This window comes from Sporosarcina newyorkensis, assembly GCF_900167515.1.
Taxonomy (GTDB): Bacteria; Bacillota; Bacilli; order Bacillales_A; family Planococcaceae; genus Sporosarcina; species Sporosarcina newyorkensis.
Map to the genome: position 1 here is coordinate 115344 of NZ_FUYJ01000002.1, position 57671 is coordinate 173014.

At 41.4% G+C, this 57671-nt stretch carries 52 protein-coding genes (1 of these 52 only partly in view); 43 read left to right on the forward strand and 9 right to left on the reverse strand.

The window, feature by feature from the left end; all coding sequences use genetic code 11:
- From B5D59_RS04905 to deoC, 11 genes are all read left to right on the forward strand, one after another.
- Positions 1 to 115, forward strand: partial view of a glycerol dehydratase reactivase beta/small subunit family protein gene (locus B5D59_RS04905; protein ID WP_078817102.1) — the end only. The gene continues 239 nt to the left of window position 1, outside the view; only the last 115 of its 354 coding nucleotides appear in the window; its start codon lies off the left edge, out of view; its stop codon occupies positions 113 to 115.
- Positions 75 to 470: a GlcG/HbpS family heme-binding protein gene (locus B5D59_RS04910; RefSeq protein ID WP_078817103.1), complete on the forward strand. Its 396-nt coding sequence runs from the start codon at positions 75 to 77 to the stop codon at positions 468 to 470. The genes B5D59_RS04905 and B5D59_RS04910 overlap by 41 nt, the downstream gene beginning before the upstream one ends.
- 133 nt (positions 471 to 603) lie before the next feature.
- Positions 604 to 1362, forward strand: coding sequence for a response regulator transcription factor (locus B5D59_RS04915; RefSeq protein WP_281250653.1), 759 nt, complete (start codon positions 604 to 606; stop codon positions 1360 to 1362).
- Positions 1363 to 1396: 34 nt separating this feature from the next.
- On the forward strand, positions 1397 to 2647 hold the full coding sequence (locus B5D59_RS04920) for a sensor histidine kinase (protein ID WP_078817105.1): 1251 nt from the start codon (positions 1397 to 1399) through the stop codon (positions 2645 to 2647).
- A 627-nt stretch (positions 2648 to 3274) separates the two neighbouring features.
- Positions 3275 to 4318, forward strand: a complete 1044-nt coding sequence (locus B5D59_RS04925) for a LacI family DNA-binding transcriptional regulator (RefSeq protein WP_078817106.1) — start codon at positions 3275 to 3277, stop codon at positions 4316 to 4318.
- A 5-nt stretch (positions 4319 to 4323) separates the two neighbouring features.
- Entirely contained in the window at positions 4324 to 4722 is a 399-nt protein-coding gene (gene rbsD / locus B5D59_RS04930; RefSeq protein WP_078817107.1) for a D-ribose pyranase, read from the forward strand.
- Positions 4723 to 4741: 19 nt separating this feature from the next.
- Entirely contained in the window at positions 4742 to 6238 is a 1497-nt protein-coding gene (locus B5D59_RS04935) for a sugar ABC transporter ATP-binding protein (protein WP_078817108.1), read from the forward strand.
- Positions 6231 to 7223, forward strand: coding sequence for an ABC transporter permease (locus B5D59_RS04940; protein ID WP_078817109.1), 993 nt, complete (start codon positions 6231 to 6233; stop codon positions 7221 to 7223). Before B5D59_RS04935 ends, B5D59_RS04940 begins: the two co-directional genes overlap by 8 nt.
- 12 nt (positions 7224 to 7235) lie before the next feature.
- The gene (locus B5D59_RS04945) at positions 7236 to 8195 is read left to right on the forward strand and encodes a substrate-binding domain-containing protein (RefSeq protein WP_078817110.1); all 960 of its coding nucleotides are present in this window, start codon (positions 7236 to 7238) and stop codon (positions 8193 to 8195) included.
- A 15-nt stretch (positions 8196 to 8210) separates the two neighbouring features.
- Positions 8211 to 9158 carry a ribokinase gene (gene rbsK, locus B5D59_RS04950; RefSeq protein ID WP_078817111.1) on the forward strand — a complete coding sequence of 316 codons (948 nt, stop codon included), beginning with the start codon at positions 8211 to 8213 and terminating at the stop codon, positions 9156 to 9158.
- Positions 9142 to 9816 carry a deoxyribose-phosphate aldolase gene (gene deoC, locus B5D59_RS04955; protein ID WP_176132505.1) on the forward strand — a complete coding sequence of 225 codons (675 nt, stop codon included), beginning with the start codon at positions 9142 to 9144 and terminating at the stop codon, positions 9814 to 9816. The genes rbsK (B5D59_RS04950) and deoC overlap by 17 nt, the downstream gene beginning before the upstream one ends.
- 427 nt (positions 9817 to 10243) lie before the next feature.
- Here the strand turns inward: deoC and B5D59_RS04960 are convergent, their stop codons facing one another.
- A complete protein-coding gene (locus B5D59_RS04960) occupies positions 10244 to 10909 on the reverse strand; it encodes a Crp/Fnr family transcriptional regulator (protein WP_078817112.1) in 666 nt (221 codons plus the stop codon).
- Positions 10910 to 11493: 584 nt separating this feature from the next.
- Here B5D59_RS04960 and B5D59_RS04970 point away from each other — a divergent pair.
- The 23 genes from B5D59_RS04970 to B5D59_RS05080 all read left to right on the forward strand — a co-directional run bounded on the left by B5D59_RS04970 (position 11494) and on the right by B5D59_RS05080 (position 36784).
- A complete protein-coding gene (locus B5D59_RS04970; protein WP_078817114.1) occupies positions 11494 to 12972 on the forward strand; it encodes a sulfatase family protein in 1479 nt (492 codons plus the stop codon).
- Positions 12973 to 13076: 104 nt separating this feature from the next.
- On the forward strand, positions 13077 to 14048 hold the full coding sequence (locus tag B5D59_RS04975; RefSeq protein WP_078817115.1) for a formylglycine-generating enzyme family protein: 972 nt from the start codon (positions 13077 to 13079) through the stop codon (positions 14046 to 14048).
- A 117-nt stretch (positions 14049 to 14165) separates the two neighbouring features.
- Positions 14166 to 14948 (forward strand): GntR family transcriptional regulator, encoded by a 783-nt coding sequence (locus tag B5D59_RS04980; protein WP_078817116.1) that lies wholly within the window; start codon positions 14166 to 14168, stop codon positions 14946 to 14948.
- A 436-nt stretch (positions 14949 to 15384) separates the two neighbouring features.
- Complete coding sequence (locus B5D59_RS04985; RefSeq protein WP_078817117.1) at positions 15385 to 16620, forward strand: aconitase X; 1236 nt, start codon at positions 15385 to 15387, stop codon at positions 16618 to 16620.
- A 2-nt stretch (positions 16621 to 16622) separates the two neighbouring features.
- Positions 16623 to 17051 carry an aconitase X swivel domain-containing protein gene (locus B5D59_RS04990; protein WP_078817118.1) on the forward strand — a complete coding sequence of 143 codons (429 nt, stop codon included), beginning with the start codon at positions 16623 to 16625 and terminating at the stop codon, positions 17049 to 17051.
- Positions 17052 to 17147: 96 nt separating this feature from the next.
- On the forward strand, positions 17148 to 17927 hold the full coding sequence (locus B5D59_RS04995; RefSeq protein WP_078817119.1) for an SDR family NAD(P)-dependent oxidoreductase: 780 nt from the start codon (positions 17148 to 17150) through the stop codon (positions 17925 to 17927).
- Positions 17928 to 18007: 80 nt separating this feature from the next.
- Positions 18008 to 18694: a 3-oxoacid CoA-transferase subunit A gene (locus tag B5D59_RS05000; RefSeq protein ID WP_078817359.1), complete on the forward strand. Its 687-nt coding sequence runs from the start codon at positions 18008 to 18010 to the stop codon at positions 18692 to 18694.
- Between the two features lie 16 nt (positions 18695 to 18710).
- Positions 18711 to 19346, forward strand: a complete 636-nt coding sequence (locus tag B5D59_RS05005; RefSeq protein WP_078817360.1) for a 3-oxoacid CoA-transferase subunit B — start codon at positions 18711 to 18713, stop codon at positions 19344 to 19346.
- A gap of 34 nt (positions 19347 to 19380) precedes the next feature.
- Positions 19381 to 19923, forward strand: a complete 543-nt coding sequence (gene accB / locus B5D59_RS05010; protein ID WP_078817120.1) for an acetyl-CoA carboxylase biotin carboxyl carrier protein — start codon at positions 19381 to 19383, stop codon at positions 19921 to 19923.
- Between the two features lie 18 nt (positions 19924 to 19941).
- The gene (locus tag B5D59_RS05015) at positions 19942 to 21399 is read left to right on the forward strand and encodes a pyruvate carboxylase subunit B (RefSeq protein ID WP_176132506.1); all 1458 of its coding nucleotides are present in this window, start codon (positions 19942 to 19944) and stop codon (positions 21397 to 21399) included.
- Positions 21396 to 22766, forward strand: coding sequence for an acetyl-CoA carboxylase biotin carboxylase subunit (gene accC / locus B5D59_RS05020; protein WP_078817122.1), 1371 nt, complete (start codon positions 21396 to 21398; stop codon positions 22764 to 22766). The genes B5D59_RS05015 and accC overlap by 4 nt, the downstream gene beginning before the upstream one ends.
- Positions 22767 to 22855: 89 nt before the next feature.
- Positions 22856 to 24025 carry an acetyl-CoA acetyltransferase gene (locus tag B5D59_RS05025; RefSeq protein WP_078817123.1) on the forward strand — a complete coding sequence of 390 codons (1170 nt, stop codon included), beginning with the start codon at positions 22856 to 22858 and terminating at the stop codon, positions 24023 to 24025.
- Between the two features lies 1 nt (position 24026).
- Positions 24027 to 24437, forward strand: a complete 411-nt coding sequence (locus tag B5D59_RS05030; protein WP_078817124.1) for a Zn-ribbon domain-containing OB-fold protein — start codon at positions 24027 to 24029, stop codon at positions 24435 to 24437.
- A gap of 316 nt (positions 24438 to 24753) precedes the next feature.
- Positions 24754 to 25800 (forward strand): TRAP transporter substrate-binding protein DctP, encoded by a 1047-nt coding sequence (dctP, locus tag B5D59_RS05035; protein ID WP_176132507.1) that lies wholly within the window; start codon positions 24754 to 24756, stop codon positions 25798 to 25800.
- A gap of 85 nt (positions 25801 to 25885) precedes the next feature.
- The gene (locus B5D59_RS05040; RefSeq protein WP_078817126.1) at positions 25886 to 26437 is read left to right on the forward strand and encodes a TRAP transporter small permease; all 552 of its coding nucleotides are present in this window, start codon (positions 25886 to 25888) and stop codon (positions 26435 to 26437) included.
- Entirely contained in the window at positions 26434 to 27711 is a 1278-nt protein-coding gene (locus B5D59_RS05045) for a TRAP transporter large permease (protein WP_078817127.1), read from the forward strand. The genes B5D59_RS05040 and B5D59_RS05045 overlap by 4 nt, the downstream gene beginning before the upstream one ends.
- A gap of 257 nt (positions 27712 to 27968) precedes the next feature.
- Positions 27969 to 29435, forward strand: coding sequence for a pyruvate carboxylase subunit B (locus tag B5D59_RS05050; RefSeq protein ID WP_176132508.1), 1467 nt, complete (start codon positions 27969 to 27971; stop codon positions 29433 to 29435).
- A gap of 82 nt (positions 29436 to 29517) precedes the next feature.
- The gene (locus tag B5D59_RS05055; protein ID WP_078817129.1) at positions 29518 to 30585 is read left to right on the forward strand and encodes a TRAP transporter substrate-binding protein; all 1068 of its coding nucleotides are present in this window, start codon (positions 29518 to 29520) and stop codon (positions 30583 to 30585) included.
- A 35-nt stretch (positions 30586 to 30620) separates the two neighbouring features.
- A complete protein-coding gene (locus B5D59_RS05060; protein ID WP_078817130.1) occupies positions 30621 to 31118 on the forward strand; it encodes a TRAP transporter small permease in 498 nt (165 codons plus the stop codon).
- 22 nt (positions 31119 to 31140) lie between these two features.
- Positions 31141 to 32409: a TRAP transporter large permease gene (locus tag B5D59_RS05065; RefSeq protein ID WP_078817131.1), complete on the forward strand. Its 1269-nt coding sequence runs from the start codon at positions 31141 to 31143 to the stop codon at positions 32407 to 32409.
- Positions 32410 to 32837: 428 nt separating this feature from the next.
- Positions 32838 to 33950 carry a CdaR family transcriptional regulator gene (locus tag B5D59_RS05070; RefSeq protein ID WP_078817132.1) on the forward strand — a complete coding sequence of 371 codons (1113 nt, stop codon included), beginning with the start codon at positions 32838 to 32840 and terminating at the stop codon, positions 33948 to 33950.
- Between the two features lie 110 nt (positions 33951 to 34060).
- Positions 34061 to 35446, forward strand: a complete 1386-nt coding sequence (gene glcD / locus B5D59_RS05075) for a glycolate oxidase subunit GlcD (protein ID WP_078817133.1) — start codon at positions 34061 to 34063, stop codon at positions 35444 to 35446.
- A 15-nt stretch (positions 35447 to 35461) separates the two neighbouring features.
- The gene (locus tag B5D59_RS05080; protein WP_078817134.1) at positions 35462 to 36784 is read left to right on the forward strand and encodes a (Fe-S)-binding protein; all 1323 of its coding nucleotides are present in this window, start codon (positions 35462 to 35464) and stop codon (positions 36782 to 36784) included.
- A 250-nt stretch (positions 36785 to 37034) separates the two neighbouring features.
- Here B5D59_RS05080 and B5D59_RS05085 read toward each other — a convergent pair whose 3' ends face one another.
- The 3 genes from B5D59_RS05085 to B5D59_RS05095 all read right to left on the reverse strand — a co-directional run bounded on the left by B5D59_RS05085 (position 37035) and on the right by B5D59_RS05095 (position 39753).
- Positions 37035 to 37571, reverse strand: coding sequence for a chromate transporter (locus B5D59_RS05085; RefSeq protein WP_078817135.1), 537 nt, complete (start codon positions 37569 to 37571; stop codon positions 37035 to 37037).
- Positions 37572 to 37596: 25 nt separating this feature from the next.
- Positions 37597 to 38160 carry a chromate transporter gene (locus B5D59_RS05090; RefSeq protein ID WP_245799457.1) on the reverse strand — a complete coding sequence of 188 codons (564 nt, stop codon included), beginning with the start codon at positions 38158 to 38160 and terminating at the stop codon, positions 37597 to 37599.
- A 612-nt stretch (positions 38161 to 38772) separates the two neighbouring features.
- The gene (locus B5D59_RS05095) at positions 38773 to 39753 is read right to left on the reverse strand and encodes a hypothetical protein (protein WP_078817137.1); all 981 of its coding nucleotides are present in this window, start codon (positions 39751 to 39753) and stop codon (positions 38773 to 38775) included.
- Positions 39754 to 40006: 253 nt separating this feature from the next.
- On the opposite strand from B5D59_RS05095, the gene B5D59_RS05100 reads away from it, so the two are divergent.
- The 3 genes from B5D59_RS05100 to B5D59_RS05110 are packed head-to-tail and all read left to right on the forward strand — an operon-like array spanning position 40007 to position 44221.
- Complete coding sequence (locus tag B5D59_RS05100; protein WP_078817138.1) at positions 40007 to 41149, forward strand: iron-containing alcohol dehydrogenase; 1143 nt, start codon at positions 40007 to 40009, stop codon at positions 41147 to 41149.
- Between the two features lie 5 nt (positions 41150 to 41154).
- Entirely contained in the window at positions 41155 to 42792 is a 1638-nt protein-coding gene (locus tag B5D59_RS05105) for an ATP-binding protein (protein WP_078817139.1), read from the forward strand.
- A gap of 4 nt (positions 42793 to 42796) precedes the next feature.
- Positions 42797 to 44221: a sigma-54-dependent transcriptional regulator gene (locus B5D59_RS05110; RefSeq protein ID WP_078817361.1), complete on the forward strand. Its 1425-nt coding sequence runs from the start codon at positions 42797 to 42799 to the stop codon at positions 44219 to 44221.
- A gap of 101 nt (positions 44222 to 44322) precedes the next feature.
- Here the strand turns inward: B5D59_RS05110 and adhP are convergent, their stop codons facing one another.
- The 5 genes from adhP to B5D59_RS05135 all read right to left on the reverse strand — a co-directional run bounded on the left by adhP (position 44323) and on the right by B5D59_RS05135 (position 51354).
- Positions 44323 to 45336: an alcohol dehydrogenase AdhP gene (adhP, locus tag B5D59_RS05115; RefSeq protein ID WP_078817362.1), complete on the reverse strand. Its 1014-nt coding sequence runs from the start codon at positions 45334 to 45336 to the stop codon at positions 44323 to 44325.
- A 305-nt stretch (positions 45337 to 45641) separates the two neighbouring features.
- Positions 45642 to 46796: an iron-containing alcohol dehydrogenase gene (locus B5D59_RS05120; protein WP_078817140.1), complete on the reverse strand. Its 1155-nt coding sequence runs from the start codon at positions 46794 to 46796 to the stop codon at positions 45642 to 45644.
- A gap of 41 nt (positions 46797 to 46837) precedes the next feature.
- Positions 46838 to 48298 carry a CoA-acylating methylmalonate-semialdehyde dehydrogenase gene (locus B5D59_RS05125; protein WP_078817141.1) on the reverse strand — a complete coding sequence of 487 codons (1461 nt, stop codon included), beginning with the start codon at positions 48296 to 48298 and terminating at the stop codon, positions 46838 to 46840.
- Between the two features lie 19 nt (positions 48299 to 48317).
- Positions 48318 to 49493, reverse strand: coding sequence for an iron-containing alcohol dehydrogenase (locus B5D59_RS05130; protein WP_078817142.1), 1176 nt, complete (start codon positions 49491 to 49493; stop codon positions 48318 to 48320).
- A 127-nt stretch (positions 49494 to 49620) separates the two neighbouring features.
- A complete protein-coding gene (locus tag B5D59_RS05135; RefSeq protein WP_078817143.1) occupies positions 49621 to 51354 on the reverse strand; it encodes a sigma-54-dependent Fis family transcriptional regulator in 1734 nt (577 codons plus the stop codon).
- Between the two features lie 487 nt (positions 51355 to 51841).
- Here B5D59_RS05135 and B5D59_RS05140 point away from each other — a divergent pair, with 487 nt between their 5' ends.
- Genes B5D59_RS05140 through rbsB form a run of 6 tightly spaced genes read left to right on the forward strand, consistent with a single transcriptional unit; the run spans position 51842 to position 57487 of the window.
- Positions 51842 to 52828, forward strand: a complete 987-nt coding sequence (locus tag B5D59_RS05140; protein WP_342746523.1) for a LacI family DNA-binding transcriptional regulator — start codon at positions 51842 to 51844, stop codon at positions 52826 to 52828.
- Positions 52828 to 53715 carry a ribokinase gene (rbsK, locus tag B5D59_RS05145; protein WP_078817145.1) on the forward strand — a complete coding sequence of 296 codons (888 nt, stop codon included), beginning with the start codon at positions 52828 to 52830 and terminating at the stop codon, positions 53713 to 53715. The genes B5D59_RS05140 and rbsK (B5D59_RS05145) overlap by 1 nt, the downstream gene beginning before the upstream one ends.
- Positions 53712 to 54101 carry a D-ribose pyranase gene (rbsD, locus tag B5D59_RS05150; RefSeq protein ID WP_078817146.1) on the forward strand — a complete coding sequence of 130 codons (390 nt, stop codon included), beginning with the start codon at positions 53712 to 53714 and terminating at the stop codon, positions 54099 to 54101. Before rbsK (B5D59_RS05145) ends, rbsD (B5D59_RS05150) begins: the two co-directional genes overlap by 4 nt.
- A 16-nt stretch (positions 54102 to 54117) precedes the next feature.
- Positions 54118 to 55614, forward strand: a complete 1497-nt coding sequence (locus B5D59_RS05155; RefSeq protein ID WP_078817147.1) for a sugar ABC transporter ATP-binding protein — start codon at positions 54118 to 54120, stop codon at positions 55612 to 55614.
- 1 nt (position 55615) lies between these two features.
- Positions 55616 to 56542 (forward strand): ribose ABC transporter permease, encoded by a 927-nt coding sequence (rbsC, locus tag B5D59_RS05160; RefSeq protein WP_078817363.1) that lies wholly within the window; start codon positions 55616 to 55618, stop codon positions 56540 to 56542.
- Between the two features lie 15 nt (positions 56543 to 56557).
- A complete protein-coding gene (gene rbsB, locus B5D59_RS05165) occupies positions 56558 to 57487 on the forward strand; it encodes a ribose ABC transporter substrate-binding protein RbsB (RefSeq protein ID WP_078817148.1) in 930 nt (309 codons plus the stop codon).
- The last annotated feature ends 184 nt before the right edge of the window (positions 57488 to 57671 follow it).

A 57671-nucleotide genomic window follows, 5' to 3' on the forward strand; every position in this document is an offset into this window, starting at 1 on the left:
AAACGGCAGAAGAGCAGGACAAAATGCTGCCCGATTAGTAAAAGGCCTGCCATTATTTCTTGAGGAGGAGTATGATGACAGAACTGAATTTAGAGACAGCAAAAAAAATGATTGAACAGGCTGAAGAAAAAGCTAAAGAAATTAAGGTTCCTATGGTGATTACCATTGTAGATGGCGGTGGGAATTTATTGGCATGTCATCGAATGGACCAATCCTTATTAGCTAGTATTGATATTTCACAAAATAAAGCATGGACTGCCGTTGCGTTACAAATGCCAACTTCCCAATTGTATGATGCAGTACAGCCTGGCGGAGAACTTTTTGGAATTAACACTACGAATAATGGAAAGATTGTAGTGTTTGGAGGTGGAATTCCTATAAAGAGTGGTGATCGAATTATCGGAGGCATAGGCGTCAGCGGAGGTTCAGTCGCTGAGGATACTGAGGTTGCAGAAGCTGGTCTTGTATAATCAACTTAATATATTTCCTTAACCCTCCTGTTGGTTTACATGAAATAGACTGGAGGGTTTCTTGAATTGTCTGAATTCATAATATAGTCTATAATGAAAGGAGCTAAATAGTTCGAGTAAGGAGGAGAGATCGATAAAATTATTAGTTGTCGACGATGAACCCCTTGAAAGAGAAGTTTTGCTCGATATTGTAAAAAAAAGTAATCTTGGTTTTATTGAATGTTTGGAAGCTAAGAATGGTTTACTGGCCGTAGATTTTGCAAGTACTACTCTTATTGATGTCATGTTAATAGATATCAAGATGCCTAAAATGGATGGTCTTACTGCCGCTAAGCTCATTAAGAAAATGAATCCGGAGATTAAAATCATATTTCTAACTGCATTTAATGAGTTCGACTATGCATTGCAAACCATTAAGATCGGTGTAGAAGACTATTTATTAAAACCAGTTCGTCCAGAGGAGTTGGTGGGGTCTTTGACAAAAGTTGTAGAAAGTACAGATATACAAGAAATAGAAACTCCATCTACTGAAGTTATTGAACAGTTGATCACTTATATAAAAGGTCATTTAGAGGATAAGCTGACACTGAATGAACTTTCACAGCTCGTTCATCTTCATCCACAATATCTTAGTCGCTTATTCAAACAAAAAATGGATCGATCGCTTACCGAATATATTACCTCTGCACGCCTTGAGAAGTCTAAGGAATTGTTGCTTGATTCTCAATATACGATCACGGAGATTAGCCGACTTTGCGGGTTTTCTGACTCAAATTATTTCACTAGAGTTTTTAGAAAACAAGAAGGGATGCCGCCCAGCCACTATCGGAAAAATGAGCAGTTACTGAAAAAAGAACGAGTGAAAAAGACATATATTCATAGCATTATATAGCGCGTCAGAACTGACTCAGAAAAAGGTGGTATATATGATAAAGAGCTTACGAGAATTTGTCGATATAGACCAATTGCAAAAACTGCAAGAGCAATTTGCTGAAGCGATGGGAGTGGCAGTATTAATTTGTGATGCACAAGGAGAGCCGGTGACCAAGCCGAGTCAGTTCACAGCCTTTTGTAAATATATTCGGTCATGTAGTGAAGGACAAAAGCGGTGTATACTGTCTGACGATAAAGTGGGCAAGTTGGCAGCAGAGAGCAAACGACCGGTTATTCACCGTTGCCATACGGGCCTTGTGGATTTTGCTGCGCCTATCATACTGCGCGACGAATATTTAGGTTCGATTCTTTGTGGACAAGTTCTTATAGAAGATGAGGAATTAGAGGAATTGCCAAAAATAGAGATGAACTTGGCGGATTTGCCATTAGATCAAGAGATGCTGCAGAAATTCTTCGATCAATTAGATCGAAAAAACAAAAGCCGAGTCCAGTCAATTGCTGAATTACTCTTTGTCACTGCTAACTACATAGTGAAGTTGGGCGATGCCCATTTAACAGCACAAGAATTATCGCTGAATAATATAAAGCTGTTGGAAGAGTTACAGTACCGCTCTGAATTGGAGAAAATGCTAAAGGATACTCAATTAAAAGTACTCCAATCTCAAGTTAATCCGCACTTTCTTTTTAATACATTGAATACGATTTCACGGTTAGCCTATATGGAAAACGCAAAACAAACCGAGGATGTAACGTATTCATTAGGGAAAATCTTACGTTACAGCCTGCGCAATATAGATCAGCTTATTCCGCTAAAGGAAGAAATTGAACACCTCGAATATTATCTTTCCATCCAACAAACACGCTACCGTGATCAAATTAAGATTGTAATAAACATAGAAGATCATCTGTTAGATTATAAAATTCCGATATTTACTTTGCAGCCAATCGTTGAAAACTCAATTGTCCATGGATTTGAAAGCACTGGTGATGCTATAACAATAATTGTAGAAGCTTACACAGAGAAAGAAAAAATCGTTATCAATGTAATAGATGACGGCGTGGGGATCGAAGAAAATTCCACGAGTATTCCACTATCCAAAGGAACAGGTCACACCACAAGGATCGGTTTAAATAATGTAGATAAAAGAATCAAACATGCCTTCGGTTCACAATGGGGGATTGCCAGACTGGAACAGCTTTCTCAAGTGGGGACTTTTGTTCAGTTGCATATGCCCTGGTTAGTGAGCTTTATTATCTTCTTTCTGTTATGGAAAGCTGAATAACTAAAAAATATCCGGTTGTTCACCACTCTTTTCGAGATCTTGTTGAGTAGGATAAAGCCCTCTATCGAACGATCGGTTAGGGGCTCCTCGCATATGCATGTCTTTCAACCACTTAAATTGTGTGATGTTTATATTTTCAAAATGTCAGAGAAGAGACTGTTTAAACTCTTAAGTAAGAGGATTGTGAGGAATTGAATACAATTATTTTCATAGAGACATCTTTCTTGGATACTGATATTAATTTGGACACTAATCATCGTATCAGAAAAGGTGTCCTTTTTTCTATGTTTATATCAATAATATTAGGATAATCAGCAATTGTAATTTAGTAATTACTTATTAAAGGTTCCGTGGGATAAAGTCTTAATAAGGCTTTCTTAAACTTAACTGTTAGATAAAATTAAGTATCCTATAGGAAAACTTTAAAATAATTACGGCGATTTTTTCAAAGTTATTTAAATTTAATATAGTATTGCGAATATTTTAAATGAATGTTAAGATATAAATCAATGAATCTAAACGTTTACATTTTAATATACTAAACGTTGAAAAATCATCGGAAATCTATAAAAAAATGTTTAAAAAAATCTAAACGTTTACATATAGAGTTTTTGGAGGTATTTGTTTATGCGTACTGAGTCAAAACCAACTATTCAAGATGTGGCAAAGCATGCGAGTGTGTCTATTGCAACAGTTTCTAGAGTTATCAATAATCAGGGCGGTGTACGGGCAGAAACAGAAAAAAGGATTGTACACGCGATCAAGGAGCTGGGCTATGTCCGAAACGCGGTTGCCCGAAGTATGAAAAAGAAAGAAACGAAAATGATTGGAATTATAATTCCTGATATTAATAACCCGTTTTTCCCTCTTGTTGTATCCGGGATTGAACAGCAAGCTAGAAAAAAAGGCTATTACACGATGTTGAGTAACACAAGTGAATCACCGATTGTTGAAAGTGAGATTATTAATATTTTAGTGGAGCGGGGAGTCGATGGGGTAGTCATCACAACAGCAGATGAATATGGAAAACAGTTTCAAATTTTACAAGAACAAGGTATTCCGGTTGTGGCACTAGATAGAAGGATCAATGAATATAATTTTGATTCTGTTCTAATTGACAATATTGATGGAGCCTATCAAGCTACCAAGCAATTAATCCTGCAAGGGCACCAAGATATTGCTATTATTTGCGGACCGCATAGCACGACACCGGGACGAGATCGCTTTGCAGGTTACTTGAAAGCGCTTTCGGATTATGAGATTCCACTCAATGATCAATTTGTCGTACAAGGTAGCTTTTCTGAAGAAGGGGGTTATTCTGCTACACGTACTCTAAATGAATTAGAAGTTAGGCCGACTGCCATTTTCTCTTCAAACAATTTAATGTCTATTGGTTGCATAAAAGCGTTACAAGATCTGGAATGGAGGCTTGGAGAAGAGGTAGCATTTATAGGTTTTGATGATATAGAAATTGCGACTTTTACTAAACCAAAACTATCTGTTGTTTCCAGACCTATGAATGCATTAGGGGAGTTGGCATTTCAATTGTTACATGAGCGAATTCTTGCAAATGAAGTCTTTTCGCCCCGGAATTACTTATTGTCACCAGAATTAAAAATTAGAGAATCTTGCCGTCTAGGAAATATACGGCTGAATCATAAAAGGAGCTGATCATCATGAGAAAAGGATCAATTTTACACCCAACTTTGAATCAATTGCTCACAGAGACAGGTCATACCGATACGATTGTTGTAACAGACGCCGGTCTGCCGATTCCGGTGGGTATTCCACATCGGATTGATTTGGCATTAAAAGAAGGAGTTCCAAGATTTCTTGATGTTCTTGACACAGTGGTAGGGGATTTATTAGTAGAAGGAATTATCTTAGCGGAGGAGATAAAAACTAGTAGTCCGGAGATGAATGAAGCGATTCTGAAGCGATTTCCTAACGTGCCGGTTGAATATGTTCCCCATATTACATTCAAAGAAAAAACGGCGCATGTTCGAGGTGCCATAAGGTCTGGAGAGTTTACATCTTACGCAAATATAATCTTGGTTGCAGGCGTTGCTTACTAAGGGCCAAGGAGGTGCGCATATGGAGCAGGCAGTTTTAGAAATGGTCGGAATTTCAAAAGAATTTCCTGGAGTGAAAGCATTAGACGGAGTATCTATTCATGTGAAGCGTTCGGAAATTTTAGCATTACTTGGTGAAAATGGAGCAGGTAAGTCGACGTTGATGAAAGTATTAGCCGGCGTTCATCAGCCGAGCAGCGGTCAAATTAAAATTAATGGAAAAGAAGTATCAATCCATGGACCAAAACACTCTCAGGAGCTGGGTATTAGTATCATCTATCAGGAGTTTAATTTAGTACCGCATATGAGTGTAGCCGAAAATATCTTTTTGGGAAGAGAACCCAGATTAATTACCGGGGTAATAGACAGAAGACGTTTGAGGGATGAGACGAGACAATGGCTGGAGAAGGTTGGGCTAACAGCATTATCTCCTGATACTCTGTTGGCTAATCTGTCCATTGCAGAGCAGCAGCTAGTGGAAATTGCCAAGGCACTTTCATTTGAATCGAATATTATTATTATGGACGAGCCGACGGCAACTTTGAATGAAGAAGAAACAGAGAAGTTACTAAATATTATGAGAGATTTAAAAAAGCAAGGGTTTGGTGTCATCTTTATTACCCACCGATTGGAGGAAGTGGAAGAAGTAGCGGATCGAATTTCTGTCCTGCGTGATGGTAAGTACATTGGAAGTGAATCCATTAAAAATATTACTAGGCATCAAATGGTCACAATGATGGTTGGTCGGGAATTAACGGACTTATTCCCTAAGCTTCAAGGACCGTACGAGGAGCCCGCGTTAACAGTAGAGCGCTTGTCTGTAAGGGAATACTTACATGATATCAATTTCACTATAAAAAAAGGAGAAATTCTTGGGATAGCCGGTTTAATGGGTTCTGGGAAAACTCCCCTATCGAAAGCACTGTTTGGTCTTTATCCTCACAAAGAGGGGACTATAAAGGTTGGTGGAAAGACAGTTAATACACCGCGCGAAGCAATCGATGCGGGAATTGCACTTGTTACCGATGATCGAAAAGATGAAGGCTTGGTCTTAGGAATGTCCGTTTATGAAAACTTGCTGCTCCCTTCTTATCGAAGAATTTCGTCCTTTGGTGTTTTGCATAAACGTAATAAAGAAAAAATTGTTGATCGATGGATTAAAGCCTTAAATATTAAAGTGCATCATTCCTCTGTAGAAGTTGGCACGCTTAGCGGCGGAAACCAGCAAAAGGTAGTGCTTGGAAAATGGCTGCAAATGGATCCTGACGTTTTAATTTTAAATGAACCGACAAGGGGTATTGATATTGGGGCAAAAGCAGAGATATATCAAATCATGAAAGAGCTTGCAGAACAAGGAATTGCGATTATTTTAATATCCTCTGATATGCCGGAGTTACTAGGGTTAAGCCATCGCATATTGGTTATGAGTGAAGGTACTATTACAGCTGAATTGGACAAGGAACATTTTGATCAGGAAACGATATTCCAATATGCAGCAGGAGGCGAATTACATGTCTAATGATGTAACAGTCAGTAAACAGGAAAAAAAACAAAGTTTAAATAAAATAGACTGGCTTAGTTTTCTGGAAAAGTATCGGGTTGTACTAATTTTTTTCCTTCTTTGTATTGTGGCAGGTTTTCTATCTGACGCATTTTTCACGACAAGCAATATTATGAACGTTTTAAGACAAGTGTCTATTATTGCAATTATTGCTACCGGAATGACGTTGGTTATTTTAATAGCAGGAATCGATTTATCAGTCGGTGCAGTGATGGCCTTTTCCGGAGCAATATTGGCCGGTGTATTAACTGCAGGATTGCCTTTATGGGTCGCTATCCTTGCTTCTACAGTTGTCGGCTTGTTGTTCGGTTTAGTTAACGGGGTCATTGTCTCGAATTTCGGGGTTCCATCTTTCATTGCAACGCTCGCTATTATGGTAATTGCTAGGGGAATGACCCTTGTCTATACAAAAGGTTATCCGCTTGTTGTTAGCAATGAAGCATTTCGCTTTATCGGAAGTGGACGAATTTTTGGAATCCCAGTGCCGATTATTATTATGTTTGTAATTATTGGCCTGATGTTTTGGATATTGAGATACACAAGTTTTGGCAGATATATTTACGCGATAGGGGGAAATGAAGAAGCAGCTATATTAGCTGGTATCCGGGTTCGATCCATAAAAGTTGCAGTGTTCGGTATCGCAGGTTTTCTATCAGCTATCTCTGCCATTATTTATACATCTAGACTTATGTCAGCTCAACCGACAGCCGGTACAGGAATAGAATTGGATGCCATCGCTGCCGTCATCATTGGAGGTACAAGTTTAGCAGGCGGGAAAGGAGGAGTCATTGGGACGTTGATTGGTGCCTTGATTATGGGGGTGCTTGATAACTTATTAAATCTAATGAACGTCTCGCCATTTTATCAGAATATCGCAAAGGGGCTTGTTATTTTGATTGCTGTTTTAATCGACAGTAGGTTTTCTAAATTAAAACGCTCATAAGGGGAGAAAAAGATGAAAAAATTAATGAGTATGTTTGCCGTTATATTGACACTGGTGTTGTTGGTTGGCTGTAGTATGGACGATGAGGCCTCAGGTAAAACGGAAAAAGAAAAAGGTACAAATGACAAGTTAAAAGTCGGTCTTTCTATGAATACGTTGAACAATCCATTTTTCGTAGCTGTAAAGGAAGGAGCAGAAGCGCAAGCGAAAGAACGAGATGTTGATATTGTCGTGACAGACGCACAAAACGATCCAGGAAAACAGCTTGCCGACGTGGAAAACTTGCTTCAACAAAATATTGATATTCTTATTATTGATCCAGCTGATAGTGATGCGATTGCACAGGCAGTTAAGAAAGCCAACGATTCAGATATCCCTGTATTTACAGTCGACCGCCAATCAAACGGTGGAGATGTAGCAACTCATATTGGATTCGATGCAATCAAGTCTGGAAATATAGCAGGCAATTATATGAGTGAGACATTGGGGGGCAAAGGTAATATTGTTGAGATTCAAGGGATCCTTGGGACAAACGTGGGCCAACTTCGGAGTGAAGGATTTAATCAGATCGTAGAAGAAACTCCTGACTTTAAAGTCATTGCTCGTCAATCAGCCAATTTTGACAGAGGAGAAGCGATGAAAGTGATGGAAGATATTTTACAAGCGAATAAAGAAATTGACGGAGTCTACGCTGCAAATGATGAAATGGCGTTAGGAGCATTAGCAGCAATTGAAGCAGCTGGCCGTGTAGATGAAATTGTATTAATTGGCTGTGACGCTATTGATCCATCAATGGATGCAATTCGCGCGGGCAAAATGAATGCAACCATTGCAGAACCGCCATTCTTCTTAGGAAAAGAAGCCGTTGATACGGCTATCAAAATTTCTGATGGAGAAGATGTAGAGAAGGAAGTAATCTTAGATTCCAACTTAGTAACAGCAGACAATGTAGATCAAATTAAAACTAAATAAAAATTAGGTGAGAATATGGCAAATGTAATCGTAATAGGAAGCTATGTTACAGATTTAATGACACTGACTCCGCATTTACCGAAGCCTGGTGAAACCGTATTAGGTGGACCGTTTCAAATGGGACCTGGCGGTAAAGGGGCAAACCAAGCGACCGCGGCGGCACGTAGCGGATCACACGTAACGTATATGACCAAATTGGGAACTGACATATTTGGAGAGCAGGCATTGCAATATTTTAAAAACGAAGGTATGAATGTTGATTACATTAAACAGGACCCAACTGAAATAACAGGGACTGCACAAATCATTGTAGATCAACACAGTGAGAACAGCATTGCGGTTGCACTAGGGGCTTGCGGAAAAATCACAAAAGAAGATGTATACGCAACAGAAGAGAAGTTTAAAGGATCAGATATTGCCTTAGTTCAATTCGAAACGAGTATGGAAGCAATTCAAACAACGATCGAGCTTGCTTCTAAGCACCATGTGCCGTTAATTTTAAATCCAGCGCCTTACAGAGATTTTCCGAAAGAACTATTGACCAAAGTTTCTTATATTACCCCTAATGAAATCGAAGCTTCTGAGCTCAGTGGGATTAAGGTGATAGATGAATTATCCGCTAGAAAAGCTGCAGAGAGAATATATGAAATGGGGATTCCTCATATTATTATTACAATGGGGAAACAAGGTGTCTATCTCTATACAGGTGAGGGAACAGGTGAATTAATTCCGGCTTTTTCAGTCCATGCCATAGACACAACAGGAGCCGGGGACGCCTTCAGTGGTGGCCTCGCTCATAGCTTGGCAGCAGGCAAGGAATTGAAAGAATCCATTCGTTATGCAAATGCCGTAGCAGCACTTTGCGTCACGAAATTAGGAACAGCACCTGCTATGCCGCATAAAGAACAAGTAGAACATTTTTTAAAAGAAAGCGGTGAGGTCAAGAGTGACAGCTATTCATGAATATATCGATCATACGTTATTGAAGGCAGAGGCAACGAAAGAACAAATTGAGCAATTATGCAAAGAAGCATCAGAACATCATTTTGCTACTGTTTGTGTGAATCCTTTCTATGTTCCTATCTGTGTCGATCTATTAAAAGACACTGGAGTCAAGGTATGTACAGTAGTAGGCTTTCCACTAGGTGCTAATAAGCTTTCGATTAAGCGGCTTGAAGCAGAGCAGGCAATAGAAGATGGTGCGGAAGAAATTGATTACGTCCTAAATATTAGTGCAGTCAAAAACAAAGACTTTCTTTTTGTAAAAGAGGAAATGGAAGCACTTGCGAGATTAAAAGAGGAAAGACCTGATGTGGTCGTTAAATGCATATTTGAAGTATGTTATTTAACACCTGCCGAGATTGAAGAGTTATCTATCCTTGCGAAGGAGGTAGGGCTGGATTTTATTAAAACCTCAACAGGTTTTGGCTCTGGTGGTGCCACCTTGGAAGCTGTGCAGCTCATGGTTGAAAATTCCGGCGAACATGTACGTGTAAAGGCTTCTGGGGGTATCCGGACGCGAGATCAGTTTCAGAAATATAAGGAACTTGGAGTCTCCAGAGTGGGCACGAGCAATGGTATTGCTATCATTTCAGGAACGCAAGGTTCGATAAATTATTAAATCACGCAAAAGGTTTTGTAGGGTGAGAAGCATTGTAGCACGAGTCTCTTAAATGGCTCGTGCTATTTTATGTATCAATTGCGTGATATATAGATACCTACTCAAAGTGATACTTGCAACAATTCAACTTCACTCAATAATTTCTACTTGTACATACGAAAGGAATATTAGATATCCTGCTTGAGATTCATAAGCATGCGAACCCTTTACAGTCCCATAAGTCGCAACAACATCTCCTTATTAGTGTCGCTTATGGTAAACGATTGATGAATTGATGAACACGATGGGTACGGAAATTTCGGACGGCATGAGAACAGATACGGTGATGATCATTCAAAATTATAACGATGACTTACCTGTATTAGATCATTTATGCTGTGCCTGAAAAAAAGGAGGCTTGACCATTGTCACCCCAAAAATATTTCTTTCAAAAAATACTATAGATGTCCTGGATAAAGATAGTTTTCCTATCGTAGCTTATTAAGCCTTGTTCTCTCCATTTGCTTAGTATTTCTGAAACAGTTTGTCGGCTGCAACCGATGATATTCGATAGTTCCGAATGGGTAAGAGTTGTTTCGATCAAGTAGCCGCCGGTTTGAGCTATGCTCATTTCTTTGAGCAACCATGCCAGCCGAATGGAAACAGGTTGGGAAATTAAGAGTTCGACCATCTGCTGCTGTTCCAGTAAGCGGCGATTTGTTATTTTTAAAATTTCTTGGTTCATTCTTTTATTGGCAATCACTTCTTTCAGGAAAATATCTGAGCTTAACGCTCGTATAGTACATTGGTCCAGACATTGGGCTAATCTGGAGCGGTTTTCTTCCAAGATCACTTCTGCATAACCGAATATCTCTCCTCTTTTCCTCAAGAAAAATGTCACGTCATCTCCTTCGGCTGTTGCTTGGCAAACTTTAAGGAGACCTTTTTCGATAAAATAGACAGAATTTGGCTTTTCACCGGAGAGAAATACAAATTCGTTCTTTTCGTAATGGTGCACCATTGCATGCTGGATAAATATATTGCGAAAATCGTTTTCTAATTCATTATTAGTTAAGGTGGCTAGGAATGCAGGCTTATTTTCTTTAACTTTCACTCAACTCTTCCTTCCTAAGAATATAATGTGGCAATAGAATTTACTGTTCGTATCCAGTTCCATAAGTGAAGAGATTCCGAGCGGTAAGCCCTTCACAGTTTACAAAGAACGAATTCTGTTATCCGTGTTGAAATACAGCTGTGTGCTGTATTTCTATGCTTCATTATTATTAATGAAACGCACTCTTTCCCTTTCCTGATATATTGTTAAATTTCAGCTGGTTTAACTGGATTGTTAACTAGTATAGTCTGTGACAACATTTGTCTCAATAGATACTTTGATATATGCTCGGAAAATTCCGTCAATACTTATCGTTCAAAAAAAGCATAGATTCATTCATTTTTGTCGCTGTAAGTACAAGCAACAACTGTCAGTCAACATCCTATTTACATACTAACCATCGACCTTCTGAGATTGTCGGGTACATGACAGAAGTTATTGGAAAAGACTTTATAATTAAAATTGGTGGCAAGGATGAAATAGTTGAAAGTCGGCTAGGCAAAATCCGTGCCCCCGAAGTTGTGCTAGTCGTCCCTGGCTTAGGAACTTTGAATACTTATAATTATTAGGAGGAGAGTTTGGATATGTCCACGAAACCTATGAATCTACTGTATATTTTTTCTGATGAACATAACAAAGATATGTTAGGCTGCTCAGGTCATCCGGTGGTGAAGACTCCAAATATAGACAAACTGGCTGAAGAAGGAGTGAGATTTACCCGTGCCTATTGTAATTCTCCTGTTTGCGTGCCTTCAAGGGCCAGTCTCGCCACAGGAAGATATATTCATGAAATAAAGAATTGGGATAATGCCAAGCCATACATCGGTGAACATCCAAGTTGGGGACACCGGCTGGTAGAGCAAGACCATAAAGTGACTACCATTGGGAAATTACACTACCGCAAACCAGAAGACAATGTGGGTTTTCCTGACCAGCGTATACCTCTACACGTTTATGAAGGCATTGGAGATACGTATTCTCTGATGCGGGATAACTTAACCCCTCGGGAAATCAATCGGCAAAAAATTTTGGAAGCCGGCTCTGGCGAAACATCTTATACTCGGTATGACCGTGGGATCACGGAGGAAGCTATCAAATTTCTAAAAGGAGAGGCACAAGAAGCGGAGAAGCCTTGGGCTCTTTTTTTAGGCTATGTCACACCGCATTTCCCTCTAATAGCACCGAAAGAATACTATGATCTTTATCCGCTTCAAGATGTACTATTGCCTAAACAATATGCTCTGGAAGAACGGCCAAAGCATCCTGCCCTGGAAATTTATCGGGAAATTTGGTCGGTTGCGGATGAATTTGATGAAATGACCCTCCGTAAAGCTGTTGCCGCCTATTATGGTCTTTGTACGTTCATGGATGATCAAATAGGCGCCGTATTACAGGCGTTGGAAGAAGAAGGGTTATTGGAAAATACGAGAATTATCTATACATCGGACCATGGTGATACTTTGGGAGACCATGGAGTATGGTTTAAGTCAACAATGTATGAAGGTTCAGTCGGCATCCCGTTCATCATGTCAGGACCTGATATTCCCAAAAATAAGGTAGTAGATACTCCTATTTCCTTACTTGATTCGTTTCCGACTATTTTGGCAGCGGTTGGAGCTGAATTGAACGAAGAAGATCAAAATTTACCGGGAACCGATCTCTTCCCGATCGCAAAAGGTGAAACGGATCCTGAGAGGGTTATCTTCAGTGAGTATCACGCGATGGGGTCAGTATCAGGAGTCTACATGATCAGAAAAGGGGACTACAAATATATCCACTATATTGGATTTGAACCACAATTATTCAACCTTGAAAACGATGCAGACGAACTGAATGATCTTGCTTCCGATCCGGAGTATGCCCTTATTTTACGAGAGTGCGAAATTGAGCTGCGTAAAATTATCAATCCAGAGGAAGTTGATAGGCAGGCCAAAGAGGAGCAGGCTGTGATGGTCGAGGGTTATGGTGGAAAAGAGAAGCTATTAGAAGATGGATTCAATATCCCTTTTTCACCTGTTCCCCCACAATTTTTAATCGACAAAGAGAAACCCGTAGTAAGATAAATCTGATAAAATGTTTACATGCTGAACGGCAGATTTTCTGTAATAGAGAAGTAATGAATATCTCTAAATCGTTCTAGCTGTTTGTCCTATAGGGAGGAGGATACATGAGTATGAAAAAAAGTTGCTGCAGTGCTAATCGTTCAGCTGTTACTGCAACTATTATCAATAAAGAGGATCAAAATTCAATCACCTTTCCAACGGAACAGGAGGGTAGTTCAGACGGAATGGTTCTCATTCCAAAAGGAGACTTTTTAATGGGAACTGAAGATAGTGACAGCATCAAAATTGACGGAGAAGGTCCGATTAGGCGTATAGAGATGGATTCTTTCTTGATGGATAAATATGCTGTTACGAATAAAGAGTTTAAAGAGTTTATAGACAATACAAAGTACGTAACGGATGCAGAAAAGTATGGTTGGTCATTTGTTTTTTATCAATTATTGCCTAAATTATCTCATGAGAAGAGTACCCAATTTTCGGCTGGCTCTCCCTGGTGGCGCGTCGTAGAAGGCGCAAGCTGGGATCATCCAGAAGGAACTGAGTCATCTATAAATGAGCGGATGGATCATCCAGTAATTCATGTGTCTTGGAACGATACAATGGCGTATTGCAAATGGGTAGGCAAGAGACTGCCGACGGAGTCTGAATGGGAATATGCCGCTAGAGGTGGTTTGGAGCAAAAAAGATTTCCTTGGGGAGATGAATTAACTCCTAAAGGTGAATATCGTTGCAATATTTGGCAAGGTGAATTTTCAATTTCCAACACGGTTGAAGACGGCTATTTAGGGACTGCTCCCGTGGATGCTTATGCGCCGAATGGCTATGGGCTCTATAATATGTCGGGAAATGTTTGGGAATGGTGTCAAGATTGGTTCAGTCCTTATCATGTGAAAGGACAAAATCGTAATCCAGCTGGCCCAGCGTCAGGAACGACAAAATCGATGAGAGGCGGATCGTATCTCTGTCATGAATCGTACTGTAATCGTTACCGTATTGCAGCCAGGACCTCTAACACTATGGACAGCTCGTCCGGTAACTTGGGATTTCGCTGCGTGAAGAGTATTGAAGATCAATAAGTGAACGAGAATTTTGGGGAAAATACAGATAGTTTAAAAATCTATGGAATTACTCTTCCATTTGTTATAATATTGAGTAAGATGTTACAATACATCATTCAGTAATGGAGGAGTAAAATGGAGATATCTATCGAGAGAAATAGTCCAGCGCCTTTATATATTCAAGTTTCCGATTTAATCAGAGAGAGAATTGTAAGTGGATATTATGGTCCCGGGGAACTGTTGCCTAAAGAGGCTCTTTTGGCTGAGAGCTTTGATGTTAGCAGGATAACGATAAGAAGCGCGTTGGAGGTTTTGTCCAATGAGGGGTTAGTCATTAAAAAGCAAGGAAAAGGGACGTTCATCACTGAAAATAAGAAAACCTTATCCATTAACTCTGTTCAGGGCTTCTATAGTTTGCTTGTCAAAAGCGGAGCTGACGTGGAAACAGAATTGATGAAAAGTGAGTCTGTTCCCCCGAATAGTTCGCTTGCTGCAGAGTTACAGATCAGTGAGACGGAACCTATCCGAAAAATCAAAAGGCTGTATTTAGTTAAACAAAAACCTATAGCCATCATAACTACCCATCTTTTTGAAGATGTTCAGTTAACGAGGAAAGAATCTGAGGAATTGACGGTGTATGGGGTCCTCTCGGAAAAACTTAATGAAGAACCCGTGCAGGCTCAATATCGGATTACAGCAGCAATTGCCATGGAAGAAGAGAGTGAGCATCTGACGGTTCCAGTCGGAGCTCCTTTGATGATTTTAAAAAGAACAAGTTTTAACAAAGATGGGAAACCGATTGAATATACAGATCACTTAATTGTTGCAGAAGACTGCAACTTAGAATTTGTATTGAAAAAAGAGCAGGTCCTAGAAGATTTACGTATTTTAAACAGCAAAAACAAAGAGTTTCATTGAAAAGTGGGAGCCGCTAATAAAAGTAGGGGCTCCTGTGTTTTATAATGACTGAATTTTCACTGTTAACAAAGTGTTTAATTAGCAGTTAAATTGTCTCGCTCCTTACAAATTCTCCTTCTCTAATAAATGTGATTGTTCTTATCCTTGTCCTGCTAACACTAAGACATTTAGAAGAATAGGTTGTTATTCACCCGACAAAGTGCCACAGTCATTGATCTATCAAAAAGCCTGAATTTTTCTTCTTGTTTAGTGTAGCAGACTGTTACCTGGGTGTCAGACAACTTAATCATAAATGTTTGCTATGGCATTTTATTTTCTATGCTACGTGTTAAAACTAGTTTTCTGAAAAATTTAAAAAATACTTGACATGTATTATAACATCTTATAATATCTTGTTAAGAATATTTTTTACTATTGAATTCTAGGAGGCAACATTATGGAGTTGACAGAACATGAACAGTCCATCCTTCAGGGAGATTTTGGAGAAGCTGTGAGCAAAGCATTAGCATACCAAATACAAGTGGGAGAATATTACGGTTCTGAAAGATTGATTCCCATTAAGCAAGCACATATTACTGCAGACATCGAAGTTATGGGAAATCCGGGATTATCTTTTTTAGAGATAGAAAATGCGGGAGCGAAATTTGCAGTCCCGACTACTACAAATGCAAGATGCGTCGATTTTAACCAATGCACCAAAATGGGTCAGCCGGAAGAGGGGGTCAATAAAGAACGTAGAGTCATGACAGCGGTTAAGGACATGGGGGCGATGACGATTGATTCCTGTATTAATTATCAGGTAGCGTATCAGCCCCGATTAGGTGAACATGTAGCTTGGGGTGATACAGGCACCGTCATTTATGCTAACTCGGTTTTTGGTGCCCGCACTAATTTCGAGAGCGGTCCTTCAGCGATGGCAGCAGCATTAACAGGCCGTGTGCCGGCTTATGGATTTCACTTGGATGAGAACCGAGCTGCAAACGTTGTGGTAGATATCGATACTCCTATTAAAGACGTGGCAGATTGGGGGATGATTGGGCGAATCATCGGATCCAAGGTATTCGATTACCGAGGTGTTCCTGTATTAACAAATGTAGAGCGATTCTCTCCAACATCAGACGATTTGAAACATCTTGGCGCCAGTATGGCTACCTGGTCTTTAGGGATGTATCACGCTGTCGGTATCACTCCGGAAGCTCGGACTCTTGAGGATGCTACAAAAGGAAGACGTGTAACAGATTCGTTCACTATTACAACACAAGATCTTGAAGATGCTTATCAGTCTTTTGAGTATGAGGATTCACAAGTTAGCCTGGTTGTTTTCTCAGGTCCTCAATTATCCCTATTAGAGGTGGAAAAGATTGCTGGTTTGCTAGAAGGCAAAAAAGTTCACCCAGGTACGACTTTAATTTTAACGGTTACCGCCTCGACACTTAAACAGGCGGAGTTAGCAGGATTTGTAGATATTATTCAGCGTGCAGGTGGAACTTTCCTCACTGGTGTTTGCTTCTACATTTTGGACGGGTTGTCTGATATTAGAAAGAAAAACGGCTGGAAGACAATGGTGACCAACTCTGTCAAGCTGGCGAATAATGTGAAGGCTCATCGATTTGTCCCTGTTGTGCGACGTACGGATGAATGTATCCAGGTGGCAATTAGGGGGTGCCTGTAAAGATGAAAGTTGTACCTTTACTCAACGCTTTTGGGGCTTCAGTAGAAGGTGAAGCAGTAGTCATTCGTGGCGGCTTCAGTCCCCGATATCATTTGAATAGAGAAACAGGAAGATTCTCACTTCCGGGCCATGAGCTGGACGGAGAAAAAATTAAAGGAAAAATACTGTTTTGTGATTATGCAAGAGGGGGTGTTGCTGCCGGCTGGGCATTAAACGCATTAAAGGAAATGGATATTGCACCGATTGCGATTATCTTCATTCGTTCAAATCCCGTCATGGTGCAAGGCTCGATCTTTGCGAATATTACCATCGCAGACGGAATCAGCTGGGAAGCTTTTGATTCGATACAAACGATGGATCTAGTGGAAATTGATCCTGAGAAGAACCAATTAATTATTAAGGACAAGAAAATATCTACAGTATTACTGTAAACACGAATTTGACTAGTGAAGGTATGTGTAGTTTTCGTAGGTTGTACAGCAAGTAATTCAATAGAGATTAGATCCTATAGAGGAGGAATTCATAATATGGAAGAAAAGGGAAAAGTGGTACTTATAACAGGTGCAGGCGGAGGTCTTGGCCGGGCTACAGCACTTCGGTTCGCAAGAGAAGAGAGTGGCCATAAGTTTGTGTTAGTGGATCTGAATGAAAAAACTATTAGCGAGACCATGGAAGAGTTGGGTGAATTTACGGACGAAATCCATTTTGTGGCGGCAAACGTTACGAAATCTGAAGACGTAAAAAGATATGTCGATGAAGCTGTAGAAAAGTTTGGTAGAATCGATGTGTTCTTTAATAACGCGGGAATCGACGCGGCAGTTACTCCTACTAGTGATTATGATGAAGATGAATTCGATAAAGTGATGAACGTAAACACCAAAGGTGCATTCCTTGGAATGAAATATGTCCTGCAAGTGATGAAAAAACAAGGTTCTGGAAGTATTGTTAATACCGCTTCTGTCCATGGAATAAGAGGAATGATTGATCGAAGTGCTTATGTCGCAAGTAAACATGCGGTAGTTGGGTTGACTAGAACGGCAGCGGGAGAAGTTGCTCAGTATAACGTCAGGGTCAATGCTGTTTGTCCAGCGCCGATTGTATCCGCTCTCACGAAAGAAGTGGCAATAAAACTGAATCCTGATAATCCTGAGCAGCACTTTGATATTATGAAAGCCAAAATTCCTGCCAAGCGTCTTGGTACGCCTGAAGATATTGCCAATATCGTACGGTTCCTTGGGTCAGATGAAGCAGAGTTTATTAACGGGGCCATCATTCCTGTTGATGGGGCCATGACAGCTGTTAATTAAAAAGCATGCTACTGATCTCTACCGCAAGGCTCTCCAAATAGAGAGCAAATCAGTTGAATGGGAAAGGAGAGGTACTTGAAGTGATTAACAAGGTTATTAATAACATAGATGAGGCCATTGAGGGCGTTCGCGATGGTTCCTCTATTTTAATAGGTGGTCAAACCAATGCAGGTGTTCCAGATCACTTGCTTAAAAAGCTGCTAGATATGAATGTAAAGAATTTGACGTTAATAACAAATCATACAGGACTCGGACATGACAAAATTGCCCAATTAATTGAAAACCGTCAAGTGCGTAAAGTGATTTGCTCGTTCCCTAAGACGAATAGAAGCGAGTCATTCCAAGAGATGTATAAAAAAGGTGAAATTGAATTAGAAGTTGTTCCTCAAGGCACTCTTTCTGAGCGAATCCGGGCTGGAGGAGCAGGTATTGGCGGATTCTATACCAAAACTGGAGTTGGAACCCTTTTAGCGGATGGAAAAGAGACAAAGACGATTGACGGGATGAACTATTTATTAGAGTTGCCTATTAAAGCAGACTTTGCTTTCATCCGTGGCCATCAAGCAGATCGATGGGGCAACATCGTGTACCGGAAGGCAGCGCGGAATTATAACCCTGGAATGGCGTTGGCTGGTGAAGTAACGATTGCAGAAGTAGAGGAATTAGTGGATTATCCACTTGATCCAGAAATCATCATTACTCCTGGAATTTATGTAAACAGAATTATTGAGTTAAAGAAAGGAGCGGTCCTTGTTGATAGCAACTAGATTGACGAAAGACCAAATGGCTAAACGTTGTGCTAGTGACATTCCAAACGGTGCCTATGTAAATCTCGGGATCGGCATACCTACATTAGTAGGAAACCATATTGGGGAAGGTAAAGAAGTGATGTTTCAGAATGAGAACGGTATTTTAGGCGTGGGACCTGCACCGACTGAAGGAGAAGAGGATTTGGATTTAGTCAATGTCAGTGCGGAGCCTGTCACGCTTGTACCAGGCGGATCCTATGTGAATCATTACGATTCTTTTGTCATGATTCGGGGAGGCCATATTGATTATTCGATTATTGGAGCCTTACAAGTTTCTGGAAATGGTGATCTTGCCAACTGGTTGACGGATCCAAAAGCGATTCCCGGGGTTGGCGGCGCGATGGATTTAGCGGTTGGGGCTAAAAATGTTTTTGTCATAACAACCCATACAACCAAAACAGGCGAATCAAAGATTAAGAAAAGTTGTACATTTCCTTTGACGGCTTCCAATGTGGTGAAAAGAATCTATACAGATCTGGCTGTAATTGATGTTGCCGAAGAAGGATTAGTAGTAAAGGAAATTGTTCCGGGAATGAGCGTTGATGATCTGCAAAAAGTAACAGAAGCCCCCCTGATTGTCAACGAAGAGCCGAAAGTGCTTAATGTGTAAATAAGCGACTAACCAAAAGAAGGGATTGTATAGGATGAATGAAAAGCAAATTATGGAGATATTGAAAATGGTAAGTGACTCTGATTATGGCTTTTTAAATTTGGTGGAGGGCGACTTTGAATTAACTCTATTGAAAAAAGACATGGATCCGGCACTCTTAAACAGTGGACTGCTGAATGGCAATTCCAGCGTGCAGGCACAGGAGAAACGGTCGGCTGACCCTTCTGTCCAAGCAGCTTTGGAGGAAGCTAAACCACTCAGCACACAAGAAGCAGCAGTAACAGTAGAAAAGGAAACGGCGCTCGCCAAGCCAGCTGCCAAGGATTACTCAGATAATCATATTAACATCAAAGCACCTATGCTCGGCACATTCTTCAGAAAACCATCACCGGATGAAGCAAATTACGTAGAAGTCGGTGATGTAGTAGAAGCATCTGACACGCTCTGTTTAATTGAAGTAATGAAATTATTCAATTCAGTCTCAGCAGGAAAAAAAGTTCGGGTCGTAGATATTCTGGCAGAAGATGGTCAATTAGTAGAGTATGACCAACCGTTGTTTGTAGTTGAACCCATGTAATAAGAAAGAGGGATAATGATGAGAAAGATAAAAATCATCGACCAAACGTTACGTGATGCCCATCAGAGCTTATGGGCCACAAGAATGACGACGGCACAGATGTATCCGATCTTAGATCAAATTAATCGGGCTGGATATGATGCGGTAGATTTAATGGCAATGGCCCATTTCGATTCATGCGTTAGATATCTTAGAGAAGACCCATGGGAAAGAATCCGCTTAGTCAGGGATAAGCTGGACGTCCCTATTGGCGGTTGGATGCGCAGTAATAATTTAATAGGATTCGAAGCAGCACCTGATGATCTCGTAGAATTATTCGTCGATAAGATGGTTGACAATGGAATTAATAGAATAACTGCGTATGATGGTTTATTAGATAACAGCAATATTATTGATACATTAAAACAAACGAAAAAGTTGGGTGCCCAGGCTGTAGCGGCTTTCGTGTACTGTGACAGTCCCATCCATACAGACGAGTTGTATGTTGAGAGGATCAGTAAATTGTTAAAAGAGGTTAAAGTTGACGCGGTCATGCTGAAAGACGCAGGCGGTCTGTTAACTCCGGACAGAGTAAGAACATTGATTCCTGCAATTAAAAAGACGATTGGCGATTTGTCGCTTGAAGTTCATAGCCATTGTTCGACAGGTCTTGCTCCTCTCGTATATCTGGAGTCCGTCAAGCATGGAGCGGATGCTATACATACTGGTGTAGCACCACTCGCAAACGGTTGTGCGATGCCAGCTGTGCAAACGCTCACAAAAAACTTACGAGACATGAATTATCAATTGAATATAGACAATCAAATGATTTCTGAGATTGAAGACCATATTAGAATGGTTGCCAAAACTGAAGGTTTTCCTGAAGGGACTGCAATGGAATATGACGCCTTCCATTATAAGCACCAAATTCCCGGCGGCATGCTGACGAATATGTATTTCCAATTAGAGCAGGCTGGGATAAGAGATCGCTATGAAGAAGTTCTAAATGAAATTTCTACAATTCGTGAAGAGCTTGCATGGCCAATCATGGTAACGCCCTTTTCCCAGTTAGTCGGTACACAGGCAGTTCTAAATGTGATTCATGGAGAGCGGTACAAATTTGTACCGGATGAATTGAAAAAGTATGCGCTCGGCTATTACGGTGAGCTAATTGCGCCTATTGAACAGAACATCCTCGACAAAATCATTGAAAATGGTTCGAAAGATATTCCTTTACAAAGACAGCCGTTAGTCGACGTTGTCCCTCAGTTACGAAAGCAGTATCCAAATGCAACCGATGAGGAAAGACTTCTTCGTTTTATGATTAAAGGAAATCATGTAAATGAAATGAAAAAAGCCGGTCCAATTAACACCGGTTACAATATGACTAACGATTCCATTAGCACAATTATTAAATCAATCATAGATCAAAAAAAGTTCGGTTATATTCAAATCAACAGCTCGGCACTGAAGTTAAAGTTAGGAGCGATGAAATGAAAACTATCAAACGTATCTTAATAGCTAACCGCGGGGAGATAGCTGCCCGGATAATTAGAACTTGTAAAGAAATTGGAATCGAAACTGTAGCGGTTTATTCAAAGGAGGATACAGACTCCCAGCACGTGCTCTTAGCAGACAAAGCAGTTTGTATCGGACCTGCACCTGCCCATTTAAGTTATTTAAACGTAGGAGTAATTATTGAGGTAGCAAAAGCGAACCAAGTGGATGCTATCCATCCGGGGTACGGGTTCCTTGCGGAGAATGCAGGATTTGTTGAGAAATGCGAAGAAGCAGGCATCATCTTTATTGGACCTACAGCAGACAACATGAATTTAATGGGGAATAAAATAGCTGCCCGAATAACAGCAAAGCGTGCAGGAGTTCCTGTCATTGAAGGAACAGAAGGATCTCTCGAGGACACGGCGAGCCTAAGTGAAGACGAGTTGGATTTCCCGCTGTTAATTAAAGCTTCTGCCGGCGGCGGCGGAAAAGGTATGAGAATCGTCAACAATATAAATGAAATGAAAGCAGCTATACAAGAAGCGAAAAAAGAAGCAGATGCTGCATTTGGTGACAGTTCAGTTTACATTGAACGATACATTAAAAATGCACGGCACGTTGAAGTGCAAGTATTAGCAGACAGTCATGGAAATGTCGTTCATTTGGGCGAGCGGGATTGTTCTGTTCAAAGGCGTCACCAAAAACTGATTGAAGAAACACCTTGCATTTTTATTCCGAATGAGATGAAAAAGAAGATTTATAAAGATGCCATTAAACTATGTAAAGAAACGGATTACACAAACGCTGGAACAATTGAGTTCCTAGTGGATATGGACAGGAATGCTCACTATTTTATCGAAATGAATACCCGAATCCAAGTGGAGCATCCGGTCACCGAGATGGTAACTGGTATTGATATTGTAAAAGAACAAATCAGCATAGGCGAAGGTAAGTCTTTATCGGTAAAACAAAGTGATATTTCATTCGCCGGTCATAGTATTGAAAGCAGAGTAAATGCGGAGGATCCGGACAATTCATTCTTCCCTTCTCCAGGATTGATTGATAAGTTTATTGTTCCAAGCGGACTCGGTATTCGAGTAGATACGTTTTGCTACAGTGGATACAAAATTCCGCCGTATTATGATTCTTTGATAGGTAAAGTAATCGTGGTAGGAAAGGATAGAGAAGAAGCAATCAATAAGCTTCGGGCGACTCTCTCTACATTTGTAATTTCAGGAATCAAGACAACCATACCTCTTCATATGAAAATCTTAGAGAATCGTGATTTTATTGAGGGAAACTTCAATACGAAATGGCTTGAGGAAGCTTTTGCGGAAAGCAATGAAAAGGTTTCAGTCAATTAACTAATTCAACAGGTCAAACGGCTGTTAAAGAATAATGATGATGTTTGGTCAAGACGGGACAGGACATCCGGTTACTTGGAGGCGTAAACATGAAACGTAAAGAGATGGTGGCCATCGCCGGTGTCGGTGATGTGGAATTACTAGATGGAAAAGTTCAGGACGGGTTGTCTGTCCTTCAAATTCAGGCGTTGGCAGCGAAAGCAGCACTTCAGGATGCAGGACTAAAAAAAGATGATGTAGATGGAATGCTAGTAGCGGGAAATTGGGGAGTCCCAGGAATTGGTGGGCACCCATCTGCAGTAGTGGCGGAATATTTAGGAATTACCCCCAAATATACGGATTCAACTAATATTGGTGGGTCATCTTTTGAAGCGCATATTGGCCATGCCGCAGCAGCGATTCAGGCTGGAAAATGTGAAGTTGCACTCATCGTGTTCGGCAGCACGCAACGTTCCCAACGTTCAAGAAGTCTTGGTGGCAGGCCTCCCATTTTAACAATGCAGTACGATACGCCTTACGGTTTGCCGTTTCCAGTCGGAGCATATGGCATGGCTGCACAGCGGCATATGCACCAATACGGAACGACCTCGGAGCAGCTGGCTGAAGTTGCTGTCTCAGCTAGAAAGTGGGCACAATTAAACCCGGCAGCTACTAAAAGAGGTTCTTTGACAGTAGAAGATGTGTTGAATTCTCCACTGATCTGTGATCCCCTTCATAAGCTCGATTGTTGCCTAGTAACTGACGGAGCAGGAGCAGTTGTCGTTGTCTCGGCGGAACGTGCCAGAGATTGTCGAAAAAAACCGATTTGGGTATTAGGACATGGAGAGTCTCAATCTCACTGGTCTATTCATTCCATGCCGGACTTTACAAAAACTTCAGCAGCACAATCGGGTAAGACAGCTTTTGAAATGGCAGGTGTCACGCATAAGGACATTGATGTGCTGGAAATCTACGACTCGTTTACGATTACCCCGTTGTTGACATTGGAGGCACTCGGTTTCTGTGAACCTGGAGAGAGTGGACACTTCGTCGCGAGTCAAAGGACATCGCCAGGCGGAGAGCTCCCGATGAATACAAATGGCGGCGGCTTGTCATCCATGCATCCAGGAATGTACGGTATTTTTCTTCTAATCGAGGCTGTAAGACAACTCCGCGGTGAATGTGGCGAGCGGCAAGTACATGACGCGAGAACAGCATTGGTAAATGGTACAGGCGGAGAACTTTCTGCAACTTCTGTTTGTATTTTGGGGAGGGATTAATATGGAGGAAATTAAAAAACCGGTTCCAATAGCTGATGGCGATTCCTTAACATTTTGGGAAGGATGCAAAGAAGACAAGTTATTGATTCAGCGATGTGAAGATTGCGATAAATTTATTTTCTATCCCCGAATCGTCTGTCCGAACTGTATGAGTGAGAACATTGAGTGGGTCGAATCCGCCGGAAAAGGAAAAGTCTACTCATTTACAGTAGTAAGACATTCTCCCCCGTCATTCTCTGACGATGTTCCTTATGTTGTAGCCATGATTGAGTTGGATGAAGGGGTAAGAATGATATCTAATATCGTTGAATGTGAGATCGGCGACGTATATTGTGATATGTCGGTTGAAGTAGTATTTGAAGAAAGAGAAGATGCGAAACTCCCTATGTTTAGACCACTTACAGATACATGATTGGAAAGACAAGGATAGGTAGATTCTCGTATAGAAAAAAATTTGTTTTCTTTAAATTACTATTGACACTATATAAGATGTTATGTAATATCTTACATAACATCTTTTTCTTTTTATTGTGACAATATGAATGATTCTTTCAATTTAAAGATGCTGAACTCCTTTTAGGATACTTGTTACTTATCTATAAAAGCTATTTAAATGTTCATCTAATAATTACTAATGAAGGCGCTTACACATGCAATGAGTTTTACCGTTTATGATTGAAATTATTATATAATATATAACTATTTATTCAATGAAAGGGTGGGGAAACATGAGGGCTAGAGGTACTTTACTTTCTTTTATGGTAATAGTGCTGTTATTCGTCTATGGCTGTGAGAACTCAGGAAATCAAGTAGGTGCACAGGAAGAGGAGGTATATACATTAACCATAACTACAAACGTGTCAACGACACATCCATTTTCGAAAGAAACAATTGTTCCATACATGGAAAGAGTGACAGAGCTGACAGATGGACAAGTGCAGTTTAAATATTACCCTTCTGAACAATTAGGAAAATCTCAAGACTTTATCCACTTGGTTCGAGATGGAGTTATTGATATAGCTCATTTCAATGCATACAGTTACCCAAGTGAGTTTCCGATCACTAGCTCATTGATGGCTATGCCTGGTCTAGTAACTACCGGTGAAGAGTTAACGCCGATGTTTAACGAAACAATCCGTATGGACCCTGTCTTAGAAGTCGACTTCTTGTCTAATGGAGTTCGACCGGTTTTAGGTATGGTAACGATACCTTACGATCTTTATACGACAGGAAAAGAAATCAGAGTTCCTGAAGACCTAAAAGGGTTAAAAATTATGAACCATGGGGGAGTTTTCAAGACTGCAATTGAACATTTGGGGGCCACACCGGTTACTATCACAGTTTCCGATATGTATGAGGCTTTTGATAAGGGGGTTGTCGATGTCATCAATCATTATCCGTCCACTTTAAACGCATGGAGTATGGGGGATTTAATCGAAAGCGGCACATCCGGAGCAAAAATTGGAGCAGCTCCATATGGATTGATGATTAGTGAAAAAACATGGCAGGGACTTCCGGAAAATGCAAGGACTGCACTTTACCAAGCTGGAGATGAATTGGCAGCATCTAGTAGTAAGATATTTGATGATGACAGTAAATCTGTAGAGAAAAAGTGGATTGAACAAGGGCAAGTTAATAAGCTAACTGATGAGGAGCTGAAAAAGTGGGAAAAAGTTCATGATGAAATCAGAGAAAAATGGTTAGCCAAACAAAAAGACCCTAAATACAAAGAAGCATATGATTTAGTAATGAAAAAAATACAAGAGATAAAGTGATGGATGAAGTAGTAATATCCAAGACTTGCAGTGTTCATTAAGAAGAATTTTGGGGCTTATCTAATCAAATAAAGGGGACTAAACTATGGCACCAATAAAAAAAGGTTTTGAGAAGATAGAAAAAATATGTTTAGTGCTTTCTGCTGCTGCTTTATTTATAATGATGGTTTGGATTTTCGCAGATGTAATCATGAGGTATTTTTTTAACTCTCCGATAGCAGGCACGATGGAGATCACGAGTGAGTATTTCATGGTGATTATTGTATATTTGGGAATAAGCTATACGTTAAAGCATAATGGACATGTCAAAGTGGATTTGCTAGAGTCCAAGTTATCCAAAAGTTTCAAAGTAGCCCTTTCAATTTTCAAAGATCTGTTAGTGTTAATTATATTAGGTCTCATGCTTGTCTCGAATATCAATTTGTTCTTTGATTACTATGAAAGAGGAATAACGTCTGTTGGCTCTATTGAGTATTTGTTGGCACCTGCTTTTCTCGTAATGGCTCTAGGAGTCTTAATGGTAATTGCCAGACTAATCTTTAATGTCGTGGAAAGTATTTCCTCACTTTCAAAACAAGAAGTGAACGAAGAAACAACTGTGATAAATTTAAGAGAAGAAGCAGGGGTGAAAAGATGATAGCTTTATTCGCTGTTATTTTACTACTTGTTTTTTTGGCGATAGGAGTACCGATTGGATTCGTTTTGATACTCGTAGGCTCGCTGGGGCTTTGGATTATAAATGGATACGATTCATTAATGGCCGTATTAACGAGTATCGGTTATAGAAGTGTTAGTAACTTTACATTTACCACGATTCCGCTTTTTATCTTGATGGCACATTTTCTATCAAAAAGCGGAATAGCGGATAACTTATTTGGGAGTATGTTGAAGTGGATTGGACATTTACCAGGAGGAGCTGGGGTAGCGACGGTATTCTCAAGTGCTGGATTCGGAGCGTTATCGGGTTCAAGCCTTGCCGCTACTTCAACGATGTCTCAAATTGCTATACCTCAAATGGTGAAAGCGAAATACTCGGAGCAATTCTCGGCAGGGTTGATTGCATCATGTACTGGCACACTGGCGGTATTAATACCACCTAGCATCCCGCTTATACTGTATGGGATTCAAACAGAAACATCAGTTGGTCAGTTACTTATGGCAGGGATTCTTCCAGGCATCCTACTGGCAATATTAGTTTGTGCTTTTGTCATTGCATCATCGTTAAAAAATAATACTATGGTTGATAAGGCGTCTTGGGCGGAACGCTTGAACTCAATCAAACCAGTTTTCCCCTCAGCAATATTGATCACGCTAGTCATTTCCACTCTCTATTTGGGCATTGCAACATCAACAGAAATCGCTGCATTTGGAGCTTTTGGGGCATTAGCTATTGGGATAGCTTTAAAGAGATTAAACAAAGAGAAAATTTACGAGTCTCTAGTCACCACAATTAAACAAACTTCTATGATCTTTCTAATTGTTATAGGGGCAAACATATTCGCAACTTTTATTGCCTTTACACAAAGTGGGGTTAAAGTTATCAATTTAATTGTAGGGAGTGGTGCTTCACCCTATACTATTTTGTTTTTAATTATCTTAATTTACTTGGTACTAGGATTATTTTTAGATTTAATTGCCTCATTATTAATCACATTACCGGTAGTGTTTCCGCTCATCATCCAGCTAGGATTCGATCCAATCTGGTTCGGGATTATCCTCGTATTATTATTAGAAATAGGATTAGTCACACCCCCAGTGGGATTAAATTTATTTATCACAAGTGAACATGCAAAAATACCAGTGCAAAAAGTTTTTGTGGGATCGATTCCGTTTATTGGAATCCTACTTCTCACCATTGTCATTCTCATCGTGTTCCCAGAAGTTGTTCTGTATCTTCCAGGGAAAATGTAAAGACAATTTCTTCACTATGATAAAAATAACATACTCGTTGCTCTCCTGAATCAGGAGAGTATTTTTTTTATTTATATAAAGAGTTTTCACTTAAACCTATCGCGCGATAAATCTAATTTTTCTATCTATTGTCGTGTAGCTGACAGAGTTTTCTACCCTTTCAGCTTAGAATAAAAATAGATAGAGAAATAGTGATTCCAGAGGATAGTTCTTTAAGGTGTAAAAACAGTTAAATCGAAAAGATAGGAGAGAGCAACTTGAAAGAAATTAAAATAGTAGATACAACCATTCGGGATGCGCATCAGAGTCTATGGGCAACAAGAATGACAACACCCATGATGATTCCCATGCTGGAGAAATTAAAGAACGCAGAATATGACACCGTTGATTTAATGGCAATGGTTCATTTCGATGCGTGCGTAAGGTATTTGAGAGAAGATCCGTGGGAGAGAATTCGGATTGTTAGTAAGGCATTACAAGGAGGCCCGCGTGTTGGCGGCTGGATTCGAAGTGGCTTGTTTGGATTTGACGTAGCGCCTGATGATATACGAGAGCTGTTTATTGAAAAGATGGTGGATAATGGAATCAATAGAATCGCAGCATTCGATGGACTATTAGATGTAGATAATTTAGCAAAACCTCTTATTCATGCAAAGAAGTTAGGGGCTTATACCGTTGCAGCATTAGTTTTTTGTGACAGCCCATTACATACAGACAAACTGTATGTCAGCAAAACGATTGAGCTGTTGGAAAAAGTAAAAGTGGACGCCGTCATGATTAAGGATGCAGGTGGACTGTTGACACCGGAGCGAGTTCGAACATTGGTGCCTGCACTAAAACAAATATTGGGTGATATTCCGCTTGAACTTCATAGCCATTGTTCGACCGGTTTAGCTCCTGTAGTTTATCTGGAAGGAGTTAAGCATGGGGCGGATGTCATTCATACAGCCGTTTCTGCTTTGGCGAATGATATATCCAATCCATCCATCCAAACCATAGCAAAGAACTTGAGGGACCTTAACTATCAAGTCAATGTGAATGACCAGCTGATCCATGAAATAGACCATTACTTCAGAGAGGTCGCTGCACAGGAAGGATTCCCATTAGGAAAGCCTAAAGAATATGATAGTTTTCATTACAAACACCAAATACCTGGCGGGATGCTCACGAATATGTATTATCAGTTGGAACAGGCGGGGATCCGAGACCGTCAAGAAGAAGTTCTGGAGGAAATCTCGATTATCCGCGAAGAGTTAGCCTATCCAATCATGGTTACACCTTTCTCTCAATTCGTCGGAACACAGGCAGTGTTAAATGTTTTACACGGTGAGCGCTACAAATTTGTTCCAAATGAAATAAAAAAATATGCACAGGGCTATTACGGTCAATTAATGGCGCCGATTGATGAAAATTTACTAGATAAGATCATTGGAAATGAAACCAGCTTACTAGCTGAAGAGACAAAGCCGGCCAAACGGATTCTTCCTGAGTTAAGAAGGCAGTTTCCGAATATGACAGACGAAGAGATGTTGCTACGCTATATTGTCAAAGGTAATCATGTAGATGAGATGAAAAAGGCTGGGCCTATTAGTCAAGAGCCGTATGAAGTTACTCCTAAAAATGCTCCTACTATCACAAACATTCTCGCACAAATTACAAAAAGCAAGGAGATGAGATATTTTCATATAAAAAGTGACACTATTAAACTTGAAATAGGAAAATGATCTTTAATCTTCGTATTAACTTGTTCAAGCTTGATCAATCATATGCGTTTGATCTAAAAAACATTATACGAGGTGAGACAGGATGAAAGTAATGAAAAATTTGGCCCTATTAGCAGTAGCTACCCTTTTTATGGCCGGTTGCGGAACAGCTAAAGGAGACTCAAGATCTGATGGGGAATATGTTTTTAACGTAGCAAGTGTTTTATCAGCTGAGGACAGCGTAAGTCTAGGCCTAGACAAATTCGCAGATATAGTCGCTGAGAAATCCGAAGGCAAAATTAAAGTCGAAACATTTCACGGCGGTCAATTAGGGTCTGATTTAGAAACATTTGAGGCCGTGAAGAACGGCAACTTAGACATGGCGACGGGATCAATCGCTAATATCTCACCAATTACCAATGCTTTCAATGTACTGCATTTGCCATTTTTATTTGACTCAAAAGAACAGGCATTCAATATTGTGAACAACGAACAGGTTAGGGGTTCTATAGACCAAGATTTAGCTCAAATCAATTTGAAATGGTTTGGCGCATTTGACAGTGGCGGGCCTCGTGTCATAGCTACTAAAAATAAAGAAGTACATTCTCTCGAGGATTTAAAAGGAATGAAACTGCGGGCATCCGAATCGCCTCTTGAATTGGCAGCACATAAAGCGTTAGGAGCTAAAGGTACCTCGATTTCTTGGCCTGAAACGCCTCAAGCAATTTCCCAAGGAATGGTTGATGGTGTGACAGTACCTTTGAATGCTCTGCATCCTTCCAAACTTTACGAGGATGGAACGATAAAAAGTGTAGCATATATTCCTTTCCAATGGTTCTTCCATGCAACCGTCATCAACAAAGATAAGTGGGAGTCATTGCCTAAAGACGTTCAGGAGATATTAAGCGAATCCATTAAAGAAGCAGAAAAGTGGCAATTAGATAATGTCGACCAATTATACACAGGGATTGTAAAAGACATGAAAGATGCTGGGTTACAGATCAATAAATTGCCGGAAACAGAGTATAAAAAAATCGAGAAAGTTACGAAGGACGTAGTCTGGGATAAATACGTAGATGGGAAAACCGTTACACAGGAAAAATTAGATCTAATCCTCGATGAATTAATAGAGTCCAAACAAGCTGGAGACTGGGGCTATCAAATTGAATAGAGGCTTTAACACAGCCCCTAGTTAAGGAGGAGTATATGGATAACAATAAATTGCTGGATCACATTCTTCGGTTCGATAAAAAGTTTGCCATTTTTATTAAATCACTATGCATCCTATTATTGTCTGCAATTGTTGTAATTATCTCGATATCAATTTTCACCAGATTTATCATGTTTACCCCTCTTAACTTTTCTGATTCGCTTGCAACCTATTTACTCGTCTGGTTATCTTTCTTAGGCATGGGTTTAGCCTTTCGAGAAGGCGAGCATATTTCAGTAGATATGTTTGTTAATAAATTGAAAGGCAAAGGCAAAAAGACGGTATTAATCGTATCGGATGTTCTGATTTCAGTATTCCTAATCGTCATCATTTGTAATGGAGTTATTTTTGCAATGAACGGTAGCGAATCATATGACCATATTGTATTCGGTATGAGTATGACAATTCCTTACCTCTCGGTGGCAATCGGATCGTTGTATGCCTTAATCCAATTAAATCTAATTACCTTAGTAAAAGTATTGGAGGTAGATTAAACTGACAGGCATATTCGTTGTGATGTTGTTGTTCTTTCTGCTGATTGCACTGGGAATTCCTATTGCTTTCGCCTTAGGTTTAACTGGCGTTATTGCCTTTATATTAACAGGAGACCCACTAGAACTGTTTGTGCAACGGATGTTTACGGGGCTTGACTCATTTACGCTGGTTGCTATTCCTTTATTTATTCTAGCTGGTGAACTTATGGATGGTTCGGGGATTTTAATTAGGCTGTTGAACCTCGCGAGACTCTTTGTCGGAAGGATCAAAGGCGGATTATTATATGTCACAACCCTTGCAACTATGTTTTTTGGTGGTGTTAACGGTTCAGCTGTGGCAGATGCGAGTGCAGTAGGCTCCATGTTAATTCCCACAATAGACAAAGAGTATAAAGATCCGGAATTGGCTGCAGCTATTACTGCAAGTGGAGCAATTGTCGGACCGATTATCCCCCCCAGTTTGCCCATGTTGATCTATGCATTTTCTGCAGCAAACGTGTCGGTGGCCGCTCTGTTTTTAGCAGGTATTATCCCTGGAATATTGTTAGCCCTTGGTATGATGATAGTCACCTTCTTCATAGCGAGAAAAAGAAACTTTCCGTCAGATAAGAAAAAATACACTATTTCAGAGGTATTAAGAATTCTTCGGGGAGCCCTTGTTGCCGCCGTACTACCTATCATTATGGTAGTAGGAATTGTAGCGGGTATTGTAACCCCAACTGAAGCAGGCTGTGTAGGAGTGATTTACGCACTTGCAGTCGGCTTTCTTATCACTAAGGAATTAACTCTCAAAAAACTACACGATGCGTTAGGAAGAACAGTCATGGTATCTACAATTGTGATGATATTGATCTCTGTCGGAAACAGTATCACGTGGTGGATTACCATACAAGGAGTACCGAATGCGATCAGTACATTGTTGCAAAATACCACTCAAAATGCGGTCGTATTCTTGATGTTAATGTTCATCATTTATTTAATAGTAGGGTTTTTCATAGAACAGTCCGCGGCTATTATTATGTTCGTTCCGGTGTTTGCACCGCTTGCTATGAGTTACGGGATTGATCCGGTCCATTTTGGGTTATTCACATGCTTAGTATTGGCACTCGGATTAATCACTCCACCAGTCGGAATTTGTGTATTTATTACGAGCAGTATTGCAAAGATCCCTATTGAAAGAGGTTTTAAAGCAAGTGTGCCGTATATGCTTTCCGTAACGGCCGTCATTATTCTGGTTACGATCTTCCCGCAAATTTACATGTGGTTGCCGAATTTACTCTTGAGTATATAGTTGCGAAAAGATTACTGTCGTTAGTTTAACGGACATGCGATGTGAGGGAAGAATGCCCTCATTATTGATGCTAAAACTTTATATCGAATTCACTCCGGTAAGCCTGTCATCCACATACTTACCAGGTTAAAGATTGATGAACATCAAAGCGGGCATCATGAACAGTTGACTTACATGATACCCGCTCACAAAAAAAGAAGGCTCCTGCCGGCATAACTTACTCCGCCGCATACCTGCACTGGTTATGTTCTTCAACAAACAGCCCTACTTGCGCCCCCCTCCACTTTTCTCACCAGACCCACATAACAATACAGTCAGCAGAATGAAAATAAACATTACGCAATAGATTCTGTTGAAGAAATTGTAATACAATATAGTCAAGTGTTTCGTATAACCATAACAAAACATCTAGAAAAGGGGTTGTGCAGTTGAGTATTCATGATATCGCCAATAAGATCATCCAAGTAATGGAAAGTCTTATTGATGAACAAATTATTATATGTGATACGAATGGAATCATTATAGCAAGTACTGATTTGACCAGATTGGGCAATTATCATGAAGGAGCAGCTCAAGTCATTAAAAGTAAGGAGCCTATTATCATATCAAAGCAACTGGTCCCTCAATTGGAGGGAGTTAAGACAGGAGTCAACTTGCCAATCTTTTTTAATAAGTCTATTCTTGGCGTAGTGGGTATAACAGGGGAGACCGAGAAAGTTCGGCCGTTCGGAGAAATCGTTAGGAAGATGACGGAACTGTTAATAAATGAAAATTATTATAGCGAACAAATTGAATTTGAACATCGATCGGTTGAGAATTTTTTATTCGATGTCCTTAACAGTAGACAAATTGATCATTTTGCCAAAGATCGTGCGGAAACAATTGGCATCAGATTAGATGGAAAGAAGCAGGTTATCTTGCTGTCGCTCAATCAAGTCGACTCTGCCATTCAAAAAGAAGTCTGGCAATACATAAAAGGGTTGATTCCAGAGAAGGATTTGCTGATTCGTTGGGGAAATAATCGATTGTTTTGGATGCATACGCTTACGACAGCAGACCAGATTAATGAATCGTATGTAAAAGCCCTGCAAACAGAGTGTGAGAACAATTTTTCAATAGAAATCATTGTCGGTGTCGGCGATTCTGTAAATATAACTGATTTGAACTTATCATACGAACAAGCTAGGATGGCTACTAAATACAATAAAATCCATGAAGTCATCTCGTATTACAGAGACCTGCAGCTTGAGTTATGCCTGCAGGAGATTTCGGATGTAACAAAGAAAGAATTTATAACGCGGACGATTGGAAACTTAGTTGAACAGCGGCAATTGGTCCATACTCTTACGGTTTTTCTGGAAGAAGAACTGTCTATTCAGAAGACGGCTGAGCGATTATTCATCCATGTTAATACATTGCATTATCGGTTAACAAAGATTTACCAGTTAACGGGACTTGATCCGAAACGGTTCAAAGATTTGACCAGCCTTTATTTAGCACTGACTTTTTTGGAGGAACATACAATAACTGATGGAAATTAACGAGATGCTTCGTACTACAACACATAGTAAACGCTATGTGTTTTTTTATATGATTATAAGTAGGTGGAATAGTTGGACAATATTATAATGTAGACAGGAGAAGGATGACTATGAACGAATCGCTTATTCAGCAGTTGAAACAAATCGTTGGAGATAAAAATGTAGAGACCTCTAAAATGTCACTGCACTCTTACAGTTATGATGCAACCCCAAATTTTCAACACTCTCCGGATGTCGTAGTAGCCCCAAACAATACAGGAGAGATATCCGCAATTTTAAAGATTTGCAATGAACATAAAATACCGGTGACCCCAAGAGGGTCCGGAACGAACTTAAGTGCAGGGACTACGCCGTTACATGGTGGTGTGGTTTTACTGTTTAAGCACATGAATCAAATCCTGGAAATCGATGAAGAAAACTTAACGGTCACTGTGCAGCCAGGAGTCATAACTAAGAATTTAATTGATAAAGTGGAAGCCAAAGGGCTTTTGTATCCTCCCGATCCAAGTTCGATGAACATTTCCACAATTGGGGGCAATATTAATGAAAATTCGGGTGGGTTGAGAGGGTTAAAATATGGGGTGACGCATGATTACGTGCTCGGTTTAACGCTCGTTTTGCCTAACGGAGATATTTTACAAACCGGCGGGAAATTAGCTAAAGATGTTGCTGGGTATGATTTGACGAGTTTATTTATCGGTTCTGAAGGAACACTTGGCGTCATTACGGAAGCAATCCTTAAATTAGTCCCCTTACCGGAATATAAGAAGACCATGCTGGCAACTTATCAAGATATAGATAATGCGGCACGGACAGTTTCCGCAATAATTGCGAATAAAATCATTCCGGCAACTCTCGAATTTATGGACCAGGCCACCATTGAAGTAGTGGAAGAATACAATCAGATTGGGCTCCCTACAGACGCTAAGGCAATTTTATTAATAGAGCAGGATGGATCACGGGAAACAGTAGATAAAGATATTGAAAAAATTGAAGCCATCTGCAAAAAATTTAATGCTGTGTCAGTAAGCGTTGCGAAAGATGAAGAGGAGGCGGATTCTTTAAGGACAGCAAGAAGATCTACATTGTCTACGATCGCTCGCTTACGGCCGACTACGTTCTTGGAAGATGCCACAGTTCCAAGATCTCAAGTCGCGACTATGGTGAAAGAAATTAATAGGATTGCCCTGAAGTATAATATTAAAATTTGTACATTTGGTCATGCGGGAGATGGGAATCTCCATCCGACAGTTCCAACAGACGTTCGAAATAAAGAAGAGTTCCATCGTGTGGAAATGGCGTTTGCGGAGATTTTCGAGAAGGCGGTCGAACTTGGCGGTACGATTACAGGGGAACATGGAGTAGGTGCCATGAAAGCTCCGTTTCTGAAATTAAAGTTGGGCGAGGAAGGGATTCGTGCCATGAAGGTGATCAAACAAGGGTTTGATCCTCATAATATAATGAATCCCGGCAAACTGTTTATTGAGCAAATGTGAGAGGAGGGAAGACATATGGATGCGTTAGTAAAGAAAAGAATTCAAGCAGACTTTCAGGAGAGAATGAATCAGGATGAGCTAGAGAACTGTATGCGGTGTGGTTTTTGCTTACCTTCCTGTCCGACATATATTCAATCGGGCTACGATGAGACCCAATCTCCCCGAGGTCGAATTGCTTTGATGAAAGGCATAGTGATGGGCGATATTGAACCTGACGGGAATATTGAGCAGACGTTGAATGAATGTCTTGGATGCAGAGCGTGTGAACCTGCCTGTCCTGCTGGCGTTAATTATGGCCAGCTACTCGAGGAAGCGAGAGATATTTTCAGTAAACATAAACCATATAAACTGTCTACGAGAATTATACGAAAGACTGTATTTGATAACTTATTTCCATATCAAGGACGTATGGAAAATTTGACTTCACTTCTTGGTCTATATCAAAAGTCAGGTTTACAGAAACTAACTAGAACTATAGGTTTTATGAAACTGTTCCCAGAATCACTGGCCACAATGGAAAAAGTGTTGCCTGAAGCTCCAAGACAAAAAGAGATGAAAACACGTCCAGCATATTATAAAAGCCTTAATTCAACAATAGCGACTGTTGCATTTTTCAAGGGTTGCTTAATGGATACGATGTTTATGGAGACGAATAAGGCGACAATCGAACTGCTACAAAAAGTGGGGTGTGAAATTGCGGTACCCGATACGCAAAATTGCTGCGGAGCCTTGCATGGCCATGCTGGGGAGAAAATGAAGGCTAAGGAATTGGCGAAAAAAAATATTATAGCATTTGAAAAGGTACAAGCGGATTTTATTATTACCAATGCGGGCGGCTGCGGAGCTTTTTTGCACGATTACTACCATCTATTGGAAGATGATCCCGAATGGGCGGAACGGGCCGCGAGTTTTGCCGCGAAAATTAAGGACATTACAGCCATTCTTGTAGAGTTAGGGTTTCATCAATTACCTCTTACGTTACCTGCACAAGTCGTAACGTATCAAGATTCCTGCCATTTACGTAATGTGCAAAAAACATTCGAGCAGCCAAGGCTATTGTTAAAATCTATTGGAGGAATAGAATATGCAGAGATGAAGAATGCCGATAGATGCTGCGGTTCTGCCGGAATTTATAATCTTGTCCATACTGAGCTATCTATGAAGCACCTTGACTATAAAATGGAGCAAGTACAAGACACAGCAGCAACGACTATTGTTACTACAAACCCCGGCTGTTTACTTCAGATGAAGCTAGGCATCGAACGAGAAGGATTGTCGGGGGAAGTGCGCGCTGTGCATATTGTAGATTTACTACTAGAGGCAGTGAGTGATCGGTAAGAGTCTGTGAAATAGTAATTACATGCAAAAAAGGAATGAGATAATACAATGAGCCTCAAAAGGTAGAAATAAATTCGGATCTGGTTCTCCAATTGCATGATGTAAATACTGAAAAACCGCCGAAAATGGCCGACTTTTGTGGAAACAACCCGAGTGTATCCGTAATGAAAAAGGGAAAATCGAGTTGTATTCACGGAAAGCATGGCATTTTTGGCGGTTTATAAATTTTAGGAACTGTATGAAGTAGCTACTAGAAGAAAATAATCCCGACGACTCCTGCTGTCAGGATCACAACAGCAGGGTGGATAGAAAATTTAATTAAGGCAAGAAGGGATAAACCGAAAATGGCCAGTAAACTAATAGAATGAGGAGAGAATGTTCCTACCAACTCATTAGAGATGGCGAATTTGATAGCTGAGTAAACAATCAGCCCTACGATGATTGGACGCAAACCGTAAAATGCAGATTGGACTGTATGATGTTTATTCGCCTTATTAAAAAATATTGAGATAATTAAAATAATGATCAGAGAAGGTAAAACCATACCTAACGCCGATACAATGGCGCCTAGAAATCCTGCAGTCTGGTAACCGACAAAGATGGCGCTGTTCGTGGCAATGGGGCCCGGCGACATCCCGGCAATGGCTATAATGTCGGTAAACTCCTGTATCGTCATCCAATCATGTTCAGTAACTTCCAGTTCAATTACAGGGATCATTGCATAGCCACCGCCAAAGGAAATTAGTCCAATAGTAAAAAATGTTTTGAATAACTCAAATAAAATCATGTTGCACAATCACCAGCCCTTTTTATTATTTTTCAAGTAGGATGTCGTGACCTAACTTTATTTTTACTTTGATTAAAATAATACCGGCAATAGCCCCTGAAACTATAATAAGAACTGGATGAAGATTAAAGAAAAAAAGTATTCCAACAGTAAAGGATGCCGTAACGAGTGTAGTTTTATCAACAATAGCCATTTGACCAATTTTATAAGCGGCAAACGTGATTAATGCAACAATAGCCGGCCGAATGCCTTCAAAAGCGGCTTCCATATGAGGGTTTTTCTTGAAATACAAATAGAATACACTTAAGCTGATCACAATTAAAAATGTGGGAATGAGCACACCGGCCATTGCAACAATCGCTCCCGGGATACGGGCGATGCGATATCCGATAAATGTGGCGGAGTTAATTGCAATCGCTCCAGGAACAGATTCGGCTACCGCAAAAATATCTGCCACCTCACTAGTTTTTATCCATTGTTTCTTGGTAACTACTTCTCTTTCTATGAGAGGAATCATTGCATAGCCCCCCCCGAAAGTCACCGGTCCAATTTTAAGGAAAGTGTAGAAAATATCCCATAGCAACTTCAAATTGGTACTCATTATTTCATCTCCTTCATCTCTTTTTTATTAAGATGTATTAAGATGTATTATAACATACATAAAACTTTTGTGGTTTGGAATTAGAGTGAAAATTCATTAAGTCGGTAAATTTAATAGTTATGATTTGTAGTTCTTTCTTTCTTTCTTTCTTTCCTGAATATACTCAAGCAAAAAATGTAACAGATTTTATTAAGGTCGCCAGTCACGCAGAGGCAGAGCATTATACAAATTCAGACGTTTCTATTGTCAGGATTGGCGACCGTATTCATCCGTTAAATCCAAGTCATAACAGAGTAATTCTGCGACGACTAAAAAGTGCAATCCGGTGATTGGGGATATTATTGTATAGCGGGACAATATGCACATTACAGGTATTATTTGAAGTCACTGGATACTGCTTTGAAAAGACCTTTGAAGCAGGCGCCCACAGATAACGGGAGTGCAAAACAATGAAACCATAAACGAAAAAAACAGCTGACTATCCATCAGGATGGTCGGCTGTTTTCTACTTAGAGGAAGCAATCAATTCCTTACCCATGCTGTAGTATTTGATAATAGGCTATTAATTGACTGCTTCTCTTGTTGATAGTAAGGAAAGTTCTACACCTTAGTGCGTTTGGTAGGCGACCTACCTTTTTGTCCCCGTTTCCAAAGAAGATACATAAGCACGCTTAGGAGAATTACCAAAATTATCGAAACCGTTATAATGGTGACTGTGTCAGCCGCCAAGATGAAAAAAATATCTTGTGGATCAATTTCTTTTGCAAACACTTGGTATGGGTTTTCCGTGTTATAAATGATTGGCATTTCCTTCTGATACTTATGGTAGGTATGCCATGTGACTCCTTTGGCGATAAATATGCTGTCTTGGTTATCTGGTTTATACATCAAGGAAAGATAGTACTCGTGGTCCCCGTGTAAAGAGGAATTCCAGTCCACATCGCGGTCGATGATGAGCGCCGTCGCTTCCGCGTGATGGGTGCCGAAAAACTTTTCATAGCCGTTTTCCCATACGTTTTTCCATTCCGTCAGCGAGAAGAGAAGAATAATCCCGATAATTCCAAAAAAGATGAAAGAGAAAAGAAGATTGCCAGTCTTATTTATAAATGATCGTTTACCAATTTGCCTGACAAACTGTTGAATCGAATTTATTTTCATAAACCAATACACTAGATAGCCTACTGGATACAGACTAAAGAATGTCAATAATAGATAGAACCAGCGCTCTTCTTCCTTCAACAGTTCTTCCGTATAAAACTTTCCATCAGCCGAATACCCAGCAATGGCGTCTCCAACGTCCACTTGCTCAAATAATTCCTGGTCGATTCTGATGATCGATGAATTGTATTTTGTAGGCACACTGCTTTCTGGCAAGGCTGCCAATTGTACTGAAAAATGCGGACCTTGCAACAGATCAAGAACTACGTATTTCCGAAAGATCTGTTTTTCCGTCGGATGTTGACTTACCTCTTCCATGAACTCCTGATGCTCTTGCCAATTTCCATAGTTTACGATAATCAAAAATATAAATGCTGCAAACGCTATAAACTTAAGACCGTGTTTTTCCCATTTTTGCTTCATCTCTGTCTCCTTTCATTAAGAAAAGTATAACGAGTGCTAGACGCTAGGACAAATATATATGAGCACCGCAACATTGCATTTAAGGTAATAGGCTCACACAATTCATTCATTAAAATTGGGATACCAGTTATGATGGATCGAGTTTCGTCAACTTAATGGTAGGATCCAGCTCTTGGCAGGATTACAATAGTTAACTTCTAGAAAATGATGTTATAATAGATGGAATAGTAAAACAAATAAGAGGTGTTTCAATATGTTCAAATTCGTTATGCCGGAAGTCATTTTTGGAAGCGGTTCCATCAAACAAGTCGGCGAAAGTTGTGTACGCCTTGGTGCTCGCAACGTGCTGATCGTGACAGATCAGGGAGTAATCGATGCGGGCTGGTTGAAAAGTGTTGAAGAACGTTGTCAGGAAGCGGGGCTCGCTTTCGTACTTTTTTCTAATATCAGTGTGAACCCCAAAGAGACAGAAGCCGAAATGTGTGCAAAAGTTTATCGTGACAATGAATGCGATGCGTTCATCGGAGTCGGTGGCGGCAGTGCCATAGATATTGCAAAGGCGGCAGCCATACTGGTGACGAATGGTGGACAAGTCCGCGATTATGAAGGGGTAGACCGCATCACAAAACCACTTCCTCCATTAGTTATGGTGTCGACAACAGCTGGCTCAGGTTCCGAAGTATCTCAATTTTCCGTCATCGTGGATAGCGAACGGCATATAAAAATGACCATCGTTTCAAAGTCTTTAGTGCCGGATATCGCGATTATCGATCCCGATGTACTGGCGACAAAAAGTGCTCGTCTTACCGCTTCCACTGGGCTTGATGTGTTGACACATGCTATTGAATCATTCGTCAGCATTGCCGCTACACCGCTAACCGATGTTCATGCGAAAAATGCCATCATGTTGTCCTCGCAATTTCTCAGACCATCTGTTGCATCACGGTTTAACATGGAAGCAAAAGAAAAGATGGCGATGGCAAGTCTTCACGCCGGACTCGCTTTTTCCAACGCAATCCTCGGCGCTGCACATGCGATGGCGCATACTATAGGCGGCCGTTATCTTTTTTTACACGGTGATATCAATGCTGTTCTGCTTCCTCATGTTATGGAGTTTAACGCGTTGGCTGCACCGGAAAAATTCAGGACGATTGCTGAGTTGATGGGTGAAAATGTGAGTTCACTTTGTGTATCGGAGGCCTGTGAAAAAGCGGTCAGTCATGTAAGAAAACTTGCGGTTGATATAGGTGCGCCGCTTACATTATCAGAAATGGGTTTTGAAGAATCAGCCATTCCTGTCATTAGCGAAATAGCGCTTCTGGATGCTTGTATGATTACCAACCCTCGTGATATTTCAGCTGATGAAGTGGCGTTCCTTCTGCGGCAGGCGTTGTAGGTGCTATGATGAAAAGACACGAAATGATTGATTTATTGACAGGGGTACAGTCATCCAAACACAATTATTATTCCGAGCTGAAGTCCACTGTGGACCAACTGAAAAAAAAAAACAGCCAACTTGAAATGATCAATGAAGTGATGAGGAGTTTCACAATTAATTTCTCGGTAGAGAATATGTTGGAAAATACATTTGCCAAATTAAAAACTGTATATCCGATTGATCTTCTCGGTGTCGCGCTTGTAGCAGATACTAAAATCGTTCGGTCCTATATTTATCCGGAACATGTCATCTCTCAGGGGGAAAATACACTTTTTCGAGGTGAAGACTCCTTAGACCAGAATTTCTTTACAACAGGAGACTACTCGGTTTATCACAAAAATGAACATGCTTCTTTCTTTGAAGAAAAAGGAATCCAGCATCTTGCATTAGCTTCTATGCATCTTTTTCCATTAAAGAGCAACGGCAAAATGATTGGAGTTCTGTCGTTTGCAAGCCGATCATATTTTCAGTGTGATGAAGATGACCTTTCTTTCTTTTTTCATTTTGCAGACCAAATAGCGGTTTGCATGGAAAATGCGCGGCTTTATGGTGAGGTTCTTGCTGGAAAACAGCGATGGGAAGAGACCTTCCGAGCCGTGTCTGACACGATTTTAATCATAGCTCCTGACGGCACCATCTTATCGAGAAATGATGCGGCGCGAATGGATTGGTCGCTTGGCATCGGCGAGAATATCAGTGAATTCATGGAACAAACAACCGGGTCTGCGGAAAACCCTTTTCAACTGACGATTCAAACAAAAAAACCGCAATCTGCCGAACTGCATCATGATAATAAAATTTATGATTGTTCATGCTATCCGCTTTTGGGACTGGATGACTCCATTGATGCAGTCATTGTCTATCGTAAAGACGTAACAGAAAAGCGCAGGATGGAAATGCAACTCATGCATTCCGGACAGCTGGCGGCAATTGGAGAGATGGCTGCCGGGGTTGCACACGAACTGAACAATCCGCTGACCGCAATCATTGGAAACACGCAACTTCTGCTTCGGACCCAATCTGCTAATGAACAAATGAAGCCATTGCTAGAAGACATCGATCAGTGCGGGAAAAGATGCCGTACGATTATCCGCAGTCTGCTTGTGTTTTCGCGTCAGGAGATTCCAACCTTTAAACAGTGTTCGTTAAATGATGCTGTCAATGAAGCGCTCAGTCTGACCCGCAGGCAAATTGAACAAAACCATATTTCAATTGACGTGGTGCTTGCTCCTGATCTACCGTACGTAAACGGTAACTCACAACAGCTGGTTCAAGTCGCTGTCAACTTGCTGATGAATGCAAAAGATGCGCTGACAATGACATCTGCAGAGGAAAAAAAGATTTTAATTCGGACGGAGTTATTGGAAGGCTCGGCAGTTTTATCAATTACAGATAACGGGGTAGGTATCGCGAAGGAAGTGCTTGATGACATCTTTCATCCCTTTTTCACGACGAAGGATGCAGACAGTGGGACGGGTCTCGGATTATCCGTCAGCTTCGGAATTTCGCAAGCTCATGGTGGAATTTTATCTGCCAGATCAGAAGAGAGCAGTGGGACAACATTTTCTCTTGCACTTCCATTAAATGAAGAAAGGCAGTGAAATCTTGGAACATATTTTAATTGTAGAAGATGAAATCGAACTTGGCCGATTTTTATCACGTCTCATTGAATTAAAAGGTTTCCGGACAACACATGTGAAAAGTGGAAAGGAATTTGACGAAATTACGGACTTCTCGCTGTTTACACTCGCGTTTATAGATGTCCGTCTTCCGGATCGAAATGGCATAGACGTATTGAAGGCAATGAAAATGCAAGCTCCGCATTGCCCGTGTGTAGTTATGACCGGATACAGCACGGTCAAAATCGCTGTAGATGCTATAAAACATGGTGCGGCCGATTTTATAGAAAAACCGTTTGAAGATATTAATTTAATCGACCAATTGATCGACCGTCTTCTTGCAAATCCGCAATTTGACGTCGGAGAAGAAGCTGAATTCAAGAGGATCGCTCGGGAATTGGGTTGTTTCCTTGGGACTAGTCGCTCGATGCATCAGTTGTATGAGCTTGCCTATAAAATTGCGCCTAAGCAAGTTACAGTTTTAATAGAGGGCGAAACAGGAACCGGTAAAGAAGTGCTGACAAAGTTTATCCATGCAGCAAGCCGACGTGCTGCCGGGTCGCTGCTAAATATTAACTGCGGTGCCCTTTCCGAAACAATCTTGGAAAGTGAATTATTCGGCCACGTGAAAGGCGCATTCACTGGTGCCATGACAGACCGGGCCGGATATTTTGAGGCTGCTTCATCAGGTACTCTTTTTCTTGATGAGATCGCTGAAGCCTCCTTATCAACACAAGTAAAACTGTTACGAGTTCTCGAAACGGGCGAGTTTATCAAAATTGGCGGAACGAAAACGGAGCGTACTTCTGCCCGAATCATTGCTGCATCTCATGTCAACCTTGATGAAGCTGTACAACGCGGCGCCTTTAGAGAAGATTTATTATTCCGGCTGGATGTTGTTAAACTGAACATTCCTCCGCTCCGTGAACGTAGGGAAGATATCCCGTTATTAATCGACTTATTCATCGAGCAATCTGGTGAAACAATCACTTTTTCTCCAGACGCATTAGAACTGCTGCAACAACACGATTGGCCGGGAAATATGCGTGAACTATCCAACCTGATCCGCAGAACAGCTGCTATCGTAAAAGAAGGGGCTATCATCACACCAGACTTACTGCCAGATCGGATCATAGGAAAAAAGAAATCTTTTCCGATTGCCGCTTCGGTTGAACCAGTCCGTTTCCCCGACGAGTGGAATGACTTTTCAAAAAAAGTAATGAATATTTATAATGGGTCAGAACAACAGTCTCTTGACGATGTTCTGTCTCTTATGAAAACGATGGAAAAACGAACGGCAACTGCACTTATAAAAAAATCGCTCCACGAAACGGCCGGAAATCGTAAAGAAACAGCCCAAAAGCTTGGCGTAACTACAAGAAAGCTCCGTTATTATTTGAATGAAACATGAAAAAGAGGGGGATTCTTCTAGTCCTATATTGACTTAGAGAATCCCCCTATTTAATTAGCTTATTTTTAGTTATCTACTTATAGTAAGAAAGAGCGTTTCGATCAATCAAATGTTAAAACGATTCTTCCGTTAATTTCACCTTTTTCCATTTTATCTAGAATCGAATTGACATTGGAAAGCGGAGCAGTTTCAATCTGTGCTTTTACTTTGCCGCGTGCAGCAAAATCAAGCGCTTCTTTCATATCAATACGAGTACCGACGATGGAACCTTTTACAGTAACTCCATTTAAAACTGTGTTAAAAATCGGAATTGGGAGTTCATCATGCGGCAGTCCGACTACAACGAGTGAGCCTCCGCGTTTGACAGAATGATATGCTTGTTCGAATGCAACTTTCGTCACAGCGACACTGATAGCTGCCTGGACACCGCCAACTTGTGATTGAATCGCTTCAGCTGGATCCTCTTTTTTACCATTTACCGTTACATCGGCTCCTAGTTTCTTAGCGAGTTCCAGTTTTTCATCCGCAATATCGACCGCTACAACGTTGAAGCCCATCGCCTTTGCGTATTGCAGTGCGACATGCCCAAGTCCTCCGATTCCATAAATCGCTACCCAATCACCAGGCTTTGCACCGGATACTTTCAACGCTTTATAAGTTGTCACTCCTGCACAGAGGATCGGCGCTGCATCGACAGAACTTAGACTTTCAGGGATTTTGGCCACGTAATCCGCTGCTGCCAGACAATATTCTGCATATGCGCCATCAACGGAATAACCGCCATTCTCCTGATTGTGGCAAAGCGTCTCCTGTCCTTTCAGGCAATAGTCGCATTCCCCGCATGCGGAATACAGCCAAGGAATCCCGACACGATCTCCAACTTTAACAGCTGTCACGCCCGGTCCGATTTTCTCCACGACGCCAACACCTTCATGCCCAGGGATGAGTGGAAGTTTCGGTTTAACAGGCCAATCACCATTGACTGCATGTAAATCAGTATGGCACACACCACAAGCTTCAATTTTTACAAGCGCCTGACCAGGTCCCGGTTTCGGTTTTGGTACATCCTGAAGTTCCAACTCTTGTTGGAATTCGCTTACAATTGCTGCTTTCATAAGTGTTTCTGAATTTTTTTCTTGTTCTTTTCCACTAACGACTGGTGCCTTCATAAATGATTCCTCCCTTTTTGTATTCATCTTCTTATAGTGCAAGATGCGTGCCAACTTGGAAAACTGGTAATTATCGTGTTTTTTGAATAGGACAACCGATAAGACGGCAGATGGAGCCGGTTTTTCGGCTAAGGTGGACAGGAAAACGGCTGGAGGAGGGGAATCATGAAATTTAACTAGACGGAAAAAAAGGTTATTGCAGAAAGTCGATGTAACCGACTATCCACAATAACCTCTGTAGCCAGACTGTTTCAGTAGGCTGCTTTAAAAATACCGATAATATCTTTTTCGGTGCCTTGAATCGGGTTGCTTCCGGCGTTTCCGTCTTCTAGAGCAAGTCTCGCCATTAATTCGAAGTCTGATGACTTCACACCGAGTACTTGAAGATTGCTTGGAATATTGACGTCTTTCGATAGGTTTTTGATAGCTTCTATTGCTTTAAATGCGGCATCCCGTTTTGAGATTCCTTCGATGTTTTCTCCCATGAATTCCGCGATGTTTGCGAACTTTTCCAGGTCTGAAATCATGTTGTATTCCAGTACATGCGGCAGCAAGACAGCGTTTGCTATGCCGTGTGGAATATCGTATAGACCGCCTAATTGGTGTGCCATGGCATGGACGTAGCCTAATCCTGCATTATTGAACGCCATGCCGGCGAGCAGGGAGGCGTTTGTCATATTGTCCCGGGCAATCATATTGCGTCCATTGGCTACTGCCTGTCTTAAGTTGTCGGAAATAAGTTTTATGGCTTGAATGGCCATAGAGTCCGTGACGGCATTAGCTCCAAGCGATATATACGATTCAATTGCGTGGGTTAAAGCATCCATTCCGGTTGCTGCTGTTAAGCTTGCTGGTTTATCAATCATTAGCTCAGGGTCGTTTATAGATACGAGTGGTGTATTTCTCCAGCTCACAATAACATATTTTATTTTCTTTTCAACATTCGTGATGACGCAATGGCGTGTAACTTCACTGCCTGTTCCTGCGGTTGTATTGACACAGACAATAGGGGGCAGTGGATGTTGCAGTTTTTCGATACCTGCATAGTTTTCATATAAATCGCCGTCATGCGTTGCGGCAATACCTATCCCTTTTCCGCAGTCATGTGCACTGCCTCCGCCCACTGTGATAATCAGATCGCATTCTTTTTCTTGGTACTCTTTCAAACCGTCGTAAATATTATAATCTTTAGGATTTGGTTCTACTCCGTCAAAATAGGCGACATTGATTCCGACCTTATTCAATGAGTTGACGACTTTGGTAACAGGTCCATTTTCCAGTCCTTTTAGAAATTTATCTGTTACAATTAAAGCCTTTTTACCGCCCAGTATTTCACAGCGTTCACCAACTACCTCAACTGAACCATTTCCGAAAAAGTTTACGGTCGGTGCGAAAAAGTCATACATGTTACGTCCTCCTTTAGTTGTTTTTTAGTATAGTACTTCTCTTATTCCCAACGCCCAGTCATGACTTTCTTCCGTGTATAGAAGTTCACACCATCTTTCCCGTTGGTGTGCAGGTCGCCGTAAAACGAATCCTTCCAACCTGAGAAAGGGAAGAAAGCCATCGGCGCCGGTACACCGATATTTACTCCGAGCATTCCGGCATCAATATTTTCGCGGAATGTACGGACATGACCGCCGTCTCTAGTGAAAATACAAGCGCCGTTAGCAAACATGGATTGATTTGATAATTCAATAGCTTCATCCAAGTTTTTGACTCGGCTAATCGATAAGACAGGAGCGAATATCTCGTCTTGCCAAATTTTCATCTCACTCGTCACGTGATCGAAAATTGTCGGCCCGACAAAATAGCCTTTTTCTTGAGCTGCGTTGTCTAGACGACCGTCACGAATCAATGTAGCACCTTCTTTTTCCCCAGTCGCAATGTATTGTTCCGTACGCTCTTTATGCGTATCTCGGATGACTGGACCCAGAAATATGCCTTCATCTAATCCATTTCCAATTGTCAGTTCATTTGCCCGATCGAGTAATGTTTCAACGAATTCGTCTGCGATTTCGTCTTCAACCGCCACTACCGAACACGCCATGCAACGTTCGCCTGCTGAGCCGAATGCTGCATTGATAATTTGATTGGCGGCGTTTTCCAAGTTGGCGTCTTTAAGAACGATGGAGTGGTTTTTCGCCCCAGCTAGAGCTTGAACACGCTTCAGATTATCGGTTCCTCGCTTATACACGTATTCAGCAACAGGCTGGGACCCGACAAACGAAATGGCTGCAATCTTTTTATGGTCCAAGATTCCATTCACCACGTCATGTGCCCCGTGGACGATATTAAATACACCTTTTGGTAAGCCAGCTTCCTCCAGCAGTTCAGCCAATCGGTTTGCCAGCAGCGGCGTACGTTCAGAGGGCTTCAATACAAATGTATTCCCCGTGGCAATCGCCATCGGAAACATCCAACATGGAACCATCATGGGGAAGTTGAACGGTGTGATTCCACCGACGACACCGACCGGATAGCGGTAAGTTCCCGATTCCAGACCTGTCGAGATGGATGGTAAATTGTCACCCATCATTAACGTAGGAGCACCTGCCGCAAATTCCACGCATTCGATACCACGAAGAACTTCCCCATGTGCTTCCGTAAAGTTTTTACCATTTTCAACTGTTATTATCCGAGCGAGCTCTTCCCAATGCTCCACTAGCAATTGTTGATACTTGAATAGAATTCGAGCACGGCGGGGTACAGGAACTTCCTTCCAGGTGACGAATGCTTCGCTTGCAACTTGGACTGCAGAGTCTAAATCCTCTTTTGTGGAAATCGGAACATTGGCGATGACTTCACCTGTCGCAGGGTTGTAGACCTCTTCTTTTTTATCAGTTGTAGCCGATACCCATTCACCGTTAATATAGTTTTTTAGTGTCTCGATTTTTGTTATTGTCATCTTTATGACCTCCTATTTATTAAAACTGGTAGTCGTAGCAAACGTGGTAAAGACTCGCGATATTTTCTTCAGTCGGCACTTTTGGATTATTGCCGGGACTTCCGCTATCCACAGCGTCTTTTGACATTTTGTTGATAACGCTTACAAATTCTTTTCGAGGGATTCCCCATTTTTCCAGGTTAGGGATGTTCAATGAATTGCATAAATCTTTGATACACTGAACGGCAAATTCGGCTGCATCTTCGTTTGTGAATTGCTTGGCTTTGGGTGAAAATATTCCTCCAATGTCTGCGAGTCTATCAATACATGAATCCTTGCTATACTCTAATATAGCAGGCAAAAGCATCGCATTTGAAAAGCCATGTGGTACATCAAATAGTGCCCCGATTGGCCTGGACATGCCATGTACCAGGCATACAGAAGCATTTGAAAATGCGCTTCCTGCCTGTAATGCAGCAAGGGACATACCTGCTCTTGCTTCAAGATTTTGTCCCTCCGTGTAGGCTTTGTAGAGATTTTCGGAAATTAGTTTGATAGCTGATAGGGCCATCATATCTGTCATCGGATGAGCCTTTTTAGAGATATACGCTTCGATCGCATGACTCAGTGCGTCTACTCCCGTGGCGGCTGTCACATTCTGTGGTGAGGAGAGAGTTAATAAAGGATCAACAATCGCAACATTTGGCATAAAGGCAGGCTGTTTAATCATCATTTTTACTTGAGTAGTTGAATTTGTAATGACAGTAACATCTGTTGCTTCTGAACCTGTTCCAGCAGTTGTTGGAATTGCAATATGAGGTATGGGTGTTTGGTCGGCTATTTTTTGCTGTCCCATATAATCTCCGATATACCCTCCGTTGGCAGCCAGTACCGCGACCGCTTTCCCAGTATCGATACAACTTCCGCCTCCTAATGAAATAATGAGGTCGCATTGTTGATGTTGAAAAAGTTGTAGCGAGTTCTCTACATATTGATCTGTAGGCTCTGAAGCCACCCCGAGAAAAACAATACTGTCGACGGAGTTACTGGATAAATATTTTTGGCAATCTTCAATATAACCTAGTTTTTCCATCACATGGTCGCTGATGATTAACGCTTTTTTACCATGTAAGGAAGCTTTTTCACCAACTTGCTTAAAAGAATCTTGTAGATAAAGTATAGTCGGTGGCATTTGAAAAGTTTTACTAGTTCCCATTGCTTCAACTCCTTTTTGTTCTATAACTCTGTTAGAACCTTCAGTGAATTCAAAACAGGTAATAAAAAAGTGTAGCTGATTAGCTACACTTTTTATTGATGACTTGAGTGTAGCACTGAGGCTACACTCAAGTCAAGATGTTAAATTTTCTTAATTTTTTATACAAAGTTGTTCTATGGATGCCCAGTAACTCTGCAGTACGTGACTTATTCCCATCCGTTTGATCCAATAAGTCTAAAATAATTCTTTTTTCCTCTGAATCTTGTTTTTCTCTCATGCTTTCTAATGTGGCAACGCTTTGCTCGTTCAAGATGCTTTGTGGCAAGTCGGTCTGCTCGATGATTTCGGAAGGAACTCTCTTAACCAAGTCCTCTATGACGTCGATTAATTCCTCAATGTTACCGATCCAATGGTGGTTCATTAAATAGGTTACGGCAGATGGTGAAAAGGATTTTTCCGGAATTTTATACGCAAAACAAATTTCACGCATGAAGTGTGACAATAAGAAAGGGATATCCTCTTTTCTTTCGTGAAGTGGCGGAATGATGAGTTGTAATGGATTTAATTGTGCATACAACTCGGAACTGATATTATTCGTTTCTGCCAGTTCACTTAAATTACGTGTGGATGAGATGATCAGCTGAATGGGGAGGTCCACTGGTTTTTTTCGCAGGACATTTAGCAATTTCTTTTGAATAGCTATAGGCAGGAAGTCGATATCCTGCAAGTAGAGCGTGCCTTTTCTATCCCCTGAAAGTATGCCAGGCTCTCCATCTGGATTCCCAAAAAGTTGATCTTCTATTATGTGTGGTTCCTCATTCTTGCATGAAATGGAGATGAATGACTCCGCATTCCGTGAGCTTAGGTGATGAATACTTTCCGCAAATGCTTTTTTTCCGGTTCCATGTTCTCCAGTCAATAATACAACGACTTGTGTACGCGCAGCTGTCCGTGCTTTTCGTTTCAAATTAGAAATAGCTTCACTCGAGCCGATGATTTGATCGAAACTTGAGAGATTATCTAAGGAGGAAGGGGGTGATTCAGTATCCGACATGATCTTCTGAAGCTGCAGCCGTTCGTATATACGATAAATATCCGAAACGCCTTCGAAGATTAGCATACCGATTGCAGCTACCACTTTGCCATTCTTCCAAATAGGAATTCGGTGCACTACCATGTCTTGACCTTGAATATTCTGAAGAACCCCACGTTCAGGGATTCCTTTTTGAACCGTTTCATGCAGATTAGTGTTTTCGATCACGTCTGTGACATGCCTGCCAATCGCTTCTGTTCTCGGAACTCCAGTAAATTTACTATAAGCTGCATTAAATTCAATGATTATCCCATTTTCATCTACAACCGCCACACCTTCGTACGCTTTTTCCAAGATGACATCTAAAACGTCGGAAACTTTATCGTTCTTCACATAGCTCTCCATCAAAGCGGCAATCCCACTAAAGATTTCCTTGTATGTGATGAGGCCCGTCAGCACTCCGTGTTGATCCGTAATCAAAAATACATCCGTAGGGAGGGGAGCCAGATCGCTTAAAAGTGTGTTCTCTTCTATTTGTGCAACTTGCAGAGTAGGGAAGGTCTCAAGTAAATCATCGCCTTCATCGCCGTTAACGAAAGCTTCCATCACATCTTTAGGAGTCACGACGCCATATGGTTTATGATGCGGATCCACTATGGGAAGAAAGTCTAACTTAAGTTCTTTCATTACTTTCGCCGCTTCAAGTAAGGTCTTATTGGATTGAATAAAGGCTGGAGTTTCGACCATCCAATTCTGGACAGACATCCACTTCCTATCGTTTTCAAACTGAATAAGAATATCAACAAAAGATTCATCAAATTTATGCATAAGAGCCTCCGTTACCGATCAATTTTAAGTCTTCATCCACCCATTATAACGCATCCCTATGACAGTTGGTATCACGCCCTGTTACTGTTGAATCTTGTTGTCCATTGGTTGAAAAAATATCCTGTTGAAAAAACGTTATCAGGGTGACTTCATTTATATATTTAATTAGTTGCCATAGCGATAGAAAGGTGCGGTGCATGGCTGGTTTGGTTCGTTGCAACTGGACTAATGTGCGGTCGGGAAGAGTTTTGGTTCGATCCGGCATGACTTTGGTTCGTTCCTACGCTACTTTGGTTCGGTACCACCCGAGTTTGGTGCTTTACGCGGCTTCTTATTTTCAGAATACCTCCCGAGTTTTCTCCACCACAACCAGCTTCCATCTTTGTTCGTTTCCTCTATTGACATCAAAATTCCCAGTTGATATATTATGTGTAACCGGTACCACATTGTATGAATGTGGTACCGGTTACACAAGACCAGAATGAAGGTGGAATGGTTGGCGAATATACGGGATGTTGCCCAGAAGGCAGGAGTTTCAGTAGCGACTGTTTCACGTTATTTGAATAATAAGGGCTATATTAGTGAAGAAGCGAAACGTGTGATTTCAGCGGCGGTTGAGGAGCTGAATTATCGACCGAGTTTAGTGGCGCGTTCGCTAAATACAAAGCAAGCCATGTTTATCGGATTGATCGTGCCAGACATCGTCAATCCGTTTTTTCCTGAGTTGGCTCGTGCAATAGAAGACGTGGCGCTAGAGTATGACTACACCGTCGTTCTATGTAATTCGGATGAAAAGATTGAGAAGGAAATTCATTATCTTAATACGTTGCAGCAAAAATATGTTGCGGGATTCATAGTGGCGGCGAGTCATGCAGAAACCTCCCATTATACAGATTTGAATGTTCCAATCGTCGCCATTGACCGTCGGATCCATCCGTCAATTCCTTTGGTGGCGACAGATAATAGAGAAGGTGCGCGTATCGGGACGGAGCATTTACTGGCGAACGGTTGTCGGAAAATCCTTTGTATGAAAGGACCATCTGGATTAGGCCCGGCAGATGATCGTTTGATGGGTTTTATGGATGCAGTAGAAGGCAAAGATATAGAAATAGAGGTAGTGGAAAGTCCGTTCCAATTTGATGCGTCTGAGTCGATTGCACGGACTATTTTACAGCAACAGTCCATCGACGGTATTTTCGCGAGTAGTGATGTATCGGCGGCAGGCGCAATGAAAGCGGCCTATTCGCTAGGTATCTCTGTGCCGGATCAATTGCAAATTGTCGGATATGACGGCACGATGCTTGCAGGCCAGCTGACACCGAGTTTAACGACGGTGGCTCAGGACCTGTACCAGATTGGTGCGTTAGCATCCAGGATGCTCATTAAATTGATTGAAGGACAGGAACTGGAAGAGCGTGAAATTCAGATACAAGCTGAATTGATTATTCGAGGAACAACAAGGAGTGGAGCTTGATGATAACGGTGATCGGCAGTGCCAATATGGATTTAGTTGTTGGGACGGATAATTTCCCTACGCAGGGCGAGACAGTTCTCGGCGATATTTTTGATACAGTACCCGGAGGGAAAGGTGCGAATCAAGCGGTTGCGGCAGCAAGGCTTGGAAGCAGTGTCCATATGGTGTGCTGTGTAGGTGACGATATGTTCGGCAAGAGTATCGTAAGCAATTTGCAAAAGAATGAAGTCGATTGTACAGGAGTTGGCGTGGTAGACGGCGCTTCAGGGATCGCTAATATTTTATTGTCGGAAGGCGATAACCGGATCATCGTGGTGCCGGGTGCGAATTCATTGCTGACGCCGGCTCATATCGACGCGATGGACGAAGTCATCAAGAAAAGTAAAGTCGTTATGTTCCAGCTGGAGATTCCGATTCCAACCGTCATGTATGCACTGGAAAAATGCCGCGAATTCGGTGTGCCTGTTTTGATGAATCCGGCACCTGCCGGAGGATTCAAAGCGGAAATGTTGCCGTTCATTACGTATTTAACGCCAAATGAAACCGAGTGTGAACAGCTTTTCGGAGTCGATATGGTCGATGCGTTAGAGACGCATCCAAACCGATTGATTGTGACGCTCGGCAGTGAAGGGGCGCGTTATTTTGATGGGCAGCGACATGTGATCGTGGAAGGTTTCAAGACGAAAGCTGTTGACACGACAGGAGCAGGGGATACATTCAACGGTGCGCTTGCTCATGGCATCGTCGAAGGAATGGATCTTGAGCGAGCTGTTCGTTTCGCCAATGCAGCGGCTTCGCTGTCCGTGGAAAAGTTCGGTGCGCAAGGCGGAATGCCCGCTTCTGAAGAAGTGGAAAAACGTATGGAAGAAGGATCAGAAGTACAATGAAGAAAAACGGAATGATCAATCGTGAACTAGCGGCAGTGCTTGCGAGAATGGGACATACCGATCAATTGACGATCGCAGATTGCGGTCTTCCGATTCCTGAAGGCGTGCCTTGCATCGACTTGTCTTACAAGCTTGGAAAGCCGGGTTTCACAGAGATTTTATTCGAATTGCTGAAGGATTTTGAAGCGGAGAAAGTGTATATCGCGGAAGAAATGAAAGCCGAGAATATTGAGATATATGAAGAAATGGAACGAGTAGGAAGCCCGTTCACCGAGGTTTCTCACGAAGAACTAAAAGAATTGTCCAAACAGTCCAAGGTCATTATTCGTACAGGAGAAGCGACACCGTATGCGAATTGTATTTTGCAGTCAGGCGTCATATTCTGAAAGTGGGTGAGCAGAGATGATTGCGATGAGTGGAATTTCAAAAAGCTTTAATGGAAACAAAGTGTTGGAAGACGTCCAATTTGAAGTGAAAAAAGGCGAAATCCATGCGCTCATGGGTGAGAACGGAGCAGGTAAATCCACAATGATGAAGATTTTGACCGGCATTTATTCGCGTGATGCGGGAGAAGTGTGGGTCAAAGGAGAGAAAGTGGAGTTCAAGAACGCAAAAGAAGCAGAAGAAGCGGGCATTGCGGTCATTCACCAAGAGCTAAATATTCTACCGGACTTGACGGTGGCGGAAAACTTTTATTTAGGTAATGAGCAGACGTTTGGCAAGAGCGGTATCTTAAAGACGAAAGAAATGAACCGGCAAGCTGAAGAGATTTTATCCAAATTGGGACTCGATATCGATGCACGTACGGTCACGCGCGAGCTTTCTGTCGGTAAACAGCAGATTATCGAGATCGCAAAGGCAGTTTCATCCAATGCAGAAGTGATTATCATGGATGAGCCGACTGCTGCTTTGACCGATCGAGAAATCGAAACGTTATTTGCGACGGTTCGTTCATTGCAGGCACAAGGAGTGTCGTTCGTTTATATTTCGCATAGGATGGAAGAAATTTTTGCGATGTGTGATCGAATCACGATTTTACGGGACGGCCAGTATGTCGGTGTACGGAAAATTAAAGAAACGACATTTGAAGAAATTGTGCAAATGATGGTAGGCCGGGAATTAGGGGAACGGTTCCCTAAACGGTCACATGATATCGGCGATGTCAAGATGAAAGTGGAAGGTTTGACGCATGACGGATTTTTCGAAGATGTGTCGTTCGAAGTGCGCAAAGGTGAAATTCTAGGCATTGCAGGTTTGATGGGTGCAGGCAGAACAGAAGTCATCCAATCCATATTCGGGTATAGGAAACTGACTTCCGGCCAGATTTTTATTGACGGCAAACCGGTAACAATCTCAAATCCTTTGCAGGCAAAAAAGCTTGGCATTGGATACGTCACAGAAGACCGGAAATCAGAAGGACTGATTTTGGATTTCTCTGTAAGGGACAATATGAGTTTGACGAATTTTGATCGCATTTCCCAATCGGCAATTATCCGGAAGGGGAAAGAAAATGCGCTTTACGATATGATGTCGAAACGGTTGCGCGTTCGAACATCCGGTCCTGAACAGGCAGTGAAGTCGTTGAGTGGCGGCAATCAGCAAAAAGTCGTCATTGCGAAATGGTTGGGGATCGAGCCGGATATTTTGTTTTTGGATGAACCGACAAGAGGTGTGGATGTCGGAGCAAAGAAAGAAATTTACAGCATTATTAATGAATTAGCTGAACGGGGAGTGGCGATCGTAATGATTTCATCTGAATTGCCGGAGGTCATCGGTATGGCGGATCGCGTCTTGGTCATGCATGAAGGTCAGTTGATGGCGGACATTCCGAAAGAGGACATGACACAAGAACGGATTATGCATTTTGCAACAGGAGGTGACAAAGTTGTCCAAGCCTAATATGAAGGGGTCGTTACAGAAACTAGGTCCAGTAATTGGACTGCTTCTGATCATTGTTATTATTTCAATTATGAGCCCAAGCTTTTTGACACTGAATAACTTATTTAATGTGCTGCGTCAAGTGTCCATTAATGCCTTGATTGCGTTCGGGATGACGTTCGTTATTTTGACCGGCGGTATTGATCTATCGGTCGGATCCATCCTGGCTTTAACAGGTGCAGTGACGGCGGGTATGATGTCGGGCGGTATGGATCCGTTGCTTGCGATGTTGCTTGGCGTATTACTCGGTGTGATACTCGGAGCGATCAACGGTTTGATTATCGCGAAAGGGAAAGTCGCACCATTTATCGCAACACTTGCAACGATGACGATTTTCCGAGGGCTGACACTTGTCTATACAGAAGGACGCCCGATTTCAGGCCTAGGGGATTCTGCAGTCTTCACAATGTTAGGCAAAGGATACTTTTTCGGTATTCCGGTACCGGTCATTACGATGTCCATTACCTTTGCGGTGCTCTACTTCATTTTAAAGAAGACGACATTTGGCCGCCGAGTTTATGCAGTGGGCGGTAATGAAGAAGCGTCACGTTTATCTGGTATTAATGTCGATCGAATTAAGATTTATGTATATTCATTGGCAGGTGGTTTGACTGCGATCGCTTCGTTGATTCTGACGTCGCGTTTGAATTCAGCTCAGCCGACTGCAGGGAATATGTTTGAACTCGATGCGATTGCCGCTGTTGTTCTTGGCGGGACAAGTTTGACTGGCGGACGAGGCTGGATTGTCGGTACGTTGGTCGGTGCATTGATTATCGGTGTTCTGAACAATGGTCTGAATTTGATTGGTGTATCCTCTTTCTTCCAACAGGTTGTAAAGGGTGCAGTAATATTAATTGCGGTTCTCTTGGATCGTAAAAAAACAGCATAAGGAGATGTATACAGAATGAAGAAAATGAAATGGGCATTACTTATGGTAGTCGTTTTAGTATTGGCCGCTTGTTCTACAGAGCAGCCGGGTTCGAAGTCCTCGTCAGATAATGAGGATGCAGGAAAAGATGGAGACAAAGAGTTTAAAATCGGTCTTTCCGTTTCAACTTTGAATAACCCATTCTTCGTGACGTTAAGTGAAGGGGCAAAAGAGCAGGCGAAAGAATCAGGAGCGAAAATCATCGTAGTCGATGCGCAGGACGATGCGTCTAAACAAGCAAGTGACGTAGAAGATTTAATTCAACAAGGTGTCGATTTATTGATCATCAATCCGACAGATTCAGAAGCTGTTGTATCTGCAGTGGAATCTGCAAATAATTCCAACATTCCAGTCATCACAGTAGACCGCAGCGCTGAAGGTGGAGAAGTTGTTTCACATATCGCATCTGACAATAAAGCAGGCGGTGTATTGGCTGGAGAATATTTGCTTGAATTGTTAGGTGAAAATGCCAAAGTTGCTGAACTTGAAGGGATTGCAGGATCTTCGGCAGCTCGTGATCGAGGAGAAGGCTTTAACGAAGCAGTCGACGGGAAAGTAGACATCGTAGCTAAACAAACTGCGAACTTCAACCGTGCGGAAGGTTTGACTGTAATGGAAAACATTCTACAAGCTAACCCAGAAATTACAGGCGTGTTCGCTCATAATGACGAAATGGCGTTAGGTGCATTAGAAGCGATTCAGTCTGCTGGAAAAGATATCGTCGTCATCGGATTTGACGCAACAGACGATGCAGTTAAATCCGTAAAAGACGGAAAACTAGCAGCTACGATTGCACAAAAACCTGAAGAAATTGGGAAGAAAGCAATGGAAGCCGCGGTTGCTGTATTGAATGGCGAAGATGTAGATGCGGATATTCCGGTTGATTTGGAATTGATTAAGGAATAAATAGTGGATTAAAAGTACTCTCTGGCCGTCCGAACGGCTGGGGAGTTTTTTGATTGGATTTGATGTGAAATAATTGTTCAAGAGATTGAAAGGATATTCCATACGAGTCGTAACCTAACAGAGAGTATAGGAAGAAACTGCTGTATGAGCGTTTGGAATGGTTTTATGATCGAGTTCATTGTAT

Excerpts from the sequence above, each read along its gene's own strand:
- B5D59_RS05060 (WP_078817130.1), top strand. The coding sequence starts at position 30,621 with ATGGATAACAATAAATTGCTGGATCACATTCTTCGGTTCGATAAAAAG.
- accB (WP_078817120.1), top strand. The coding sequence starts at position 19,381 with ATGAATGAAAAGCAAATTATGGAGATATTGAAAATGGTAAGTGACTCT.
- rbsC (WP_078817363.1), top strand. The coding sequence starts at position 55,616 with ATGAAGGGGTCGTTACAGAAACTAGGTCCAGTAATTGGACTGCTTCTG.
- rbsD (WP_078817146.1), top strand. The coding sequence starts at position 53,712 with ATGAAGAAAAACGGAATGATCAATCGTGAACTAGCGGCAGTGCTTGCG.
- B5D59_RS05135 (WP_078817143.1), bottom strand. The coding sequence starts at position 51,354 with ATGCATAAATTTGATGAATCTTTTGTTGATATTCTTATTCAGTTTGAA.
- B5D59_RS04920 (WP_078817105.1), top strand. The coding sequence starts at position 1,397 with ATGATAAAGAGCTTACGAGAATTTGTCGATATAGACCAATTGCAAAAA.
- B5D59_RS05065 (WP_078817131.1), top strand. The coding sequence starts at position 31,141 with ATGTTGTTGTTCTTTCTGCTGATTGCACTGGGAATTCCTATTGCTTTC.
- glcD (WP_078817133.1), top strand. The coding sequence starts at position 34,061 with ATGAACGAATCGCTTATTCAGCAGTTGAAACAAATCGTTGGAGATAAA.
- dctP (WP_176132507.1), top strand. The coding sequence starts at position 24,754 with ATGAGGGCTAGAGGTACTTTACTTTCTTTTATGGTAATAGTGCTGTTA.
- rbsK (WP_078817145.1), top strand. The coding sequence starts at position 52,828 with ATGATAACGGTGATCGGCAGTGCCAATATGGATTTAGTTGTTGGGACG.
- B5D59_RS05105 (WP_078817139.1), top strand. The coding sequence starts at position 41,155 with ATGATGAAAAGACACGAAATGATTGATTTATTGACAGGGGTACAGTCA.
- B5D59_RS05055 (WP_078817129.1), top strand. The coding sequence starts at position 29,518 with ATGAAAGTAATGAAAAATTTGGCCCTATTAGCAGTAGCTACCCTTTTT.
- B5D59_RS04980 (WP_078817116.1), top strand. The coding sequence starts at position 14,166 with ATGGAGATATCTATCGAGAGAAATAGTCCAGCGCCTTTATATATTCAA.
- B5D59_RS04985 (WP_078817117.1), top strand. The coding sequence starts at position 15,385 with ATGGAGTTGACAGAACATGAACAGTCCATCCTTCAGGGAGATTTTGGA.
- B5D59_RS04945 (WP_078817110.1), top strand. The coding sequence starts at position 7,236 with ATGAAAAAATTAATGAGTATGTTTGCCGTTATATTGACACTGGTGTTG.
- rbsK (WP_078817111.1), top strand. The coding sequence starts at position 8,211 with ATGGCAAATGTAATCGTAATAGGAAGCTATGTTACAGATTTAATGACA.
- B5D59_RS05100 (WP_078817138.1), top strand. The coding sequence starts at position 40,007 with ATGTTCAAATTCGTTATGCCGGAAGTCATTTTTGGAAGCGGTTCCATC.
- adhP (WP_078817362.1), bottom strand. The coding sequence starts at position 45,336 with ATGAAAGCAGCAATTGTAAGCGAATTCCAACAAGAGTTGGAACTTCAG.
- B5D59_RS04970 (WP_078817114.1), top strand. The coding sequence starts at position 11,494 with ATGTCCACGAAACCTATGAATCTACTGTATATTTTTTCTGATGAACAT.
- B5D59_RS05015 (WP_176132506.1), top strand. The coding sequence starts at position 19,942 with ATGAGAAAGATAAAAATCATCGACCAAACGTTACGTGATGCCCATCAG.
- B5D59_RS04910 (WP_078817103.1), top strand. The coding sequence starts at position 75 with ATGACAGAACTGAATTTAGAGACAGCAAAAAAAATGATTGAACAGGCT.
- accC (WP_078817122.1), top strand. The coding sequence starts at position 21,396 with ATGAAAACTATCAAACGTATCTTAATAGCTAACCGCGGGGAGATAGCT.
- B5D59_RS04990 (WP_078817118.1), top strand. The coding sequence starts at position 16,623 with ATGAAAGTTGTACCTTTACTCAACGCTTTTGGGGCTTCAGTAGAAGGT.
- rbsD (WP_078817107.1), top strand. The coding sequence starts at position 4,324 with ATGAGAAAAGGATCAATTTTACACCCAACTTTGAATCAATTGCTCACA.
- B5D59_RS05040 (WP_078817126.1), top strand. The coding sequence starts at position 25,886 with ATGGCACCAATAAAAAAAGGTTTTGAGAAGATAGAAAAAATATGTTTA.
- B5D59_RS05080 (WP_078817134.1), top strand. The coding sequence starts at position 35,462 with ATGGATGCGTTAGTAAAGAAAAGAATTCAAGCAGACTTTCAGGAGAGA.
- rbsB (WP_078817148.1), top strand. The coding sequence starts at position 56,558 with ATGAAGAAAATGAAATGGGCATTACTTATGGTAGTCGTTTTAGTATTG.
- B5D59_RS05125 (WP_078817141.1), bottom strand. The coding sequence starts at position 48,298 with ATGACAATAACAAAAATCGAGACACTAAAAAACTATATTAACGGTGAA.
- B5D59_RS04975 (WP_078817115.1), top strand. The coding sequence starts at position 13,077 with ATGAGTATGAAAAAAAGTTGCTGCAGTGCTAATCGTTCAGCTGTTACT.
- B5D59_RS04925 (WP_078817106.1), top strand. The coding sequence starts at position 3,275 with ATGCGTACTGAGTCAAAACCAACTATTCAAGATGTGGCAAAGCATGCG.
- B5D59_RS05095 (WP_078817137.1), bottom strand. The coding sequence starts at position 39,753 with ATGAAGCAAAAATGGGAAAAACACGGTCTTAAGTTTATAGCGTTTGCA.
- B5D59_RS05155 (WP_078817147.1), top strand. The coding sequence starts at position 54,118 with ATGATTGCGATGAGTGGAATTTCAAAAAGCTTTAATGGAAACAAAGTG.
- B5D59_RS04935 (WP_078817108.1), top strand. The coding sequence starts at position 4,742 with ATGGAGCAGGCAGTTTTAGAAATGGTCGGAATTTCAAAAGAATTTCCT.
- B5D59_RS04940 (WP_078817109.1), top strand. The coding sequence starts at position 6,231 with ATGTCTAATGATGTAACAGTCAGTAAACAGGAAAAAAAACAAAGTTTA.
- B5D59_RS05045 (WP_078817127.1), top strand. The coding sequence starts at position 26,434 with ATGATAGCTTTATTCGCTGTTATTTTACTACTTGTTTTTTTGGCGATA.
- B5D59_RS05085 (WP_078817135.1), bottom strand. The coding sequence starts at position 37,571 with ATGATTTTATTTGAGTTATTCAAAACATTTTTTACTATTGGACTAATT.
- B5D59_RS05025 (WP_078817123.1), top strand. The coding sequence starts at position 22,856 with ATGAAACGTAAAGAGATGGTGGCCATCGCCGGTGTCGGTGATGTGGAA.
- B5D59_RS05120 (WP_078817140.1), bottom strand. The coding sequence starts at position 46,796 with ATGTATGACTTTTTCGCACCGACCGTAAACTTTTTCGGAAATGGTTCA.
- B5D59_RS04995 (WP_078817119.1), top strand. The coding sequence starts at position 17,148 with ATGGAAGAAAAGGGAAAAGTGGTACTTATAACAGGTGCAGGCGGAGGT.
- B5D59_RS05030 (WP_078817124.1), top strand. The coding sequence starts at position 24,027 with ATGGAGGAAATTAAAAAACCGGTTCCAATAGCTGATGGCGATTCCTTA.
- B5D59_RS05005 (WP_078817360.1), top strand. The coding sequence starts at position 18,711 with ATGGCTAAACGTTGTGCTAGTGACATTCCAAACGGTGCCTATGTAAAT.
- B5D59_RS05130 (WP_078817142.1), bottom strand. The coding sequence starts at position 49,493 with ATGGGAACTAGTAAAACTTTTCAAATGCCACCGACTATACTTTATCTA.